The organism is Streptomyces sp. ICC4 (assembly GCF_003287915.1).
In the GTDB taxonomy this organism is placed as follows: Bacteria; Actinomycetota; Actinomycetes; order Streptomycetales; family Streptomycetaceae; genus Streptomyces; species Streptomyces tritrimontium.
In genome coordinates this window covers 3211237-3266338 of record NZ_CP030286.1, presented here as the reverse complement: position 1 = coordinate 3266338, position 55102 = coordinate 3211237, and the positions used below count along the sequence as shown (strand labels likewise).

The window sequence follows — 55102 nt, the reverse complement described above, 5'->3', positions numbered from 1 at the left end:
GCCGAAGAACCACCCCGCGTCCTCGGGGGTGAACGCGGGCAGGCCCCGGTAGGGGCACTCGCCCGGCGACTGCGGACCGGCCGGTCCGCCGGCCCCGTCCGGCGGCCCGGACCGTGCCCGGCCCTCGGATCCGTCACGGGATCCGTCACGCGATCCGGCCCGGGATCCGTCGCGGGGTCCGGCCAGGCCGGAGGGGAGGCCGGACCCGGCGGGTGCCGCGGCCGCCTGACCCGGCCCCTCGCTCTCCGGTACCAGCCGCAGGAGTTCGCCCTCCGCGCGCAGGACCCGGTCACAGCAGCGCGCGACATCGGCCGTGACCGGCTTCGCGCCCGTCTCGATCTTGCTCAGGTAGCCCTTGCTGTAGTGGGTCTCGCGGGCGAGGTCGGCGAGCGACAGCCCGCGCTGCAGGCGCAGGCGTCTCAGCTGGGCGGGAAAGGGCGGCACGGGCACGACGGCGTCCGCCGAACCGTTCGGTGTGTGCCGGCGGCCGGCGGTGTTCCCGCGGTCCGGATCCCCCAAGACGACCCCCATGGCCATGTGCGCCCAGGTTGTGAGAGGCAGTTGCCCAGGCTAGCGCGGGTGTCACGGGGCCGACCGGCCATTCGTGCGGCGTGGCGTGAAACAAGGGCGTTCCGGAGCCGCCGAGCGGTCGGCTCCGGAACACCCTTGCGAACAGCCCTTCGGTTCCTACCGGTTGAGGGTGATCGAGTTGATCGGCCCGAGGTCGGCGTAGACCCCGGTGCCCTCTGCGATCGGGTTGCCGCAGTTGGCTCCGTTGTAGCCGGTGCACAGCCGTGCGGTGGCGCCGCCGTACTGGTTGTTGAGGACCCAGTGGTTGCCGTGCTGGTTGTTCAGGTTGTGCGCCCCGTAGCTGTAGAAGATCTGGCTGGGCTTGACGGCGGGGTTCTGGTTCTGCGGGTAGATGCAGACCGCCCCGTACGGGCACCCCGCCCACGTGTCGGCCGGCTGCGCGCCGGCCGTGCCGCTCAGTGCGAGGACGGCGGCCGTGGCGGTGGCGAACGCGGCGGCGCCGCGGATCATCTTGCGCATGATGTCCCCTTGTGGGTCTTGCTCCGTGCTGACTCCTTCAGCCTGTCCCCGGCGGACCCGGGGGTCGACGGGTTTCCCGTCGCCCGTCGGCCGCCCGGCCGGGAAACCGCCCGTGACCAGCGGGATCGCCTCGGGAGGGGCAACGCCCCGGGCGGCTCCTTCGGCCCAGCGCGGGTGAGACCTTCGGGCGAACGCGCTGCGCGCCGCGCGGGGCGGGCGCCGCCGGGGTGATAGCCCGAGGGGACCGAAAGACCGGAGGTGCGGCCGTACATGACCAGGCGACGCGTGACGCGGCCGCTGCGCCGCCCCACGGCCCCGCGGGGTGCGGTCGGCCGGCGCGGACCGGTCCGTACCGGCGGGACGGGCGGGGCCTGCGGGACGGGCGGGGCCGACGGCGACGGTGTGAAGGTGTCCCCGCTCCTGTGGACGGCGGCGGCCCACGCCTGGCGGCTCCTGGTCGTCGGCGCCGCGGTGTACGCGGTGTTCGTGGTCCTCGGACGGTTCCACGAGATCGCCGTGGCCCTCTTCCTCGGGCTGGTGGCGGCCGCGATGCTGCGGCCGCCGGCCGACCTGCTGGCCCGGGTGCTGCCCCGGGGCGTGGCCGTGGCCTGCGCGCTGGTCCTGAGCGCGGTCCTGGTGCTCGGCGCCCTCGCGCTCGTCGGCGAGGCCGTGGCGGGGGAGTGGCCCGCGCTGGTACGGGAGTTCAGGGTCGGACTGGACCGGATCCAGGCCTGGCTCAGCGGCCCGCCGTTCCGGCTGGACTCCCACCTGCTCAAGGACCTCCAGTCACGGATCGGCAGCTACCTCTCCAGTCACCGCTCGACCCTGCTGAACACCGCGCTCAGCGGGGCGGGCCGGGCCGTGGCGGTGCTCACCGTCGCGGCCCTCGGGCTGTTCTGCTCCGTCTTCTTCATCTACTCGGGCGACCGGCAGTGGAGCTGGTTCTGCGGGCAGCTCCCGCGGGGCGCGCGGGAGCGGGTGTCCGTGGCCGGGGTCGCGGCCTGGCGGACCTTCACCGGCTACACCCACGGCATCGTGCTCGTGGCCGCGACCAACGCCGTGCTCGTGTGCGTCGCGCTGTTCCTCCTCGGTGTACCGCTGGCCGTCCCGCTCGCGCTGCTGGAGTTCGTCGCCGCGTTCGTGCCGCTCATCGGCTCCCCGGTGGCCCTGGGCGTGGCCGCGGTCGTCGCCCTCGCCGCCAAGGGGCCCCTGGTGGCGGCCCTGGTGGTCGCGCTCATCGTGGTGATCGGCCAGATCGAGGGGCACCTGCTGCATCCCCTGGTGATGAGCTGGGCCGTCCGGCTCCACCCCATGGCGGTGGCCCTGTCGGTGGTGGCGGGCGCGATCTCCGCCGGGATCGTCGGCGCCGTGGTGGCGGTGCCCCTGGTCTCGGTGGCCTGGTCCGTCCGCCAGTCCCTGCGCACGCCCGGAGCCGCTACGCCGCTCGCGGGAGCCGGCGCACCGGCCCGGCCCGCCGGCCGGCCGAGGTGGTGGAGGCGGAAGTAGGTCCGGTCGGGCCGTTCTCCGGCGGCGGCCGGGCGGACTCCGCTCCGGCGCGTCACGCGTGCGGGTCGACGACCACCTCGACGTGGTCGGCGACGGCGACCAGCAGCACCCGGGTGCCCGGCAGCCGGGCCCACCAGCGGTGCTCGACCCCGCCCGTCAGATAGAGGGTGTCGCCCCGGGCCAGGTGGTGGGTGCGCCCTTCGGCCTCGACCTCGGCCGCGCCGTCGGCGATGTACATCAGCTCGTCGTTGCGGTGGCGGAACGCGCGCTCGGCGTCGTGTTCGCCCGTGAACTCGAGTGCGTGCATCTGGTGGTGGCCGCGGACGAGCGGGCGGACCCGGGCCGCCGGATCGAGGCCGGGGTCGGCGTCGGCCCGCACGATGTCCACCCGGCGCGGGGTGTCCGCGGCGGCCAGCAGCTGCACGGCCGTCGTCTCCAAGGCGTCCGCGACGCGCTGGAGCGAACGCATGCTGGGGCGGGCCCGGTCGTTCTCGATCTGGCTGAGGAAGGGCGACGACAGCCCGCTGCGGGCGGCCACTTCGGCGAGGGTGAGGTCGAGGGCCCGGCGCCGCCTGCGGATGCCCGCTCCGATCTGCCGCTCGGGCGGTTCGTCTGCCACGTCGCTCCTCGCTCCTCGCTGCCCGGTCTGGTGCGGTCCGGTCTGGTCCGGTCTGGTCCGGTGCCGATCATCTTCTCCCACCCGGCTGCGGGCTTCGCACTCCCTTCACAGTGCCGCAACACCACGGCGCTAGTTTCTAACTCAGTTGCTCAGATCAAAGAAAGTTTGACGGGAGAAGCTCCACCTCATGTCCCAAGCCGCTCAGACCCCGGTAGCCCCGACCCCGGTCGACCAGAACGCCCGCCGTCGGCGCGGAACCGGCCTCATCGCCCTCGATCCCGCCGCCTCGGAGGGCGGGTACACCCTCTTCGCCCCGCTCACCGGCACCGGCGAGGTGTACCTGATCGACATCCACGGCCAGGTCGTCCACCAGTGGAACCTGCCGTACCGCCCCGGCCGGCACGCCCGCGTCCTCGCGAACGGCAACCTCGCCTACAGCGGCGTACTGCCCGGCGAGGAAGCCCTCTTCCCCATGTGGCACAAGTACCGGGGCGGCGTCATGCTCGAGGCCGCCCCCGACGGCACCGTCCTGCGCGAGCACCGCGATCCGCTCCAGCACCACGACGCGCACCACCTCGGCGGCGGCCGCGTCCTCTACACCGCCCTCGAACCGCTGCGGGGCGCGGACGCCCGGACCGTGCGCGGCGGGGTGCCCGGCTCCGAGGCGGACGGCACCGTATGGGCCGACACGATCAGGGAAGTCGACGCGGACGGCACCGTGCGCTGGTCGTGGCGCGCCGCCGAGCACCTCGACCGGGACGAGTACGCCCTGCACCCCGACTACTCCCGCGAGCACTGGCCCCTGATCAACAGCGTGGTCCCGCTCGCCGACGGGAACGTCCTCGCCAGCCTGCGCAGCGTCTCGGCCGTCGTCGTCATCAGCCGGGAGACCGGCGAGATCCTGTGGCGCTCCGAGCCGGGGGTCGTCTCCCAGCAGCACGCGCCCACCGAACCGGCCGACGGCCGGGTGCTGGTGTTCGACAACGGGGTCTTCCGGCCGGGCTCGGACGTCCCCTACTCCCGCGTCATCGAGATCGAGCGGTCCTCCGGCGAGGTCGTGTGGGAGTACCACGACCCGGCCAAGGAGGCGTTCTTCGCCCCCTTCATGGGCAGCGCCCAGCGCCTCGCGGGCGGCAACACCCTCGTCACGGACTCGCCTTCGGGCCGGCTCTTCGAGGTGACGCCCGAGGGCTACCTGTGCTGGGAGTACGTCGTCCCGTACTTCGGCGGCTACCGCGAGTCCGAGGTGCGCGGCCTGTTCCCGGCCGAGCCCAACGCCGTCTTCCGCGCGTACCGCTACACCGCCGAGGAGGTGCCCTGGCTGGGCGCCGGGGCCACCCGGTGACCGCCGCCGACACGGCCGGTCCCGTACCGGGCGCACCGGGCGTACCGGGCGCACCGACCGGGCCGGCCGGGCTCCTTCCGACCGTCCCGCCGGTCCTGCCGGGCCCACCAAGCCCGCCCGTACCGCCCGTACCACCCGTACCGCCCGTCGATGAGTGGATCCCGGTCCGCCGGCTGGTCCCGCTGTCCGCGCAGCACGTGCTCGCCATGGTCGCGGCGCCCGTCTCCACCACCTTCCTGACCGGACAGGCCCTCGGCCTCACGGCCGCCTCCACCGCCTCCCTGCTCAGCGCCACCCTCGTGCTGTGCGGCGTCGGCACCCTGCTCCAGTCCCTGGGGCTGTGGCGGTTCGGGGCCCGGCTCCCCTTCGTCATGCTGCCCGGCGGGGCGGCGACCGCGCTCTTCATCCAGATGGCCAAGGACCACGGCCCCGCGACCGCCACCGGGTCGGTGCTCCTCGCGGCGGCGCTGCTCCTGGCCGTACTGCCCTTCTACGCCAAGATCGTCCGGCTCTTCCCGCCGGTGGTCATGGGCACCACGGTGCTGCTCATCGGCATCGCCATGATCCGGGTCGCCGCCCAGCTGGTCACCGGCCGGCCCGGGAGCCCCGGCTACGCCGCGCCCTCGGCGGTGGTCCTGGCCGGCGCGACCATCGGGTGCACGGTGCTGTTCCTCCTGCTGCTGCGCGGGATCTGGCGTCAGACGGCGGTACTGCTCGGCATGGGCGCGGGCACCCTGATCGCGCTCACGACCGGCCTCGGCGGCCTCGCGCCCGTGGGCGGGGCCGGCCAGGGCCTGACACTGCCGCACCTCCTCCCGTACGGGACACCGCAGTTCGACCTGCTCGCCGCGCTGCCCCTGCTCGTCTTCAGCCTCACCACGCTCGCGGAGATCACCGGACAGACCGTGCTGAACAGTGAGACGGTGGGCCGCGAAAGCGCCCCGGGACGCGACGTGCCCCGGGTGGCCGGAGCGGACGCGCTGGTTTCGCTGTTCGGCGCGCTCTTTGGCACCTCGCTGATGGTGACGAGCGCGGAGAACATCGGCATCGGCCGCCTCACCGGGGTCCGCAGCCGCTACGTGACCGCCGGGGCGGGCGTGCTCCTCGTCGCCGTGGGACTGCTGGCCCCCGTCTCCCGGCTCCTCGCCGCGATTCCCGCCCCCGTCGTCGGCGGCTCCGCGCTGGTGATCTACGGGATCATCGCCGTGATGGGCGTCGACATGCTGGGGCGCACGTCCCCCGGCACCGGAAGCGGCTCCACGGTGGTCGCGCTGGCCCTCACCGCCGGACTGCTGCCGGTGGTGGCCCCCGACCTCTACCAGGGGTTCCCCGTCTGGGCCAGGACGGTCCTCGGCAGCGGGGTGGTGGCGGGCACGCTCACCGCCGTCCTGCTGCACGCGCTCTTCCGCGCCCGCCCGCCCGGCGGGCGGGTACCGCCCCGGGCCGAAGCAGGGTAGAACTGCTCTGCGAAAGAGGGGGCTGGGATGCGGCGCGGGGTAATCGAGTGGTTCCGGGGCGCGGCCGACGGGGAGATACGGGCGCTGGAAGACGTGCCGGGCATCGATCCCGAGCGGCTGCGCGAACTGTGGTGCGCCGAACCGGAGCTGATGCTGCGCCTCGACCGGCTCTACGCGGCTTCGCAGCGGGCCTTCGAACGCCGTACGCGCGCCGCCGTCGGGGAGGACCTGCTCCGCGCCCTGCGCGCCGTCGCCCGGGGCGCCGACGTGGCCCGGCTGGACACGGCGGTCGCGATCGCCGGGTCACGGCTGGAGGCCGACACGGCGACCGCCGGGGCGCGCGGCCTGAACACCGGGCTGGCCTGCGGGATCGTGGTCAGCCCGGTGGTGCTGGTCGTGGTCTTCGCCCTGGGGGCGTGGCTGCCCGGACTGTTCGGCATCGACTTCGGCTGCCAGGAGCGCCTCGCCCTCGTGCACGCCCTGGTGTGCTTCGCGGGCGGTGCGATGGGCGCGGTCTTCAGCGTGGTCATCCGGCTGCGCGATCCCCGGCAGCTGATCCGCTCCCGGGCCGGGCACGACGCCCTGGCCGCCGATCCCGTCCAGTTGTCCCAGGCGCTGCGCCAAGAGGGCTGGTACCGGGTGGTGGTGGGGTGGTTCCTGGCCACCTCCCTCTTCCTGCTCGTCAGCGGCGGCATCCTCACCGTGCTCAGCCCGCCGCTGACCCCGGCCGAACTGTGCGGACCCGGCCCGCTCACCGCCGCCGGACACGAGGCCCTGGTCAAGGCGTGGTTCTTCTGGGGTGCCATCGGCTTCCTCGCCGGCCTCAACGAGCGCTGGGCCCGCGGCCTGCTGCGCCACCCCTCGGCGCCGCGCGACGAACCCGGACAGGACGACGGAGCCCGCCGCTCCTAGGACCGCCCGGCCGGGCGAAAAGGCTGAAAAGAGCCCTCGCCGACGGGCGGACAGGGGGGTGCACGCGCGTTTACCCTGGGGGTGAACATGTGTGCACCCCCTTCGGGCCAGCGTTTGGGAGCGACATGCCCGCCGAGACCCGCGTCCGCCCGGTCGTCGCCGTCCTCGCCTTCTGCGGCGCGGTCGTCGCCGTCATGCAGACCTTGGTCATCCCCCTGCTGCCGCACGTCCCGGAGCTGACCGGCAGCAGTCCGGCCGCCGCCGGCTGGCTCGTCACCGCCACCCTGCTCACCGGCGCGGTCTTCACCCCCGTGCTGGGCCGCGTCGGCGACATGTACGGCAAGCGCCGCGTGCTCCTCGCCTCGCTCGCCGTCCTCACCGCCGGGTCCGCGCTGTGCGCGGTCACCTCCGACATCGCCGTCCTGATCGCCGGCCGCGCCCTCCAGGGGTCCGCCCTCGCCGTCATCCCGCTGGGCATCAGCATCATCCGCGACGAACTCCCGCCCGAGCGCGTCCTGCCGGCCATCGCCCTCATGAGCTCCACCCTCGGGATCGGCGCCGCGATCGGACTCCCCGCGGCCGCGCTGGTCGTCGAACACTTCGACTGGCACGCCATGTTCTGGGCCGCGGCGGCCCTCGGGGCGCTCGACCTCCTCCTCGTCCTGTGGGCCGTCCCCGAATCGCCGTCGCGCACCGCCGGCCGGTTCGACGTACCGGGCACCCTCGGCCTCGCCGCCACCCTGGTGGCGCTCCTGCTCGCGATCACCCAGGGCGCCGACTGGGGTTGGACCTCGCCGCGCACGCTCGGCCTGCTGGCCGCGGTGCCGGTCGTCGGAGCGCTCTGGGGCCGCCACGAACTGCGCACCGCCTCCCCGATGGTCGACCTGCGGGTATCGGCGCGCCCCGCCGTCCTGCTCGCCAACCTCGCGGCCCTGCTCGTCGGCTTCGCCTTCTACGCCAACTCCCTGGCCACCGCGCAGATGGTCCAGGAGCCCGTGAGCACGGGGTACGGGCTCGGCGTCTCCCTCGTGGTCAGCGGCCTGTGCCTGCTGCCCGGCGGCCTGGCCATGGTGGCGCTGTCCCCGGTCTCGGCGCGGATCTCCGCCGCCTACGGGCCCCGGACCGCGCTGGCCCTCGGGGCGGCCGTCATGACGCTCGGCTACGTCGTCCGGTTCTTCACCAGCCACAGCCTCGGGCCGATCGTGGCCGGAGCCACGGTGGTGGCCTGCGGGACCGCCCTCGCCTACTCGGCGCTGCCGGCGCTCGTCATGCGGGCCGTGCCGGCGGCCCAGACCGGGGCGGCGAACGGCCTGAACACCCTGATGCGCTCCGTCGGCCAGGCTTGTTGCAGCGCCGTCGTCGCGGCCGTGCTCGCCCAGGTCACCTTCCGGGCGGCGGGTGGACGCGAAGCCCCCACCCTGGACGCGTACCTGCTGATCTTCCTGATCGCGGCCGGGACGGCGCTCGCCGCCCTGGTGGCGGCCCTCTTCCTGCCCTCGGCCCGGCCGGCGGCGCCGGTCGCGCCCGCCGCGCCCGCCGCGCCCGCCGGATCCGCCCCGGCCGGTACGGTCGCGGTGACGAAGTCCGAGCCCGCCGCCCGGGAGAGCACATGACCGGAGACCACACCAGCACCGCCGGGACCGGGGCCGGGACCGGGGCCGGCACGGAAACCGGTGCCGAAGCCGGTGCCGACACCGGTACCGGCCGCGACGCCATCGTGCGCGCCGCCCGCAGGGCGTTCACCCTCCGCCCGTACGCCGAGGTCACCCTGCGCGGCATCGCGGCCGACGCCGGGGTCAGCCCGTCGCTGATCGTGAAGCGGTTCGGCAGCAAGGAGCGGCTGTTCAACACGGTCGCGGACTTCCAGCCGGCCGCCGACGCCCTGTTCGCGGCCCGGCCGGCCGTGCTGGGCCGGCACCTGGTGCTGACCATGGTCCGGCTGCGCGACGAGCTCCGCGGCGACCCGCTGCTGCGCGTGGTCTTCTCCCTCGGCAGGGACGACGAGCGCACCCTGCTGCGCGAGCGGTTCCGCGAACAGGTCACGGACCGCCTCGCCGGCTCCCTCGCCGGAGCCGACCGGGAGCTGCGCGCCGAGCTGATCGCGGGCCAGCTGCTGGGCCTGGGGGCGACGCTGAGCCTGCACCGCCCCGATGGCGCGGGGACCCGTACGCCGCCGGAGCGGCTGGCGGACCTGTACGCGCCCGGGCTCCAGCTCCTCATCGACGGCGGCGCCGCCCGGCGTGATCCCCGGGAGCCGGTTAGCGTCGGGGGATGAGCACCGAACCGCGCAGCTTCGAGATCCTGCTCGTGCCCGAGCACGTGGTGGAGGGGTCCGCCGGCGACGCCGTCCGCTCGGCCGTCGTCGCGCCGACCGGCGAGAACGGCGCCACCGGATACCCGCGCTACTCGGGGGACGGGATGGTGGCCGACATCGATCCCGTCACCCGAACGGTGGAAGCCATCCTCGTGGACGGCTCCGAACTCGACTACGGCCTCAAGCCCGTCCTGCACCCGGACTCCTGACCCGGACTCCTGCACCCGCGCGGGCGGGCTGAGCGGACGGCCCGCGCGGACAGGCTGAGCGGACGGCCTACTCGAAGCGGGAGGTGTCGCCCGCGCCCCGGCGGACGATCTCGGCCTCGCCGCTGGAGAAATCGATGACCGTGGTCGGCAGCGTCCCGCAGTCGCCGGAGTCGATCACCATGTCCACGACGTGGTCGAGCCGGTCCTTGATCTCCCAGCCCTGCGTCATGGGCTCGCTCTCGCCGGGCAGTAGCAGCGTGCTGGACAGCAGCGGCTCGCCGAGCTCGGCCAGCAGGGCCTGGACCACGACGTGGTCGGGGATGCGGACACCGACCGTCTTCTTCTTGGGGTGCTGCAGCTGGCGCGGGACTTCCTTCGTCGCCGGGAGGATGAAGGTGTAGCTGCCGGGGGTGGACGCCTTGATCGCGCGGAAGACGTCGTTGTCGATGATCACGAACTGGCCGAGCTGCGCGAAGTTCTCGCACACCAGGGTGAAGTGGTGACGGTCGTCGAGCTGCCGGATCGACCGGATCCGGTCGACACCCTCCCGGTTGCCCATCTTGCAGCCCAGCGCGTAGCAGGAGTCCGTGGGATAGGCGACGAGCCCGCCGGAGCGGATGCTGTCGGCGATGCTGCCGATGGTGCGCGGCTGGGGGTTATCGGGGTGTACGTCGAAGTACTTTGCCATCCACCGAGCCTACGGGATCCGGGGTTCCGCTACCGGCCGGGCGGTGAGGCGGTGAGGCGGCGGGCGGACCGCCCGGCGATGCGACCGCACGGCGATCTGGGCACGCGGATAAGTGGCTGATTGTCCAGTTTCTATAGCAATATGGACCGCATGCGCTCGTGATTGCGATCATATTCTTTGCCTCGGGTGCATAAATTTTTCGGCGGTGTACATAGGGTGCGTGAATCGGCGGCCTCTCCGTGGCCGATGAATCACGCACGAGGGTTTCCCACACATGACCGCCACGTCTCTCCCGCCTGCCGAAACCCCCCTCCCCGCGGGAGGCCGAAGAGGGGTTGGGGCCCAGGTCGGCGCGGTGAAGCGGAATCTCGGATTCCTTTCCGCTCTCGTGGCCGCATTCATATCCATGGCCGCCCACACCGCCGGCCTCGCCGCGCACGGCGTGTATCCCTTCGGCGCCATCCCGCGCGCCGACAACGACCTGCGCCACCAATACGTGCCCTTCCACACCCGCCTGTGGGACCTCCAGCACGGAAATGCCCAGGGCGACCTGCTCTTCAACTGGCAGAGCGGCTACGGCGTCGGATTCCTCGGGGACTTCTTCACCTATCTCACCAATCCGTTCTCCTGGCTGGTCGGTGTCCTGCCCCGCCAGCACGCCGAGTTCTCCGTCTACCTGGTCAGCCTTTTCAGCATCGGCCTCGCCGCCGCCCTGATGACCGTCTACCTCGGCCGGCTGCGCCCCGGCTCGCCCTGGCTGCGCGCCCTGCTCTCCGTCGGCTACGCCGTCTGCGGCTGGGGAGTCGCCGAGGGCACCGTCGTCCCGATGTGGACCTGGGGCCTGGTCGCCGTACCCCTGCTCGGCATAGCCGCCGACTGGTGCCTGACCGGCCGCCGCTGGGTCCTCGGCAGCCTCCTGGTCGCCCTCTGCTGGTTCGCCAACTTCTACACCGCCGCCATGGCCACCCTGGCCACCGCGCTCGTCCTCCTCGTACGGCTCCTGCTCGCCGACGCCGACTGGCGCACCCGGGGCCGGGCGCTGTGGCGGGCCGCCACCATGGCCGGCACCGGACTGCTGCTCGCCGCCCCCGCCGTCCTGGTCTGCGCCCGGGCCAACCAGCGGTCCCAGCCCACCGAGCTGTACGTCGTCAGCGTGGACACCGACCCGCTGACCTACCTCTCGATGCTCATACCGGGCACTCACCCCGGCCGCCCCGCGCCCAACATCTACGCCGGGGTGCTCGTCCTCCTCCTCGTGCTGGCCCTGCCCTTCCAGTCCAAGGTCCGCGTCCGCGAACGCGCCGCCTGGCTCGGGCTCCTGCTCCTCACCGCCGTCTCCTTCGTCCTCACCCCCACGGCCAAGCTCTGGCAGGGCGGGGCCCTCCCGCACGGCGCCCCCTTCCGCGAGTCCTTCGTCCTCAGCGGCATGCTCGCCATGGCCGCCTGGATCTGCCTCGCCCACATGCCCCGGCCCCGGGCCCTGCTCGGCGGCGCCGGCCTGCTGGCCCTGCTCGTCGCGGTGACGTACGACCGCCAGCCGGTCAACGAGTACGCCCTGACGGGCGTCCTGGCCGGCGGCGCCGTCACCACCGTCCTCCTGCTCTGCTACGCGCGGGGGCTGCGCCGCCCCGCCCGTACGGGCGTCATGGTGCTGCTGGCCGTCTCGGTCTTCGCCGGCACCACGTACGCCGTCTACGGCAACGCCGTCGTCGACGACCCCCGCCGGCGCGGACCCGTCCGCCCGCAGACGATGACCACGCTCGGCGCGGACGCGCACCGGACCCTGCGGGACCGGGAGGACTGGCCCGCCACCCGCTCCGACGCCGGACCCGACATCTTCGTCACCAACAACGACGCCATGCTCGTGGGCGGCCAGGGCGGCGCCTACTACAGCAGCTACGTGAGCGTGGAGACCGCGCGCGGACTGCGCGGCCTCGGCCTCGGCCAGGCCATGGGCGGCCGCCACCTGTGGCCCGCGCACGACCCGGTCCTGCGGGCCCTGCTCGGCGTCGGCACCGTCCTGGAGCCGGCCGGCGGGAACGGCGTCACCGCGCGCACCGTGCCCGCCCCGCCGCTCGTCACCCTCCGCCCGCCCGGCAGCGACCAGGCCTACGGGGCCCCCGAGGACTCGGTCTGGGCCCGGCGCCATGCCGCCCTCGGCGCCAGGGTGTACACCGTGCCCCCGCTCTCCCACGCCGGCGGGCCGGCCGCTCCCGACACCGGACGGGGCTTCGCCCTGCCCAGGGCCGAGGGCGAGGGCCCGGAGCACTGGACCGCGTTCACCTCGCGGTGCGCCCCGGGACAGCGGGCCTTCCTGTACGCGCCCGACCTGAACGCCACCGTCGAGGTCCAGGGCACCGCCCGGCGCGAGGGGTTCTTCGGCAAGCCTCCCGCCGTCAGCGCACCGCTCAAGGAACTGGGCCCGGTCCCCGCCGACGGCCGCTTCACCTTCTCCGTCCGCACCCCGAAGGACGGCCAGCTCCTGCCGCCCGACGCGCTCGGCTGCCTGGACCAGGCCGCCTTCGACGCGGCCGTGGCCCGTTTGAAGGCCACCGGGCCCACGCGGTTCACCACCGGCGGCCACAGCGTCGAGGCCCGGCTCCCCAAGGGCTCGACCGGCACGGCCGTGATCGCCACCACCGCCTCCCCCGGCTGGACCTGCTCCGTCGACGGCGGCCCGGCCCGCGCCCCGATCTCGTACCACGGGCTGCTCGGCGTCCCGTTGGGCGCCGCGGGCGCCGACCGGCTCTCGTGCTCGTACCTCCCCGAGGGTCTGAGCGCGGGCCTGGCCGGCACCGGTGCGGGCGCACTTGTCATCGCCGGCGTCCTGGCCCGCGCCGGGTGGCGGCGGCGCGCGGATGTGATCAATTCCGAGTTCCGGCAGGGAACGGATCGGCCCGTCGGGCGCTCTAGCCCCGTGTGAATCTGACTGGCGACTCGCTCTTCGTGACGGCCCTCCTGGCCACGGCCCTGATGTTCGCGGCCGCCGTACGGCTGTGGCCGCGCCTCGCACGGCGGGGATGGCGGTCCGTCACGGGCCGGATCGCCCTCGTCCTCGCGATCCAGGTGCTGACCCTCTCGGCCGTCGGCCTCGCGGCGAACCGCGCCTTCCTGATCTACGGCTCCTGGGCCGAGCTGGCCGGCCGGGAGAAGGCGCCGACCGTCAGCGGGCAGGACGCGGGCGGCACTTCGGCGCTGAAGGTGACCGGCCGGCAGAAGCCGTGGGTGCCCGGCGGCGAGAGCCGGCACCTGGGCGGCGAGATCGAGAAGGTCATGATCCAGGGGGAGCGCTCCAAGATCGCCACCCCGGCCTACGTGTACCTGCCGCCGGAGTACTTCCAGAAGGGGAACGAGCACCGGACCTTCCCGGCCGCCGTCGTCCTCACCGGGTTCCCCGGCACGGCGGAGAACCTGCTGAAGCCGCTGCCCTACCCCAAGACCGCGCTGGGCCTGGTCAAACAGAAGAAGATGAACCCGATGATCCTGGTGCTGATGCGGCCCACCGTCGCACCGCCGGTGAACACCCAGTGCGTCGACGTACCGGGCGGCCCGCAGACCGAGACGTTCTTCGGATCCGACCTCCCCAAGGCACTGGCCGGCGCCTACCGCATCGGGGCCGCCCCCCGCGGCCTCGGCATCATGGGCGACTCCACCGGCGGCTACTGCGCGCTGAAGATCGCCCTGCAGCACCCGGAGTCGTACGCGGCCGGCGTGGGGCTGTCCGCGGACTACGAGCCCGAGATCGACGAGGACTCCGGAGACCTCTTCCGCGGCAACGAGGAGGAGAAGAAGCGCTCCGACCTGCTGTGGAGCCTGGACCACCTGCCCCAGGGGAACACCTCCCTGCTCGTCACCACCTCGCTCCAGGGCGAGAGCAACTACCGTCCGACGCTGGAGTTCATCAAGAAGGTGAAGAGCCCCGCGCGCGTCTCCTCGATCACCCTCGACCGCGGCGGCCACAGCTTCAACACGTGGAACCGGGAGATCCCGCCGGCGCTGGAATGGCTCGGCGCCCGCCTCGCCGCCGGCTAGTGCTGTGACCGGCACCGCAAGCGTTCGGACGGCCACCAACCTCGGGGGAGTGACTCAGGTCCCTGAGGTGAGGGTGGCCGGGGTCGGGCCGGCCGGGCGGACCGTGATGCTGTACGCCGCCCCGCGCGGGACGGAGCGGAAGGCCGGGACGTGCGCGGGCAGCAGGTGCTCGAGCAGGACCGTCGACTCGCGCAGGGCGAACTGCAGCCCGAGACAGGCGCGGGGCCCGATGCCGAAGGGTACGTACCCGCCCGGGAGGGTCGGACGGCCGCCCGGGACGGTGAAGCGCAGCGGGTCGAAGCGCTCCGGGTCCGGCCACAGCACGGGGTCGCGGTGCGCGAGGTACGGGCAGACGACCACATCGGTGCCCGCCTCGATCGCGTAGCCGGCCAGGACGTCGTCCTCGACCGCGTGGCGCGGCAGGATCCACGCGGACGGGTACAGCCGCAGCGTCTCGCTGACCAGCGCTTGCACGGCCTCCCGCCGCTCCGCCGAGCCCGCGCCGCCCGCCGCCAGGGCCTGCTCGCGGGCCTGCGGATGCCGGTCCAGGAGCAGGTACAGCCAGGTCAGCGTGGAGGCCGTGGTCTCGTGACCGGCGACCAGGAGCGTGACCAGCTCGTCGCGGATCAGCCGGTCCGTGTACTCGGGCCGCTCGGCCGAAGCCTCCACCAACAGGTGCAGCAGGCCCGGCCCGTCGGGCCCGGCAGTGCCCCGGCGCGCGGCGGCGATCGCGTGCTCGGCGACGGCGTCGATCCGGGCCAGGTCCGCCGCGACGGCCTCCCCGGCGTCCGCGGTATCGGCCGGCAGCGTCGGCAGCGCCGCCACCACGGCCGCGACGGCGGCCAGTTCGCGCTCGGTGTCCGCGTCGAGCGGGTGTCCGGTCAAGGAGCGCCAGATGGTGTCGAGGGCGAAGCGCCGCATCTCCTCGCCGACGTCCAGGACCTGTCCGGAACGGGCGTACGCGGCCCAGCGCGCGGCGGTGGCCCGCGCGGCCCCGGCGATCCGCTGCTCGTAGCGGCGCATCCCGGTCCCGGTGAACTGCGACTGCAGGAGCCGCCGTTGCCGCTTCCACGCCTCCCCGGTCGCCGCGAGCACACCGTCGCCGATCAACAGGCGGGCGCGGTGCGACCGTTTGACGTACCGCTGAGGGTGCTGCGCCAGCACGTGCTGGATCGCCTCCGGCGAGGTCACCAGGACGGTGGGCCGCTCCCCGGCCCCGGCCCCGGCGCCAGCCCCGGTCCCGGCGCCCTCGCCCCGTCCGGCCCCGAGCCGGAACGCGCCGACGCCGCCGAGCCGCCCGCACACCTCGGCCAGCAGCTCGATCAGCTCACCGCCCCCCGCGCTCCACCCCTGCACCACGGACGGGTCCAGCTCGGGGACCGGCGGGAGGAGGCGTACGGCACCGGCTTCGACGGCCATCGGTGTTCCCCTGTTCGTCCGCTGCGGCGCGTGCTCCCGCCCCACCCCGGATCGGCGGCGGCACGGACTGGCAGCACGGACTGTACGGGAGCGGCCGCCCCCGGAGGTCGGCCGTCGGCCAGGCTCCGCGGCGCCCCGCACACCCTGCGCGAGCCGTTCGCCCGGCCCCCGCTCCGCCGGACGGGTGTACCGGCGGCCCGCCTCCAGGCCCCGGTGGGAGCCGGGCCGTTGGATGGGTGGTTCGGGGGATCGTGGTCAGGGGCCGGGAGGCGCGATCGAGGCAGCGCCGGTCGCGAGGAGTGGACATGCCGTTCGCGGACGAGGGGCTGCGGGCCGGCCTGCGCAGGGCCGAAGCCGGCATGCTGCTGCCGGCACTGCTGGTCGGCGCGGGGGCCGGGCTGGGTGCGGTGGCCTTCCGCTGGCTCATCGAGGTCGTCACCCTCGTGCTGTCCGGACACGACGACTACTCCTCGGCCGGCCACGCCGACAACCCGTACGTGCCCTGGCTCGGACCGTACTTCGTCCTGCTCGCGCCCGTCGTCGCCGGCGCGATCTACGGGCCCCTCGTCTACCGCTACGCCAAGGAGGCGCGCGGCCACGGCGTACCCGAGGTCATGTACGCGGTCGCACGTACAGGCGGCCGCATCCCGGCCCGGGTCGCCGTGGTGAAGTCGGTCGCGTCCGCGCTGTGCATCGGCGGCGGCGGCTCGGTGGGCCGCGAGGGCCCCATCGTGCAGATCGGGTCCGCCCTCGGGTCCACCGCCGGATCGATCCTGCGCATGGGCGAGGACCGGGTCCGGCTGCTGGTCGCCTGCGGCGCGGCCGGCGGCATCGCCGCGACCTTCAACGCCCCCCTGGCCGGCGTGTTCTTCGCGATGGAGCTGATCCTGCGCGACTTCACGGCCCGGGGCTTCGCCTTCGTGGCCGTCTCCTCGGTCACCGCCGCCGTGATCGGCCGCTCGGTCCTCGGCGACGAACGGTTCCTGGACCTCGCGCCGCTCGGCGTGGAACACCTGGCCTCGTACGCCCTGTACGTGCTGCTCGGCGCGCTCGCCGGGATCGTCGGCGTGGTCTTCACCAAGGTGCTCTACGGGGTGGAGGACATCTGCGACGCGGTGTGGCGCGGCCCGGAATGGCTGCGCCCCGCGGCCGGCGGCATCCTGCTGGGCGCGATCCTGCTCGCGCTGCCCGAGATGTACGGGGTCGGCTACCCGGTCCTCGGCAAGGCCGCGGTGGGCGGGTACGCGGTCGGATTCCTGCTGGTACTGCTCGTCGGCAAGATCATCGCCTGCAGCGTCACCATCGGCATCGGCGGCTCGGGCGGGGTCTTCGCGCCCAGCCTCTTCGTCGGCTCGATGCTCGGCAGCGCCTTCGGCCAGACCCTGGACCACGCCGTACCGGGGCTGACCGGCTCCGCCACGACCTACGCCGTGATCGGCATGGGCGCGGTCTTCGCCGGTTCGGCCCGCGCGCCGATCACCGCCGTCGTCATCATCTACGAGCTGACCGGCGAGTACGGCATCATCCTGCCGCTGATGGCCGCCGTCGCCATCGCCACCGGCGTCAGCCACGTCCTCAGCCGCGACACCGTCTACACGACCAAACTCCGGCGCCGCGGGGTCGACCTCGACCTGACCGGTCCGGCCGCCGTCGAGGTCCGGACCGCGATGGGACCGCCGCCGGCCGAGCTGGCACCCGGCACCGGCCTGCGCGCGGCGGTCACGGCGATGATCGAGGTGGGCGCCGGACGCCTGCCCGTCGTCGACGGGAACGGCCGCTACGAGGGCTCGGTCGGCGCCCTCGCCCTCTCCCGGGCCCTGCACGAGGGCCGGCCCGAGGGCGAGCCCATCGAGACGGTACGGGACCGCCCGCCCGCCCTGCTCGCCGGCCAGTCCCTGGAGGAGGCCCTGCCGCTGCTCGCGGCGAGCGACGGCGACGGCCTCCCGGTTCTCGACGAGGGCGGCCACCACCTCCTGGGCTGGATCACCCACCGCTCGGCGCTGGCCGCCCTGCACCCTCCGGCCTGACGGGTGTTCGGCTTGCCGGGTCCCGGGTCCCGGTTCTCGGACCTGACGGCTGGTCAGCGTGCGGGCCCGCCGCGGCGATCGCGGTCGGCGAGGCGGTCGCGCCAGGCGACCAGGAGGCGGAGCGGGGCTTCGGTGAGGTTCTCGTCGACGCCGTAGACCTTCCCCCGCTCGGCCTCGACCTCCTTTTCCACGAGGGCGAGGGCCTCGGCGATGTCGCCGTTCTCCTCCAGTGCCCTGGCCAGCGTGCTCCGCGTGTACCGGACCTCCCCTTTCCAGGCCGGACCGAGGGCCTCCTCCTCGGCGAGCAGGGCCCTCAGCCGCTCGATCCGGCCGGCCGTCTCCCCGCTCTCGCCCAGGAGTTCGGCGAGGCTCCGCCGCTGCCCGTGCGTCTCCCGGTCGTCGGCGCCCAGGAAGCGGGTCGTGTCCTCCAACAGGAGCCGCGCGTCGGCGATCGCTCCGGGCAGGTCACCGGTCTCACGGCGGTACCGGACGAGGCTCCGGCGCGCCCGCAGGGTGCCGGGGTGCCCCGGTCCGAACTCCGCGGTGCGGTCGTCCACCTCCGCCTCGGTGAGGACCAGGGCGTCGGCGGGGGAGCCCTCCCGGAAGAGCCAGAGCGCCAAGTGCTCCCGGGCCCGAAGGGTGTCCGGATGCCGGGAGCCCAGCTTCCGGGCCAGGTAGTCGATCTGCCGCTGGGCCCGCGACCCGGACAGGGAGTCCGGCCGCTGCCAGTGCCGGAACCGCCGGTTGACCAGCCAGGAACGGGGGGTGTGGCGACGGTGTGTCCTGTGCTCCTCCGTGCCCATGCCCGGTCCCCCGCTCGTCCGACGCCGTCAGTGGCCGTCCGTGGCCGTCCGTCGCAAGGATCCCGCAGCCCGGCGGGCGGGGGAAGACGGCGGCCGTCAGCCTGCGGTCTCGTAGCGGGCCGCCCGGTCCGAGACCTCCTTGAGTAGCGGGGCCAGCGAGTCGACCAGCTTCTGGTAGTCGCCGACCCGGCCGTCGGACCACTGGCCGAGCCCGACCGCCATGACCCGGCCCTGGCTCGTGAAGGACTGCACCATCCCGCTGTCGGGCGGGAGAACCCGCAGGCCGGAACCGCGCGGCGGGGCCTGCGCGCCCACCTGGTAGTCGTCGAAGGCCATCCCCAGCCGGGTCACCAGGCGTACGGCGTCCTCCGGGTCCCGCAGCGTGAACAGGGCCAGGTTGTACTGGTTGTCGCGCGCGTCCTTGTACAGGGCGACCTGCTCGCCGACGCAGCCCCGGCTGTCGTCGAGGGCGGCCGCGAGGGCCGGTCCGACCGAGTCGGGCTCGGTGCAGGACTTCAGCACGACCGCGCCGACCTTGGTGAAGGTGCCGCCCGCACCGTCCGAAACCTGCGCCGGGAACGCCTCGGACAGGGGGATCATCGGCCGATCGCCGGTCGGGGAGGAGGGCGCGGCCGATTTCGCGCCCGCTCGCCCTTCCGCCTCTGTCGAAGTCGGCGCGGTCACACCGGCGTCGAACGGCGAGCCGATGAACTTCAGGGCGACGAAGGCCAGTCCCGCCAGCAGCAGGACGGCCAGGGCGCCGCGGGGCCACCTCCGCTTGGGCGGGAGCGGTCCGGGGGCGGGCGCACTCGCGGCGTGCGCCTGGACGAAGGCATGCCATTCGTCCTCGTCCGGACCGTTCTGACCTGCGGGTATCTCATTTCCTTCGGACACGTTCGAACCCTAGTGATCAGCGCCGCCGGGTTGAAGACGTGAGGATCACGGACTGGTCACTATCCGGCGGCGGGAACGTGTTCCCGCATCCTGCGGATGATCTCGGTGCGCTGGCCGGCCCGGAGGGAGCCGGGGCAGGCGTGCCCGCCCCACGGGGCGCCGCCCATCGAGTGGGTGCCCAGGCCCGGCTGGTCCGGGCGCTCGCTGACCGCGGGCGGCCAGCCGTGCGCGCCGGCGCCCCAGGCGTAGATGCGGGCGACCGCGTCGACCTGGGCCTCGGTGAGCGCGCGGGTGGCGAAGCCGGAGGTCTCGACGGAGGTCCACGCGCCGTTGCCGTCGACCTGCGCCCAGGCGCGGTCGAGGACGGACACGTACTGTTCCGTCTCCCCGTCGCGCGAGACCCAGAAGTGGGCGGAGGCCTTGATCCCGGGGGCGGCGAACCGCTCGTACAAGGAGCCTTCACCCTCCTGCACGTGGAGGACGAGCCCGCGCTGCGCATCGCGCTCGCCGACGAGGTAGTTGCGCTCCAACGGCTTCCTGGCCACCCCCGGCATCCATCCGGAGGCGGGGGAGGCGGGGCGGGAGGCCTCGGACGGTCCCTTGCCGTCGCGGTCGTCGGCCGGCGGGCCGGGATCGCCGGGCCGGGCGGCCAGGAGGGCGCCGGCCGTCGCGGTGAGGAACAGTGCTCCGCCACCGGCCAGCAGGCGGCGCCGGCCGGGGGCCGGGAGGTCGGGCTTCCGGTGGTTCATGAGCGGTATCGAGCTTCCTGACGGTGCCTCGCAAAGGTGCCTCGTACGAGAGGAAGCGAGTCTTCATGGCCTTCATGATGAAGATTTGATCGCCAGATGATCGTTTGATGACAGTGCATGCGCTTCGTGCTGTGACGAATTGGTCATCTGGCGCACACCGCTCGCGCACATGGGACGCCGAGACTGGCGCTTGATCCAGAACGGCACGAGCAAGGCGGTGTACGGCATGACTGCGGTACCGGTGGAGGGCGGGACGCCCGACGCGGCGGAACGGGAACCGGATGCGGAAGGAGCGGTACCCGAGACCGTCGAGCCGACCGGACCGGCGGCAGGGGCGCCGGAGGCGCCTGGTGTGGCCGATGCGCCTGAGGCGGGCGAAGCGGCCGAGGCTGCCGAGGTGCCTGAAGTGGCCGAGGCGGGCGAGCCGGATGCGGCCGACGCGGTGACCCCGGCCCCCGTGTCCGCCTCGGAGCCGGAGCCGGAGCCGGAGCCCGAGTTGGAGCCGGAGCCGAAGGCGAAGCCCGTGCCCGCGCCCGCGTCGGACAGTGAGACCACCAGCAGGTTCATCGCGCTCAAGGCCTTGGACGAGGTCCCGCCGGTGCCGGCGCCCGTACCCCTGGTGCCCGTACCGCGGACGCCCGTACCGCCGGTGCCCGCGCCCGCGGCCGCGCCCGGGGGCACGGCCGAACAGCCGCTGCCCCCGCTCGACCTGCTCGCGCAGCTCACCAACACCCCGCCGCCGCCCGAGACGCCGAGCCGGACGGCGGCCCGCCGCGTCCGGATCTGGGTGCCGCTCTTCCTCCTCCTCGGCGTCGTACTCGCCGCCGTCCAGGTGCTGCGGCCGGTGCCCCCGACCGTGCTGGCCCAGGGGGACGCCCCGTCCGTCTTCACCCTCGACGGCCGCTTCGACGTGCCCTGGCCCGAGAAGGGCCAGGCCGCGGTGCGCGTCGGCGGCGCCGGCGACGTGGGGACCTTCGGAGAGCAGAAGCCCGTGCCGACGGCCAGCGTGGCCAAGGTGATGACGGCGTACGTGATCCTCAAGGGCCACCCGCTGAAGAAGGACGAGGCCGGTCCGCAGATCGCGATCGACGCGAAGGCGGTGGCGGACGGCACCGCGGAGAGCGAATCGCGCGTCGAGGGGCTGACGGTGGGAACCCGCTTCAGCCAGCAGGACATGCTCAAGATGCTGATGATCCCCTCGGGCAACAACATCGCGCGCCAGCTGGCCCGTTGGCACACCGGCAGCGATTCCGAGGCCGCGTTCGTGGAGAAGATGAACGCCGAGGCGCAGGCGCTCGGCATGACCTCCACCACCTACACGGACCCGAGCGGGCTGGACGCCAAGACCGTGAGCACCGCCGTCGACCAACTGAAGCTCGCCGAAGCCGTCATGGCGCTCGACGCCTTCCGGGCGATCGTCCAGCTGCCCAGCGCCACCATCCCCGGCCTCGCGAAGCCGCTCACCAACAACAACGGCAGCCTGCTCCTGTCCCCGCTGAGCATCAAGGGCATCAAGACCGGGTCCAGCACGCCGGCCGGCGGCACGCTGGTGTGGGCGGCGTACAAGACGGTGGGCGACAAGACCCCCCTGATCCTCGGCACGATGCTCGACCAGCACGTCACCGGCCCCGACCCCGACGGCTCCAACAGCCTGATCCTGGTCAAGGAGAACAGCAGGAAGGTCATCGAGGCCGTCCGCCAAGCCCTGACCTCGGCCCCCGTGGTCAAGAAGGGACAGGTCCTCGGCTACGTCGACGACGGGCTCGGGACCCGCACGCCGGTGGTGGCCACCCAGGACGCCGCTGCCGTCGCCGTGCCGGGGCAGCAGCTGGAACTGAGCGTGGCGGTCGGTGAGAAGGGCGTCCCGCACGAGGGGCGGGCCGGCACCGAGATCGGCGTGCTGACCATCGGCACCGGACCCGGCGCGCCGAAGGTCCCGGTGGCGCTGGGGACGGACCTGTCCGCACCGTCCTTCGGCGCGAAGCTCACGCGCCTCGGGTAAGAAGCAGCGGACCCCGGCCGGGACCCTGACCAGGGACCGGACCGGGGTCTGAGCCCGGACCGGGGTCTGAGCCGCGGGCCCGGCCGGGCGATCGGACCTACCGGCCGGCGACCGGCGAGACGGCGACGCAGCCGCCCGCCATGGCGGCTTCGCCGGCGGCCTCCTTGATGACCTTGCCCTGGTGGACGACCTTGCAGACCAGGTCGGCGGCGCCGTCGACCGAGAGGGGCGAGACGGCGGCGGGCATGATGCCGCGCAGGGTGACCGTCTTCTTCCACGGGAGGGCCGGCTTGTCCTCCGTGACGAGGTTCGGGGCCGTGGCCGTACCGCCTCCGTCGTGGAAGGAGATCGAGTCGACGCTCTTGCCGGTCACCTCGTAGGTGACCTCGTACGTCTCGCCCACGGCCTTGTCGACCTGGTTCACGGCCCGGTCCACGGCCTTGTCCTTCGCGCCTTCGGAACAGCCGGCGACGCCGAGGGTCAGGCCGGCGGCGGCCAGGACGCAGAAGGTGGAGTGGAGGAATCGGTTCATATGCGGAGGCTAAGATTAAAGAATCCGTAAAGTCAATTGCGATCATGCGAGAAGGCCGAAGGACCCGCAGGTGACGGGCCTTGCGGCCCGCGGTGCAGAAGGTGCCGGGAGTGCGGCGGGGCCGCCGCGGTGAGGCATGATCGGGGGATGTCTGATCGCATCATCGCCGCCTGTGACGGGGCGGCCAAGGGAAATCCCGGGCCGGCCGCATGGGCATGGGTCATCGCCGACGTCCACGGGCACCCCGAGCGCTGGGAGGCCGGACCGCTCGGACGGGCCACCAACAACGTGGGTGAACTGACCGCGCTGCAGAGGCTGCTGGAGGCGGTGGCCCCCGGCACGGCCGTGCAGGTGCGGATGGACTCCCAGTACGCCATGAAGGCCGTGACGCAGTGGCTCCCCGCCTGGAAGCGCAACGGCTGGAAGACGGCGGCCGGGAAGCCGGTGGCGAACCGGGAGCTCGTGGAGAGCATCGACGAGCTGCTGGCGGACCGCGACGTGGAGTTCCGGTACGTGCCCGCGCACCGCGAGGACGGCGACCACCTGAACGCGATCGCCGACCAGGAGGCCAGTGACGCGGCCGTCAGCCAGGAACCGGCCGGCACCGCACTGGGGCAGGCGTCCATGCCCGTCCCCGTGCCGGCCCGGGCCACTCCGGCCCGCAGCGCGCCCGCCCGTCGCGCGGCGGGCGGCGCTGTGGGCGCCGCCGCGAGCGGCACCGCGTCCGCCCGCAAGGCGGGGTCCGGGCGGGGGAGCGTGACCATCAAGGCGAAGTTCCCCGGGACGTGCCCGTGCGGCAAGCCGTACCCGGCCGGGGAGAAGATCACCAAGCTCGGTTCCCGCTGGGGCCATCCGGGCTGCGAGACCCCCGACACCGCCGACGCCGCGGCCGGGTGACCGGGCTGGCCGCGCGCCACCGCACCCTATGTAATCCTTTCGTTCGAAAGAAAACGTAAGTTTCGGCTTTCGCGCGCTACGCTGACCTCGACCAGGGACGCAGTCGAGGGGAGCTCCACCGTGCACGCTGAGGAACGACAGCAGGCGATCCTGCGACGGGTCCGCGAAGCGGGATCGATGCGCGTCACGGAGTTCGCGGGGGAGCTGGGCGTCTCCGTGGTGACGGTCCGCAAGGACGTCGAAGTCCTCGCGGAGCGCGGGCTGCTGGCCCGGGTGCACGGCGGCGCGATGCTGCCGGAGGACTGGGCCGAGACCGCGCCCGCCACGGCGCCCGCAGCCCCCGCGCCCGCCGCCGAGGCCGGCCGCGTGCGCGCGGCGGCGACCGGCGGGCGGCCGCTGACGCTCGGGCTGATCGTGCCGTCCTCGGCCTACTACTACCCCGAGGTGATCAAGGGGGCCCGGGAGGCGGCCGACGCCCTCGGCGTGCGGCTCACCCTCGCGGTGTCCACGTACGACGTGGACACCGAGAAGGCGCAGGCCGCGCGGATGGTCGCGGACGGTGCCGACGGCCTGCTGCTCGCCCCGTCCGCCCCGTCCGCCCCCTCTGTTCAGCAGCAGGTGCGCCCCCGGCGGGGCCGCCCCCCGCCACGTCCTCCCCGACGGCGCCCCGCTCGTCCTCGTCGCCTGCTCCGGCGGCGCCGACTCCATGGCGCTCGCCTCCGCCCTCGCCTTCGAGGCCCCCAAACTCGGAATCCGGGCCGGCGGCATCACCGTCGACCACGGGCTCCAGGCCGGATCGGACCTGCGCGCCGCCGAGGTCGTCTCCCGCATGACCGCGCTGGACCTCGCCCCCGTGGAGTCCGTCGCCGTGCGCGTCGGCCGGGACGGCGGACCCGAGGCCGCCGCCCGCGACGCCCGCTACGCGGCCCTGGACGAGGCCGCCGACCGGCTGGGCGCCGTGGCCGTGCTGCTCGGCCACACCCGCGACGACCAAGCCGAAACCGTCCTGCTGGGCCTCGCCCGCGGCTCCGGCATCCGCTCGCTGTCCGGCATGGCCGAGGTGTCGGGCGGGCCGGGAGACCCCGGAACCCGCGGTCGCGGCCGCAGCCACCGCTACCGGCGGCCCTTCCTGCAGGTCGACCGGCAGACCGCCCGCAAGGCCTGCATGGTCCAGTCCCTCGCCGTCTGGGACGACCCGCACAACATCGACCCCGCCTACACCCGCTCCCGGCTGCGCCACGAGGGACTGCCCGCCCTGGAGAAGGCGCTCGGCAAGGGGGTCGTGGAGGCGCTCGCCCGCACCGCCCAGCTGTCCCGCGACGACGCCGACGCCCTGGACGCCTGGGCCGCCGAGGCGGAGAGCGGCGTACGGGACGAGGACGGCCGCCTGGAGTGCGCCAAGCTGTACGCGCTGCCCCCCGCGGTCCGCCGCCGCGTGCTGCGCCGGGCCGTGGTCGCGGCAGGCTCGCCCGCCGGCTCCCTCTTCGCCCGCCACATCGAGGAAGTCGACCGGCTCATCACCGGATGGCGCGGTCAGGGCGCCATCAACCTGCCCGGCCGGGTCGAGGCCCAGCGGCAGGGTGGCAGACTGGTCATCCGGCAGGGCTGATTGGTGCTGAAACACGGCTGAGACCTCCGGGGTCACCCCCGGAGCCCCAGCCGACAACGAAAGTGATGCGGGTGGACGAGAAGGACATGGGCAGCGACCTCCAGTCGGTGCTCATCACCAAGGAAGAGATCGACGCGAAGCTGGCCGAGCTGGCCGCGAAGATCGACGCGGAGTACGCGGGCAAGGACCTGCTCATCGTCGGCGTCCTCAAGGGCGCGGTGATGGTGATGGCGGACCTGGCGCGCGCCTTGTCCACCCCGCTCACCATGGACTGGATGGCGGTGTCCTCGTACGGCGCCGGGACCCAGTCCTCGGGCGTGGTGCGGATCCTCAAGGACCTGGACACCGACATCAAGGACAAGCACGTCCTGATCGTCGAGGACATCATCGACTCGGGCCTGACGCTCTCCTGGCTGCTGTCGAACCTGGGCTCCCGCCAGCCGACGTCCCTCGAGGTCGTCACGCTGCTGCGCAAGCCCGACGCCGCGAAGGTCGCGATCGACGTGAAGTGGGTCGGCTTCGACATCCCGAACGAGTTCGTCGTGGGCTACGGCCTGGACTACGCGGAGAAGTACCGCAACCTGCCGTTCGTCGGCACGCTCGCGCCGCACGTCTACGGCGGCTGACCCCGAACCGGACCAAGTGTCCGGACAGGGGAACCCTGGAGCGATTCCCGCCGTTGGAGCATGGAAAGGCGGGTCTGTCAGCCGTCCCATGGGGCAGCGGGTGACAATACAGGGGTACATTCCGAAGAACAGTCTTTACTCACAGCAGCATTTACCTACGGGCAGGAGGGACGGGGTGCCTGGCGCCCCGTATGGATGGACGTGAAGCGATACTTCCGTGGGCCGGTCATGTGGATCGTGCTGGCCGTCCTCGCCGTGGTCGTGTTGATGAATGTCGTCGGATCCGGCGGCGGCTACAAGTCGGTGGACACGAGCGAGGTCATCAAGGCGATCAACAGCGGCCAGGTGCAGCAGGCGCGCCTGACCACCGGTGACAGCCAGATGGTCAAGATCGACCTCAAGAAGGACCAGAAGCTCGGAGACAACTCCGGGTCCAAGTTCCAGGCCAACTACATCGGGGACCAGGGCGTCCAGCTCGCCCAGAACCTCCAGACCAAGTACGAAGCCGGTCAGATCCCCGACGGGTACTCCGTCGCGCCGGACAAGACCAGCCCGTTCCTCAGCGTGCTGCTCTCGCTGCTGCCCTTCGTCCTCATCGTCGTCGTCTTCCTGTTCCTGATGAATCAGATGCAGGGCGGCGGCTCCCGGGTCATGCAGTTCGGGAAGTCCAAGGCCAAGCTCATCACCAAGGACACCCCGAAGACGACGTTCGCGGATGTCGCGGGCGCGGACGAGGCCGTCGAGGAGCTCCACGAGATCAAGGAGTTCCTCCAGGAGCCGGCGAAGTTCCAGGCCGTCGGCGCCAAGATCCCCAAGGGTGTGCTGCTCTACGGCCCGCCCGGCACCGGCAAGACCCTGCTCGCGCGTGCCGTCGCGGGCGAAGCCGGTGTCCCCTTCTACTCGATCTCCGGTTCCGACTTCGTCGAGATGTTCGTCGGTGTCGGTGCCTCGCGTGTCCGCGACCTGTTCGAACAGGCCAAGGCCAACGCTCCGGCGATCGTCTTCGTCGACGAGATCGACGCCGTCGGCCGGCACCGCGGTGCGGGCCTCGGCGGCGGCCACGACGAGCGCGAGCAGACCCTCAACCAGCTGCTGGTCGAGATGGACGGCTTCGACGTGAAGGGCGGCGTCATCCTGATCGCCGCCACGAACCGTCCGGACATCCTCGACCCGGCGCTCCTGCGCCCCGGCCGCTTCGACCGCCAGATCGCGGTCGACCGTCCGGACATGCAGGGCCGTCTGGAGATCCTCAAGGTTCACGGGAAGGGTAAGCCGGTCACTCCGGACGTCGACCTGGGTGCGGTTGCCCGGCGTACGCCCGGCTTCACCGGTGCCGATCTCGCCAACGTCCTGAACGAGGCCGCGCTGCTCACGGCCCGCTCGGACCTGAAGCTGATCGACAACCACGCGCTGGACGAGGCGATCGACCGCGTCGTGGCGGGTCCGCAGAAGCGGACCCGGATCATGTCGGACCGGGAAAAGAAGATCACCGCGTACCACGAGGGCGGACACGCCCTGGTCGCGGCGGCTTCCCCGAACTCCGACCCGGTCCACAAGATCACGATCCTGTCCCGCGGCCGGGCCCTGGGTTACACCATGGTCCTGCCCGAAGAGGACAAGTACTCGACCACGCGCAACGAGATGCTCGACCAGCTGGCGTACATGCTGGGCGGGCGCGCGGCCGAGGAACTGGTCTTCCACGACCCGACCACGGGTGCCGCGAACGACATCGAGAAGGCCACGGCAACGGCCCGCGCGATGGTCACGCAGTACGGCATGACCGAGCGCCTCGGCGCGATCAAGTTCGGCGGGGACAACACCGAGCCGTTCCTGGGCCGCGAGATGTCGCACCCGCGGGACTACTCGGAAGAGGTCGCGGCGCTGGTCGACGAAGAGGTCAAGAAGCTCATCGAGACCGCGCACAACGAGGCCTGGGAAATCCTGGTCGAGAACCGCGACGTGCTCGACAACCTCGTTCTCGCACTGCTGGAGAAGGAGACGCTCAACAAGGAGCAGATCGCCGAGGTCTTCTCGACGATCGTGAAGCGCCCGGCCCGCCCGGCGTGGACCGGCTCCTCGCACCGCACGCCGTCGACCCGTCCGCCGGTGCTCTCTCCCAAGGAGCTCCAGCTGACGAACGCGGCGAACGGCACGTCGGCGGCCTCGGCCTCGCCCGCCGTGACCGTGGAGAAGTCCCCGGAGCCCTCCCCGGAGGAGCGCTCCGAGTAGTCGGGGACGATCCCTGCCCGGAATGGATGCCGCGCCCCCCAGGTTCTAGCCTGGGGGGCGCGGCACTTTTGCATGGCCGCGAGCGAACACAGGAACGAGGAGCAGATGACCGACCCAGTGACCCTGACCGGTGGCGAGGGCACGATCGGCGAGTTCGACGAGAAGCGCGCCGAGGCGGCCGTCCGCGAGCTCCTGATCGCGGTCGGCGAGGACCCCGACCGCGAGGGCCTCCTGGCGACCCCGGGCCGCGTCGCGCGGGCGTACAAGGAGATATTCGCCGGCCTCTACCAGAAGCCGGAGGACGTCCTGACGACGACCTTCGACCTCGGTCACGACGAGATGGTCCTGGTGAAGGACATCGAGGTCATGAGCACCTGCGAGCACCACCTGGTGCCCTTCCACGGAGTGGCGCACGTCGGCTACATCCCGTCCGTCGACGGCAAGATCACCGGGCTGTCGAAGCTGGCCCGCCTCGTGGACGTCTTCGCCCGCCGCCCCCAGGTGCAGGAGCGGCTGACCACCCAGATCGCCGAATCGGTCATGGAGATCCTGGACCCGCGCGGGGTCATCGTGGTCATCGAGTGCGAGCACATGTGCATGACCATGCGCGGTGTCCGCAAGCCCGGCGCGAAGACCATCACCTCGGCCGTCCGCGGCCAGCTGCGCGACCCCGCCACGCGCAACGAGGCGATGAGCCTCATCATGGCGCGCTGACCCGGTGGGCACGGGGGAGGGGGCGGCCGGTGAGCCGGCCGCGCAGGACGCGGCGGACGACGGCTGGGGGCCGCTGAGCGAGGACGTCCGGCGGACCCTGGAGCTGTTGTTCGACGGGGACTCGGACCAGGAGCGGGGCTTTCGCGCGCAGATCCCGCACACGTCGATGGTCAAGAGCGACTGCTCGTGTCCGTGCGTGTTCCTGCGCGTGGACACGGACGCCGTCGCGCGCGTGCCGATGGAGCTGACGGTGGACGGGGTCGCGGGCGCCTCCCTCTTCAACGCGGAGGGCGGCTACGACGGCGAGGTGACCGTCCTCGCGGGCCGCGGCGTCATGTTCGACCTGCAGTTCTGCGACTGGGAGGACCAGGGGCCGGGGCCGCTGCGGCTCTGGGAGTGGCTGGGCCCCCGCCACCCGACGACCTCCGCGGAGGAGCCCGCGGCGGTCCCCGCGGCCGGTCCGGCTAGGCGCTGGCGGTGGCCTTGGCGGGGTCTTCGTCGTCCGGGAGCTTGAGTACGTGCTCCAGGAAGAGCGCGGCGGCGACGACCGCCGCGCCCGCCAGGACCGAGAAGCCGGCGTACCAGGCCTGGTCGCGGCGGGCGGGGACGTCGAGGAGGTCCGTCAGCAGGAAGACGCCCACGCCGCCGTAGGCGCCCGCCACCAGGGCGGCCACCAGGGCGCTGGCCTGGCCGAAGACGACCGCGCGGGCCGCCATCAGCGGCTCCACGCCCTTGGCGTCCGGCACCCGCTCGCGCTGCGCCTTCAGGCGGGCGCGCAGCGAGAGGGCCGTCGCGAGCAGGACCACCGCGATGGCGGCGAGCACGATCGGTGCGGCCAGCGGGATGCCCGGCAGCAAGCCGTAGGAGTTCCACAGCCGGGCGCCCGCCCAGGAGAGCACCCCGGCGATCGCGAAAATGCCCGCCAGGACCGCCGGCCTCAGTTGCTTCACGTGCCTGTTCCCCGCTTTCTGTGCGTACCCGGCGATCTTAGGTCTTCGGCTCCCCGGGCGGGGGCAGGCATCGTGTTCCGTCCCGGTCGGACCGGGCGGGCCGCTACTCGGGGAGGCGCAGTTCCAGGTCCTGGCGGTGCGTGAGCCCCGCGAGGCCGACCGCGGCCAGCAGCCCGGCGACGGGCCCGTGGCCCGGCAGCGTGGCCTCGGGGTCGATGTCGTTCCAGGGGGCCAGCACGAAGGCGCGCTGGTGGGCGCGCGGGTGCGGGAGGGTCAGGACCGGGTCGGCGGAGAGCACGTCGGCGTACGCGATGATGTCGACGTCGATCGTGCGGGGTCCCCAGCGCTCCTCGCGCACGCGGTCGAAGGCCTCTTCGATGGCGTGGCCGCGCTCCAGCAGGGAGCCGGGCGGCAGGGTGGTCTTCACCGAGATGACGGCGTTCAGGTACGAGGGCTGCGAGGCCGGGTCCACGCCCCACGGTTCCGTCTCGTAGACGGGGGAGACGGCCTTGACCCGCAGGCCCGGCGTGTCGCCGAGGGCGTCGATGGCGCCCTGCAGGGTCTCCAGCCGGTTCCCCAGGTTCGCGCCGAGAGCGATGACGGCCCACTTGGGATTGGACAGCGTGACGTCCGCCGCGTCCACGGCCTCGACGACGGACGCCGGGACGGGCTGGACGGTGGGATCGCTCTGGGCTTTCATTCCGTTGTTCACGCGCGGCTCCGGGTGATCGTGATGGTCACGTCGTCGAAGGGGACGGTGATGGGTGCGTCCGGTTTGTGGACGACGACCTCCACCTGGGCGACCGCCTCGTGCTTGAGGCACTGCTGGGCGATCCGCTCGGCGAGCGTCTCGATCAGGTCGACCGGCTCCCCTTGGACCACGTCGACGACTTCCTCCGCGACTACCCCGTAGTGCACGGTCTTAGCCAGGTCGTCGCCCGCCGCCGCGGGACGGGTGTCGAGGTGGAGCACCAGGTCGACGATGAAGGTCTGGCCTTCCTCGCGTTCCCGGGGGAAGACGCCGTGGTGCCCGCGAGCCTTGAGGCCGCGCAGCGCGACACGATCCACGCGAATCACTCCTGCTTTTCGTAGGTGCTTCCGGTCCGGGACTCCCCGGATCCATGGGCCTAGGCCGAGTGCGGTCGGCGTCGTCCATCTTCGAATTTACCTGCGAAATACCTCGGCCCCCGACAGCACCCCGACTGAGGGCTAGGAGGACTCCTCCTCGTCGTCCTCGTCGGAGTCCGTGAGCACGGGAGAACCGTGGTGCGACCAGAGCCGCCAGCCCTCCGGTGTGCGTCGGAACACATTCGTGGCGACGACGAGCTGGCCGACGAGCGGGCCCAGTTCCCCGCCGTCCTCGGCGGGCCCGCCGCTGAGGATGTTCTCCGTGCAGGTCACCAGGGCGGTGTCGGCTATCACGGCGACCTTGGTGTCCGTCAGGAAGAACTGGATGTACTCGGTGTGGGACATGATCAGCGCGTACGAGCGCAGTACCTCGCCGCGTCCCGAGAGCACCGGCCAGCCCGGGTGCACGCAGGAGATCTCGTCTTCGAGCCAGAGCGCCGACAGCGCGTCGAAGTCCCCCTGCTCCATGGCCTCGTAGAAGGCCGTGTTGACCTCTTCGACGGCTTCGATGTCGGTACGGCTCACCGTGCCCCCTCCTCTTCACCACGGGTGGTACGCAGTGCCCCTTCCACGGCGCGGGCCACCCGAACCGCGTCCGCGCTCGCCCGTACCTCGTGCACCCGAACGGCCCAGGTGCCCTGCTGGGCGGCGATCGCGGAGACGGCCGCGGTGGCGGCGTCCCGTTCGCGGGCGGGCGGCGGGGAGGCGTCCGCGGTGCCCGCCAGGACCCGGCCGAGGAAGCGCTTCCTCGAGGCGGCGACCAGCAGCGGGAAGCCCAGCGCGCGCAGCTCGGGCAGGTGGGCGACCAGGGCCAGGTCGTGCTCGGCGTTCTTCGCGAAGCCCAGACCGGGGTCGACGACGAGCCGCTCGGGGGCGATCCCGCCGGAGACGACCGCGTCGATGCGGGTCCGCAGCTCGGCGGTCACCTCGGCGAGGACGTCCTCGTAGACCGCGAGGCTGTTCATGCCGTCGCTGAAGCCGCGCCAGTGCATGACCACGAACGGCACCTCGGCGGCCGCCACGGCCGGGATCATGCCGGGGTCGGCGAGCCCGCCGCTGACGTCGTTGACCAGCACCGCGCCGGCCGCGACGGCCTGCGCGGCCACGGAGGCGCGCATGGTGTCCACGGAGACGACGACGCCTTCGGAGGCGAGGCCCCGCACGACGGGGACGACCCGGCGCAGCTCCTCCTCCTCGTCGACGCGGGAGGCGCCGGGGCGGGTGGACTCACCGCCGACGTCCACGAGGTCGGCGCCCTGGGCGACGAGGTCGAGGCCGCGCTTGACGGCCGCGGTGGTGTCGAACCAGCGGCCGCCGTCGGAGAAGGAGTCGGGGGTGACGTTGACGACGCCCATGACCCCGCAGCGGTCCCACTCCGGCAGGCCGGTGACCCGGCCCCGCTCGGTGGCCGCGCGCTTCGTGTTCATGACTCCAGGGTATGGGGTGGCCCGGACCCGGCAGGGCCCCCGGAGCCGGGCGGCTCCGGGGGCCCTGGACGGCGTACGGGGCTTACGCGGCCTGGACCTCGCGCTCCGCCGGGGCGGGCACCGCCGCGCGCACGGCGTGGTGGTGGGCGCAGGTGCGGACCGGCTTGGGACGGCGGCGGCTGGCGAACAGGCGGGGCAGGGCCAGCGTCACGAAGCCCTCGGCCTGCATCGCGGCGAAGCCGATGCGGGGCAGGTCCCGGGGGGTGCGGAAGACCACGAAGCGGGGCTCCCAGCGGGGGCGGAACTTCGCGTTGAACTTGTACAGCGACTCGATCTGGAACCAGCGCGAGAGGAACACCAGCAGGCTGCGCCACATCCGCAGCACCGGGCCGGCGCCGATCTTCTCGCCGCGGGCCAGCGCCGAGCGGAACATCGCGAAGTTCAGCGAGACCTTCTCGATGCCCAGCGCCGGGCAGGCCTCCAGGGAGGCCACGATCAGCAGCTCGTTCATGCCGGGGTCGGCGGCGCGGTCGCGGCGCATCAGCTCCAGCGACATGCCGTCCTTGCCCCACGGGACGAAGTGCAGGACGGCCTTCAGGTCGCCGAAGGGGGACGGGTCGTCCTCCTCGACGCGGTGCGCGGTGGCGATGTAGCAGTCGCCGTCGCCCGGGTCGCCGACCCGGCCCAGCGCCATGGAGAAGCCGCGCTCGGTGTCGGTGCCGCGCCAGGCCTCGGCGGCGCCCCGTACCTGCTCCAGTTCGGTCCCGGTCAGCTCGCTGACCCGGCGGACCTGCGTGGTGTAGCCGTTGCGCTCGATGCGCTTCACCATCTGGCGGACGTTGCGCATCGCCCGGCCGGACAGCGAGAAGTCTTTGACGTCGACGATCGCCTCGTCCCCGAGCTCCAGGGCGTCGAGCCCGGTCTCCCGGGTCCAGACCTCGCCGCCGGTCTCGCTGCAGCCCATGACGGCGGGGGTCCAGGAGTGGGCCTTGGCCTCCTCCATGAACCGCTCGATGGCGCCGGGCCAGGCCTCGACGTCGCCGACGGGGTCGCCGGAGGCGAGCATCACGCCGGAGACCACGCGGTAGGTGACGGCCGCCTTGCCGCTGGGGGAGAAGACGACGGCCTTGTCGCGGCGCAGCGCGAAGTGGCCCAGCGAGTCGCGGCCGCCGTGCTTGGCGAGCAGCTCGCGCAGCTTGACCTCGTCGTCGGCGGTGAGCCGGGCGGCCGGGTGCTCGGGGCGGAAGGCCAGGTAGATGGTGGTGACGGCGGTCAGCATGCCGAGGGCGCCGAGCGAGTAGCCGACGGTCCAGGACACCCGGCCTGCGTAGTCGACGGGGCCCTCGAAGCCGAAGAGCCCGTAGACGACGTGGCTGATCTGCTCGTACACGCCCGGATTGCCGACCACGCGGCCCGGGTGCGAGTTGACGATGACCAGTCCGAGCCCGATGGAGCCGGCGCTCATCAGGACGAAGTTGGCGAGCGCCTTCCAGCGGCTGCGCGGGTCCGGGAGCGCCTTGAATTCACTCTGGTGGCGCAGCAGGAGCCACAGGAGCACCGCCGAGATCACCACGCCGGCGACGGAGTGGCGGTAGGTGAACTGGGCGACCGCGCCGGCGGGCAGCAGCACCACGGCGGCCCGCCAGGCACGGCGCTTGTGGCGCTTGAGCCCGTGGGCGAGCAGCAGGAGCAGGACGCCCGCGCTGAGCGCCAGCGCGGCGGCGAAGGGACCGAAGGAGCCGGGCAGCACCTCGGTCACGGCGTGGATGCGGCTGTGCCTGAACCGCGGGAAGACTCCCGCGGCGATGTCCAGCAGGCCGACGACCATGACGGCCGTGCCCACCAGGCCGGGGACGGCCTCCGGTCGTGGGCCACGGAGGATTCGACCGACCCGCTTCGGAACCTGTCCCGACTTATCGCCATCTATCCTGCTAGACATCGCTTCCCGTTGCTCCGCGAGAGATCATGTGGCCGAAGGCCGCGACAGCCTCCGGTGTGTGGTGCGTCCCCTAGGACGACATCGAGGGCGAGCGGGTTCACTCTTCCGTCGAGAAAAATCCAGTCCTGCCATAGAAAGTCGACTGACTGCTCATGGGTCTCACCAGTAATACGGTCCTGGCTATGGCCATCATCGCCGGTGTGCTGCTCTTCGCGGCCACGGTGTGGTTCTGGCCGAAGCTCTCGGGCCGCTCCTGGCGCTCGGTCCTCGGCCGCATCGGCCTCCTCCTGGCGACGCAGCTGGCGCTGTTCTCGGCGGTGGGTCTCGCGGCCAACAAGTCGTTCCTCTTCTACGGTTCCTGGGCGGACCTGTTCGGCCAGGAGACGTCCATCGGCAAGGTGGTCGACCACGGCATGAGCAGCGACGACATCAAAGTCGTCGACAAGCAGAAGCTGGACGTGCCCGGCGGAGCCAAGCCGCAGGTCGGCGGGCAGATCCTGAAAGTGGCCATAACCGGCCAGAAGTCGAAGATAACCAGCCCGGGTTACGTGTGGCTGCCGCCGGAGTACTTCCAGCCGCAGCACAAGGACCAGAACTTCCCGGCATCCATCATCCTCACGGGTTACCCGGGAACGGCCGAGAACCTGATCAAAGGGCTGAACTACCCGATGACGGCCTTCAAGCAGGCCAAGGCGGGCAAGATGAAGCCGATGATCCTGGTCATGCTCCGCCCGACGGTGGCGCCCCCGCGCGACACCGAGTGCGTGGACATACCCGGTGGCCCGCAGACCGAGACCTTCTTCGCCGAAGACCTCCCCCAGGCCATCCAGGACACCTTCCGGGTCGGCAAGGAGCCGCGGAACATGGGCTTCATCGGCAACTCGACGGGCGGCTACTGCGCCCTGAAGATCGCCGCGCACTACCCGCAGACCTTCGGTGCCGCCGCGGGCCTGTCCGCGTACTACGAGGCCCCCGACGACCCGACCACCGGCGACCTCTTCCACGGGGACGAGAAGCTGAAGGCGCGCGCCAACGTCCTGGAGTCCCTCAAGGCGAAGAAGCCGACCGGCACGTCCTTCCTCGTCACCAGCAGCGAGCAGGGCGAGCCGAACCTCGGCGACACGAAGAAGTTCATCAAGCTGGTCAAGGGCCCGGACCGGGTCTCCTCGATCATCCTCGACAGCGGCGGCCACAACTTCAACACCTGGCGCCGCGAGATCCCGCCGATGCTGGTGTGGATGAGCCAGCGCATCCAGGCCTGAACGGGTCCCGGGCCCGAACGGGTCCCGGTGCCCGCCGCCGGCCGGCGCCCCGCTCGGCCGTCAGGCCGACTGGGGCGCCGCCCGGCGCAGCGCCCGGTGCACGCCCTCCGGGGTGAGTACGCCGATCAGCGCGCCGGAGTCCGGGTCCGTGACCCCGATCCGGCCCTCGTCCTCCTGCAGCAGCAGCGCGAGCGCCTCGCGCAGCGTCGCCCCCAGCGCCACTCCGGCGGTGGGGGCCTTTCCGTCCGCGGCGGTCAGGTCGGCCTCGGAGACCGGGGTGACGGCGAGCCGCTTGAGCCCCCGGTCGGCGCCGACGAAGCCGGCCACGTACTCCGTCGCCGGGGCGCCCAGCACCTGCGCCGGGCGGGCGAACTGCTCGATGGTGCCCGCTCCGTAGACCGCGATGCGGTCGCCGAGCCGCACCGCTTCCTCCAGGTCGTGCGTGACCAGCAGGATCGTCTTGCGCACCGTCTTCTGCAGCGCCAGGAACTCGTTCTGCAGCCGCTCGCGCACCACCGGGTCCACCGCGCCGAACGGCTCGTCCATCAGGAGCACCGGCGGGTCCGCGGCCAGTGCGCGGGCCACGCCCACCCGCTGGCGCTGCCCGCCGGACAGCTGCTCCGGGTAGCGGCCCCCGTAGACGGCCGGATCCAGTCCGACCAGGTCGAGGAGTTCCGCCGCCCGCGCGCGGGCCTTCGCCTTCGGGGTGCCGATCAGCTGCGGCACGGTGGCCGTGTTCTCCAGCACGGTCTTGTGCGGGAACAGCCCGACCTGCTGGATGACGTAGCCGATGCGGCGGCGCAGTTCGACCGGGTCGGCGGCCGCGATGTCCTCGCCGTCCACCAGGATCCGGCCGGAGGTCGGCTCGATCAGCCGGTTGACCATCTTCATGGTGGTCGTCTTGCCGCAGCCGGACGGGCCCACCAGGGTGACCAGTTCGCCCTCCGCGACCTCGAAGGACAGGTCCGCGACCGCCGTCGTCCCGTCGGGGTAGCGCTTGGTCACTTGCTCGAATCGGATCACATCACCATCCTTCCCTACCGGCGCGGCCGGTTTGTGAAGGGAGTGTTGCCCGCGTGCGAAGGATTCCGGCCATTGTCGGCAGTGCGGGTTAGGGTCACTCCTACGTACGTTCGGTGACGGGGGGTGAGGAGCGCATGGCCGGGCAGAACTGCCTGGTGGCGAACGACTGGGTCTGCTGGGACTACGTCACGTCCCGCTCCCAGGAGCTCACCGATGCCACCCTCGAACACGTCTGGATCACGGGTGTGTCGGTCCTGATCGGCATCGCCGTGTCCGTTCCGCTCGCGCTGCTGGCCCGCCGCGGCCGCCACTGGGCGGCCCCCGTGCTCGGCATCACCACCCTGCTCTACACGGTCCCCTCGCTCGCCATGTTCTCCCTGCTGCTGCCCGTCTTCGGCCTCTCGGCCGCGCTGGTGGTGACGGGCCTCGTGCTGTATTCGCTGACGATCCTCGTCCGCAACGTGCTGGCCGGCCTCGAAGCCGTCCCCGAGGAGGTCCGGGAAGCCGCCCGCGGCATGGGCTACGGCCCCGGCCGGCTGCTGTGGCAGGTCGAACTGCCGCTGGCCCTGCCCGCCCTGCTGGCCGGCGTACGGATCGCCACCGTCTCGACGGTGGCACTGACCACGGTCGGCTCCATCGTCGGCAAGGGCGGCCTCGGCAACCTCATCGCCCCCGCCGTGAACAGCTCCTTCAAGGCCCAGGTGCTCACCGCCTCGGTGCTGTGCGTGCTGCTCGCGCTGCTCGCGGACCTGGCCCTGCTCGGCCTCCAGCGGCTGCTCACGCCGTGGACCCGGGCGGCCCGCGCCGCGGAGGGGGCCTGATGGGAGTGCTGGGACAGGCCTGGGACTGGCTGGCCGACGGAGCCAACTGGTCCGGTGAGAGCGGCGTCTGGCACCGGCTGGGCGAGCACGCGTACGTCAGCGGGATCGCCCTGGCCCTGGCCTGCGCGGTGGCCCTGCCGGTCGGGCTGTGGCTCGGCCACCTCGGCAAGGGCGGCGGCCTCGCGGTCAACGTCTCCAACATCGGCCGGGCCGTCCCCGTCTTCGCCGTGCTGGCGCTGTTCATGGTCTCGCCGCTGCGCAACGCCGGCTACGTGCCGACCATCATCGCGCTCGTGCTCTTCGCCGTCCCGCCGCTGCTGACCAACGCCTACGTGGGCATGCGCGAGGTCGACCGCTCGGTGGTCGAGGCGGCGCGGGGCATGGGCATGTCCGGCGGCCAGCTCTTCTGGCGGGTGGAACTCCCGCTGGCCCGCCCCCTGGTGATGACGGGCCTGCGCTCGGGCGCCGTCCAGGTCATCGCCACGGCCACCATCGCGGCGATGGTCGGCCAGGGCGGCCTCGGCCGGATCATCACCGCCGGCTTCAACACGTACAACACCCCGCAGGTCGTCGCGGGCGCCCTGCTCGTCGCGGTGCTGGCCCTGCTGGTGGAGGGCGCGCTGGTGGCGGCCGACCGGCTGCTGCCGGGTGGCGCCTCCCGCTGACGACGCCCGACGACGCCCGACCCCGACGACGCCCCCGCCGTTTCCCCGCCCCCTCGAAGGAGATCGACATGAGCAAGTCCACACGCGTCCTCGGCGCGGCCCTGGGTGCCGTCGCCCTGACCGCATCGCTCGCCGCGTGCGGCGGCGACAGCCTGGAGAAGACGCAGGGCGGCGGCTCCTCGGCCGCCGCCTCCGGCGCCGCCGAGGGCGGCAAGGGCGGCAAGCTGGTGATCGGCGCCGCCGGATTCACCGAGTCCAACGTGCTGGCCGAGCTGTACGCGCAGCTCCTGAAGGACGCCGGCTACTCCACCTCGATCACCACGGTCAACAACCGCGAGCTGTACGAGCCCTCGCTGGAGAAGGGCGAGATCGATGTCGTCCCGGAGTACGCGGCGACCCTCGCGGAGTTCCTCAACGCCAAGGTGAACGGCCCGAAGGCGCCCGCCGAGAAGCCGGTCGCATCGAGCGACGTGGCGGCGACGGTGGCGGCCCTGGAGAAGCTGGCGGCCCCGCTCGGGCTGAAGGCGCTGCCGGCGGGCGCGGCGGTCGACCAGAACGCCTTCGCGGTGAGCAAGGAATTCGCCGCGAAGAACAATCTGAAGACCCTTTCCGACCTCGGCAAGTCCGGCCTGAAGGTGAAGATCGCGGCGGGCGACGAATGCGCGGTGCGGCCCTTCTGCGCACCCGGTCTGCAGAAGACGTACGGAATCGACGTTTCCGGCATCGACCCCAAGGGCGTCGGAACCCCGCAGGCCAAGCAGGCGGTCAAGGACGGCGCCGACCAGCTCGTCCTGACCACCACCACGGACGCCACCCTCGACAGCTTCGGCCTGGTCCTGCTCGAGGACGACAAGAAGCTCCAGAACGCCGACAACGTCCTGCCGGTGGTCAACGCCAAGGACGCCGGCGCCCCCGAGATCGCGGCCGCCCTCGACAAGCTCACCAAGGTGCTCACCACGGCGGACCTGGTCGACCTGAACCGCAAGGTCGACTCCGAGCGCGCCAAGCCGGCGGACGTCGCGAAGGCCTACCTGGAGTCCAAGGGACTGGTGAAGAAGTAGCAGTTGGGCCTTTGGCGCGGAAAGTCGCGCGACGGGGCGGGTAACTGCTCGGGAACAGATTCCCGGGCAGTCGCCCCACACCCTGTCCACTCCCTGTAAATTTCGGGCCATGCCCCGTGGACGCCACCGCAATCCCGAACCCCTTCACCGGCTGCTCACGCCGACGACCGTCGCCGGTGTGTCCGCCGCCGGGGCCGCAGCGGCCTGGCTGCTCGCGGAACCGATGGCGCTGCGGCTGCTCGTGGCCCTCACCGCGGCCGCCGGCGTGGCCGGCGCCGTCGTCATGCGGTCCTGGGACCGCGCGGCCGGGCGCCGGGTCGCGGAGCTCGGGCGCGAGCGCGTCAAGGACGAGTGGAAGACGGACGAGCGGATAGCCGAGCTCGAATCCGACCTCGAAGAGGCCCGGGTGCTGCGCGGCAAGCTCGACGCCAAGCTGCGCGCCAAGCGGGTCGAGCTCGCGGGCCTGCGCGGCGAGCACGCCGCGCTGTTGCGGAGGTACGCGACCGCCGAGACCGAGCGGGCGAGCGCACTGGAGCGGCGCCGGCTGCTGGCCATCGAGGCCGCCGCGGTGCCGGCCATCGAGGCCGCCGCGCCGCCGAAGGAACTTCCGGCCGTCTCCGAGGAGCGCACCCCGTCCGGCGCGGCCACCCCGGTCGGCTTCGCCCGCGCCAACGCCGCGCTGGCGGCCTTGGCCCGCAAGGACCGGCCGGCCGCGGCGCCGTCGGCCCCGGCGCGGCAGCTGGTCCCGGCGGCCGCCGCGGGTGCTCCGGCTGCTGCCGCCACCGCTGCCGTCGCTCCTGCTCCCGCTCCCGCCGCTCCCGCTGCCCCCGCTCCTGCTCCCGCCGCTCCCGATGCCGCCGCCGCTGTGGTGCCGACCCCCGCTGCCGCCGCCGCGCCGGAGGCGCACGCACGGCCCGCGGTCACCGGCCCGGCCGCGGCCGTCCCCGCGCGCAGGCTCGCGGCCGCGGTGACCCCGTACGACCCCCGGCGCCGGGCGGCCTCCCGCGCGCTCGGCGGCTTCGACTTCTTCGGCACCAAGACCGCGGCGCAGGCCCGCGCGGTCATCGAGTCCGTCCAGAACGAGGACCTGGCCGACGTGGTCGGCGCGGAGGTCCTCGCGGTCCACAAGGCGGAGTCCGCCCAGGGCGGCTCGGAGCCGGAGTTCAAGCCGGCCACCGCCGAGCACCGCGCGGTGGGCCAGGTCATCGACCTGACGGCCCACGACGAGACCGAGCCCATCGACGTGGCACAGCTGCGCACGGCCATCTCCTGACCGTGCGGGCCCGGCACGATCCGAAAGAGCCGGCCTAACCGGCCTGGCCGGCCTGGCTGGCGTACGAGTCCACCAGGCGGGCCAGGTGGCGGCCCGCGACCAGGAGCGGGGTCCGGCTCCGGGTGACCTGAGCGCTCGTCTCGGCGCCCTCCAGGGTGTTGATGACCGTCGAGGCCAGATCGCGGGCCCGCGCCTCGGGGTGGCCCGAGGCCAGGAGCTTCGCCGCCACGATCTCCTCCCAGTGGGCGAAGGCCCGGGCGCAGGCCGTCTGGAGCTCCGGGATGCGGCCGACCGTCTCCAGGGCCGTCGTGGTCACCGGGCAGCCTTCGCGCCAGTCCGAGGCGGCGAGGGCGTCGGCGAGCAGCTCCGCGACGGTCTCCACGGCACGCGCCGGGTCCGGGTGCGAGGCGAGCCCGGCGCTGATCAGCTCCGTGAACTCCTCGTCGCCGTAGTGGATCGCGGCCACCGCCAGTTCCTGCTTGCCGCCCGGGAAGAAGTGGTAGAGCGAGCCCAGGGTGGCTCCGGCCTCGCGGACCAGCTGTTTGACCGGGGTGTTCTCGTAGCCGCCGCGCTGCATCAGGCGGGAGGCGGTGCGGACCAGCCGGTCGCGGGTCCCCAGTGCCGTCTGCGGCGTTGCCGTCTCGTCCGTCGCCGTCGCCTCTGCTGCTGCCATGGGGGCGATGCTACCCCTGATTCTGGATAGAGCGCTCGTTCTAGTCCCGTGCTACGGTCGCTCCGAGCGCTGGATAGAGCGCTCGTTCTAGTGGGATTCGCGATCGACACGGGGAGCAGTCCGTCATGAGCCAGAACCAGAACCAGAACCAGAACCAGGGCGAGAGCCGGAACCAGGTGCGGGGCGCGGGCCCGGCGGGGCGCGCCACCGTCAGCGTGCTGGGGCTGGGCCCCATGGGCCAGGCCATGGCCGCCGCCTATCTGGACGCCGGTTACGAGGTCACCGTCTGGAACCGCAGCCCCGGCAAGGACGCCGGACTCCTGGCACGCGGTGCCCGCCCGGCCGCCACCGCCGCCGAGGCCGTCGCCGCGAGCGCGCTCACCGTCCTCAGCCTCATCGACGTCGACGCCATGTACGGGGTCCTCGCGGACGCCTCCCTCACCGGCCGGGTGCTGGCCAACCTCTCCTCCGACGTCCCCGACAAGGCGCGGGCCGCCGCGCGGTGGGCCGAGGAGCGCGGCGCCTCGTACCTCACCGGCGGGGTCAACGTCCCGCCGTCGGGGATCGGACAGGAGGGGGCGTCCGTCTTCGTCAGCGGGCCGCGCGAGGCGTACGAAGGCCACCGCGCCGCGCTCGACGTGCTCGCCGCCACCGACTACCGGGGCGCCGACCCCGGTTACGCGCAGCTCTACTACCAGCTCAACATGATCATGTTCTGGACCGCGTACACCGGCTGGTACCAGGCCCTCGCCGTCGCCCGCGCCAACGGCCTGACGGCGGCCGACGTCCTGCCGTACGCCGGGTACACCGCCGACGCGATGCGCGGGTTCTACGAGGGCTCCGCCCCGCTCGTCGACGCGGGCGCGCACGAGGGGACGCACCAACGCCTCGCCATGTGCGCGGCGAGCGTCGAGCACGTCCTGCACACCGCCGCCGACTCCGGCGTGGACACCGGGATCCTGGCCGCGCACGCCGAGCTCTACCGGCGCGGAGTCGGGGCGGGCTTCGGGGCCGACAGCAGCTCGCGGCTGATCGGCCTGCTGGAAGGTGCGGGAAGCGCTTCCCGGTCGCAGCCCTAGCGGAGCGAGTCGAACCAGCGGGCGGCCTGGGGCGCCGAGCGGATCGCCGAGGTGAAGTGGTCCGCGTCCGGGCCCTGGTCGACGAGGGTCGCCCGGACCCCGCGGCGGGCCAGGTCGTCCGCGCAGGCGCGGGCGTTGGCGATAGGCACGTCGGTGTCGGCGGAGCCCGCGTAGAGGCGGACGGGCGCGGCGGGCTTCCAGTCGCAGGAGCCGTCATTGGCCTCCAGGGCCGTGCGCAGGGCCCCGCGCGGGTCGCGGATGTTCTCGGCCCACGCCGGGGTGAGCAGCTCCTGCGGAGTCGCGGGGAGCGCGGCCACGATGTCCTCCTCGCTGTGGTTCCCGTCGAACAGGCCTTCCACAGCCTGTGCGTAGGGCGCGCGGAACACCTCGGCCGGGTCCTTGTAGAGCGGGTGCAGCCGGTTCTGGGCGGTGAGGAAGTAGGAGAGGTAGAAGACGGCGCTGCGCGGGGAGACCCGGCCGTCGGTGATGCCGGGCAGCTCCGAGCCGAGCAGGTCGTACGGGCCGGCGATCGGGGCCAGGCCGCGCAGCCGGAAGCCGCTGCCGGGCCGGGAGAGCTCGCGGCCCAGCGCCATCGCGACCTGCCCGCCCTGCGAGAAGCCGGTCGCGTACACGTCCCGGGTGGTGGTGCGGCCCAGCCGGCCGGCGGCGGTGCGGGAGGCCTTGAGCATGTCGACGGAGGCGGTGACGGAGGACCGGGTGTCCATGTACGGGTGGCTGCCCGGGCCGCCGCCCAGGCCCAGGTAGTCCGGGGCGGCGACGGCGCGGCCGGCGGAGGCGTGCAGGTACGGGGTGATCCGGTTGAAGCCCGCGCCCCCGGACGGGGCGTCGTCGCGGGTGGCGAGCGTCCCGTGGGTGTCGGAGACCAGGTCGAGGCGGCGCGGGCCCTGCTCGGGGAGGACGAGGAGGCCGGTGGCGGTCGTGGGGCGGCCCTGGGGGTCGACGGTGGCGTAGGTGAGGCGGTAGGCCGCGATGCCGTGGCGGACGGTGGAGGAGTCCATGCCGAAGGAGGAGAGCTGGGCGGCGACATCGGCGCGGCTGAGGCGGTCGAGGGGAGTGAAGGCGAGGAGCGCCCCGCGGGCGGCGGCGCTCCGCTCGGCGCTCCGCTCGGAGCCGCCGGCGGTGGCGGTGGAGGCGGCGATCGGTGCGGCCAGGGCGGCGGGGGCGGCGAGGCCGCCGAGGACGGCGGCGAGGACCACGGCCGCGGCGCCGCGGCGCACCCGCCGGCGGGTGCTCTGCTTCTGCTGGGTCGTCATGCCCCGAAGCTACGGCGCCCCGCGCGGCCCCGACATCCGGCAACCCGGTGCAGTCCAGGGGGTGTTAGCCCCACCAGTGCTGTGACCCGGTGGACCTATCCGGTCACAGCACTAGAACAAGGGGAGCTGGCCCGGGTTCGGGGACAGGGCGAAGCCGTCCAGCGTCGGGGCGGACGCGCCGAGGACCACGCGGGCCCGGGATCCGGGACAGGAGACGAGGTCCCCGCGCCCCCGGCCCGAGGGCGGGTCGTGGCGGGCGATCCGCCCGGCGGTGACGGCGCAGTCGCGGCCGCAGGAGGGGCAGGCCCGGCGGGGTGAGTGGGACATGCCCCAAGTCTGCCCTGCCCCAAGGACATCGGCCCGCCCCGCCCGACCGCCCTGCCTCGGCCCCGCGGAGGCGCCGCCGGGGTCAGGCGCCGCGGGCCGCCCGCCAGGCCTCGTGGGCGCGGTTCACGCGGGCCCACAGCGCCGACCGGTCCGCCGGGGTCAGATCGTCCAGCCCGCGGCCGAAGACGCCCCCGATGACCTCGAAGAACTCCTCCTGGTCGGCCAGTTCGCGCTCGCTCGACCCCTGCACGCCGTCGACGCGGGTCAGGATCCGCCCGCGCAGCGCGTCCGAGCCCTCCGCGTCGCGCCGCAGCACCGCGAAGGTCCGGACGAACGGGGAGTCCCCGGCCGTCGAGAACCACGCGTGCATGGCCTCGAAATCGGCCGTGGCCGCCGGGGCGTCGCGGAAGTTCACCCGGGGCATGGGGCCGGCGAAGTTGCGCAGCGTCCAGCCCGGGCCCTCGCCCTCCAGCGGATCCAGCCGTTCCAGCGCGTACCGGAACCCGCCCTGCTCGTAGGAGCCCTCGCGCAGCGGCAGCGGCTCGTACGGGCCGTCGCCCAGCCCGGCGTCCACCAGGTACGTCGTCCCCTCGACGTGGACGGTCAGCGCGAGGTGCCCGCCGCTGACCGAGCGGTCCCCGGGGTCGGCGTTGACGCCGCCGGCGTGCCGCGTGACCTCGTAGCCCAGGGTCTCCAGGAGCAGCGCGAGGCCGCCGTTGAGGTGGAAGCAGTAGCCGCCGCGGCCGGCCGCGAAGCGGCGCGCGGACAGCTCGGGGTCGATGCCGGGCGGCCGGCCGAGCTGGATGTCGACGTTGTCGTAGGCGATGCGCTCCACGTGCGCCCGCTGCAGCGCGAACAGCCCCTCGGCGGAGGGGCTGCCCGGGTCGGCGATGCCGAGCCGCCGCAGGTAGTCGGCGGTTATGCCAGAGATCATCGAGCCACCCTAGTGCTGTGACCGGAAGGGTTCACCGGGTCGCGGCGCCCGGCACGGCACCTCGCCGCGTTGTCGGACCACGGCGGTACGTCCAGTACGAGGCGTGGTCCTCCGCCCGGGGGCCCCTCCCAGCGGTAGCTGGGGGAGATGCACCGCACCGGACACCGCGACCCGGCAAACCTTCCCGGCCACGGCACTAGGCGGTGTCCTCGAGCCCGCGCGGGGTCATTTGTCGATGTCGCCGACGACGAAGAAGAGCGAGCCGAGGATCGAGACCATGTCCGCGACCAACTGCCCGGGCAGCAGCACCGCCAGGGCCTGGATGTTGTTGTACGAGGCCGAGCGCAGCTTGAGCCGGTACGGGGTCTTCTCGCCCTTCGAGACCAGGTAGTAGCCGTTGATCCCCAGCGGGTTCTCGGTCCAGGCGTACGTCTCGCCCTCCGGCGCCTTCAGCACCTTGGGCAGCCGCTGGTTGATCGGACCGGGCGCCAGCTGCGCCATCCGGTCCAGGCAGGCGACCGCCAGGTCCAGCGCGTTGTGGGTCTGCTCCAGCAGCACCTCGAAGCGGGCCAGGCAGTCGCCCTCGGTACGGGTGACGACCTTGAGCACGTCCTGGAGATCGCCGTAGGCGAGGTACGGCTCGTCGCGGCGCAGGTCGAAGTCGACTCCGGAGGCGCGGGCGATCGGGCCGGAGACCCCGTACGCGTGCACGGCCTCGGCGGACAGGACGCCGACGCCGCGCGTGCGGGCGCGGAAGATCTCGTTGCCGCGCACCAGGTCGTCGTAGACGTGCATGCGGGTGCGGACGTCGGCGATGGCCTCGCGGGCGCGGCCCAGCCAGCCGGCCGGGAGGTCCTCCTTGAGGCCGCCGACCCGGTTGAACATGTAGTGCATGCGGCCGCCGGAGATCTCCTCCATGACGGCCTGGAGCTCCTCGCGCTCGCGGAACGCGTGGAAGATCGGGGTGATGCCGCCCAGCTCCAGGGGGTACGAGCCGAGGAACATCAGGTGGTTCAGCACCCGGTTCAGCTCGGCGAGCAGGGTCCGCATCCACACGGCCCGCTCGGGGACCTCCATGCCGAGCATCCGCTCGACGGCCATGACGACGCCCAGCTCGTTGGAGAACGCGGACAGCCAGTCGTGGCGGTTCGCGAGCATCACGATCTGCCGGTAGTCGCGGGCCTCGAAGAGTTTCTCGGCCCCGCGGTGCATGTAGCCGACCACCGGCTCGGCGCTCACGATCCGCTCGCCGTCCAGGACGAGGCGCAGGCGCAGCACGCCGTGCGTGGAAGGGTGCTGGGGGCCGATGTTCAGCACCATGTCGGTGCTCTCCGCCGCGCCGCCGATGCCGACCGTGGTCTCCGTCATGGCCGCATTCTCGCAGCCCTACGCTAGGGAGATGGAAACCGGGACAACGGGTGAGACGAGCCGACCCGAGTGGGTGGGGCTGCCGGGCGGGCTGCTCACCTTGCGGCGGCTCCTGCTGGTGGTGTGGACGGGGTTCTTCGGCCTGGTGACGGCCCTGGTGCTGGGGCTGGCGGCCGGCCCGGTCTGGGCTTCGCTCGGCGCGCTGTGGCTGGTGGTCCTGGCCTGGGGCTGGGTGGTGCTCGGCCGCAACTGGCGCTCCTGGCGCTACGCCGAGCGCGCGGACGACCTGCTGATCAGCCGGGGCGTGCTGTGGCACGAGGAGACCGTGGTCCCGTACGGGCGGATGCAGCTGGTCGAGGTGGCCTCGGGGCCGCTGGAGCGCCGCTTCGGACTGGCCTCCGTACAACTGCACACGGCCGCGGCGGCGACGGACGCCCGGATCCCCGGGCTCGCGCCCGCGGAGGCGGAGCGGCTGCGCGACCGGCTGACCGAGCTCGGCGCGGCAAGATCGGCCGGCCTGTGACCGCGCGGTCCGTGCCCGCGGCCGGTGGACCCGTCCCCGATGCGCCCGCCCCGGGTGCGCCCGCGTCCCCCGCACCCGGGTCCGAGCGGCGGCTGCACTTCCTCACACCGCTGCGCCGCGCCTGGGTGCCGATCGCCGCGACCGTCGGCATCCTCGCCCAGCAGGGCGAGAACGTCACCGAGTGGGCGGCCGCCGTCTCCGCGCTCCTGCGGGTCGCGGCGCTCGCCGGGCTGGTCCTCGTCTTCGGCGTGTACGGCTTCCTCAGCTGGTGGTTCACGCACTACGCCGTCACCGACACCGAACTGCGCATCCGCAGCGGGCTCCTCTTCCGCCGCACCGCGCACATCCGGCTCGACCGGATCCAGGCCGTCGACGTCACCCGCCCGCTGCTGGCCCGCATCGCCGGGGTGGCCAAGCTCCGCCTCGACGTGATCGGCACCGACGACAAGGACGAGCTGGCGTTCCTCGGCGAGCAGGACGCCGTCGTGCTCCGCGCCGAGCTGCTGGCCCGCGCGGCCGGCTTCGCCCCGGCGGAGGCCGTCGTCGTGGGCGAGGCCCCCGAGCGGGAGCTGCTGCGGGTGAGCCCGCGCGACCTGGCGGTGTCGCTGCTGCTCACGCTGTCCGCCTGGGCGGCGCTGGCCGGCGGGATCCTCGGCCCGGCCGCGGTGTGGTGGTTCAGCTCCAGCCCGTGGGTGGCCGCCGCGACCCTGCTCCCGGTCCTGGGCGCGGTCTGGAAGGCCAGCGCGGGCCGCTACCTCGCCGAGTACGACTGGACGGTCGCCGAGTCCCCGGACGGGCTGCGCCTGGACCACGGACTGCTGGACCGGGCCCACGAGACGGTGCCGCCGGGGCGCGTGCAGACCGTACGGATCGTCGAGCCGCTGCTGTGGCGGCGGCGCGGCTGGGTCCGGGTGGAGCTCGCGGTGGCCGGCTCGAAGAACGACGTCCTGGTCCCGGTGGCGACCCGGGCCGCCGCCCACGCGGTCGTCGCCCAGGTCCTGCCCGGGGTCGACCTCGCGGGCCTCGTCTTCGCGCCCGCGTCCCGGTCCGGGTCCCGGTGGGTGGTGCCGGTGTGGTGGAAGGGCTACGGGCTGGCCGTCTCCGAGGACGTGTTCGCGGCCCGGCGCGGCCGCCTGTGCCGGCGCACGGAGATCGTCCCGCACGCCAAGGTGCAGAGCGTGCGCCGCTCCCAGGGCCCCTGGGAGCGGGCCCGCGGAGTGGCCGACGTCCACGTGGACACCGGCGCGAACGCCACGGTCACGGCCCGCCTGCGCGGGGCGGCCGAGGCCGCGGAGCTGCTGCACGCGCAGGCGGCCCGCTCCCACGCCTCCCGGGCCTGGGCGCGGCCGGACCGCTGGATGACCTGAGGCCCTGAGGCCCTGAGGGCCTGAGGGCCTGAGGGCCTGAGGGCCTGGGGCCCTGAGGTCAGCCGGTCCCGCCGCCGCCCGCGCGGACCAGGCCCGTCTCGTAGGCGAGGACGACGACCTGCACGCGGTCGCGCAGCTCCAGCTTGGTCAGGATGCGGCCCACGTGGGTTTTGACCGTGGCCTCCGACAGCACCAGTCGGGCGGCGATCTCGCCGTTCGACAGGCCCTGGGCGACCAGCAGCATGACCTCGCGCTCGCGCTCCGTCAGCCGGTCGACGTCCTTGTTGCGCGGCTCCGCCGAGGTCGTCGGCAGCATCGGCGCGAACCGGTCCAGGAGCCGGCGCGTGGTGGACGGGGCGACGACCGCGTCGCCGCTGTGCACCGAGCGGATCGCGGCCAGCAGCTCGCCGGGCGGGACGTCCTTGAGCATGAAGCCGCTCGCGCCCGCCTTCAGGCCCGAGAAGGCGTACTCGTCGAGGTCGAAGGTGGTCAGGATGATCACCTTGGGGTGCTCGTCGGGCTCACAGATGCGGCGCGTCGCCTCGACCCCGTCGAGCCGGGGCATGCGGACGTCCATCAGCACCACGTCGACCTTGGTGGCCCGCAGCACTTCCAGCGCCTCCAGGCCGTTGCCCGCCTCGGCGACGACCTCCATGTCGGGCTGCGCGGCGAGCACCATCCGGAAGCCGGTGCGCAGCAGCACCTGGTCGTCGACCAGCATCACGCGGATGGAGGAGCTGGGGGGGAAGGACATCGATCACCTTTTCTTGAGCGGGAGCAAGGCGCTGATCCGGAAGCCGCCACCGGGCCGGGGGCCCGCGTCCAGGGTGCCCCCGACCATACCGATGCGTTCGCGCATGCCGATGAGTCCGTGTCCGGCACCGTCCGCGCCGCCGTCCTCGTACAGCTCGTGGGCCGCGCCACGGCCGTCGTCCTCGATGAGCAGGCCGAGCCCGTCGTCGAAGTAGACGAGCCGCACACTGGCCTTCGCGCCCGGACCGCCGTGCTTGCGCGTGTTGGTCAGCGCCTCCTGCACGATCCGGTACGCGGTCAGCTCGACGCCGCTGGGGAGCCCCCGCGGGGCGCCCTCGACCTCGAAGTCGACGGTGAGCCCGGCGGCCCGCACCTGCTCGATGAGCACCTCGATCTGCTCCACGTCGGGCTGCGGCACGTAGTCCTCGGACTCCTGCGGCTCACCGGTGCGCAGGACGCCCAGCAGCCGCCGCATCTCGGCCAGCGCGAGGCGCCCGGTGCCGGAGATGGTCTGGAGGGCCTCTTTGGCCTGTTCCGGAGCGGCGTCCATCACGTAGGCGGCGCCGTCGGCCTGGACCACCATCACCGAGACGTTGTGCGCGACGACGTCGTGCAGCTCGCGGGCGATCCGGGCCCGCTCGGCGGCGACGGCCACCTGGGCCTGGGCCGCGCGCTCCTTCTCCAGGCGCTGGTTGCGCTCCACGAGCTGGGCGTAGTAGGCGCGGCGGGTGCGCAGGGAGTCGCCCATGACCCAGGCGAAGGCGAAGGGGACGATCATGAACAGGACGAACATGACGTTCTCCGGGACGGAGGCGCCCTTGTCCACGCCCATGCGCAGGAAGTACAGCGGGGAGGCGAGCAGCCCCCAGCCGAGCGCGGTGCGCGAGAGCCAGCGCGGCACGTCGGCGGCGGCGACGGTGAACAGGACGAGCAGCATCGCGAAGTCGTGGAAGCCCGCGAGGCCGCCGATGGCCAGCTGGTAGAGGCCGGTGGCGACGGTGAGCCAGAACATCGACACGGTCCACTTGCGCCGCAGGGCGACGGCCGTGCTCAGCGCCACCACACAGGGCGTGGCCAGCAGGGCGGACGCCGTGCTCTGGTGTGTCGAGGCGACGACGGCCATCGAGAACCCGAAGAACAGGACAGCCCAGAAGCTGTCGACGCCCGTGGGGTGTCTGCGGAGGAAGTCGTAGAGGCGCTGCACGTAACCCAGAGTAGGGAAAGGGGATAGGTGCTGGAGTCAACCACAGGTGCGATCCGCACCCCGGGGGAGTACTCCCGAAGGTGGAGGCGAACATAACCTCATCGAGGTGAGCACTCAGGGTGAAGGCACGGCAGCGGTGGGTCCGGTCCGGTGGCGGACGGCGATGGAGCGGGCGCTGTACGGGCCCGACGGCTTCTACGTACGCCCCGGCGGGCCCGGCCCCGCCGGGCATTTCCGCACCTCCGTGCACGCCTCGCCGCTCTACGCGGGGGCCGTGGCCCGTCTGCTCCTGTGGGTGGACGAGGCCCTCGGCCGTCCGGAGGAGCTGGACCTCGTCGACGTAGGGGCCGGGCGGGGGGAGCTGCTGGCCGGGGTGCTGGCCGCGCTCCCGCCGGAGACGGCCGCGCGGGTGCGGCCGTACGGGGTGGAGCGCGCGGGGCGGCCCGCCGGGCTGGACGGGCGGATCCGGTGGGTGGGCGAGCCGCCCGGGGGCACCAGGGGGCTGCTCTTCGCCAACGAGTGGCTCGACAACGTACCGCTGGACCTCGCCGAGGACGGGCGGTACGTGGCGGTCGCGCGGGACGGTACGGAGAGCGCGGGCGGCCCCCTGGACGGGCGGGACCTGGCCTGGCTGGAGCGCTGGTGGCCCGGCGCGGTCCGCGCGGAGATCGGTCGGCCGCGCGACGAGGCCTGGGCGGCGGCCGTCCGGACCGTCGAGCGGGGGCTCGCGGTGGCGGTGGACTACGCCCACACCCGGGACACCCGGCCGCCGTTCGGGACCCTGACCGGATTCCGGGCCGGGCGGGAGGTCGCGCCGGTCCCGGACGGCGGCTGCGACGTCACCGCGCACGTGGCGCTGGACGCGTGCGCGGGGCCGGGGGCGGCCCTGCTGACCCAGCGGGAGGCGCTGACCGCCCTCGGCGTCTCGGGGGCCCGGCCCCCGCTGGCGCTGGCCTCGACGGACCCGGTGGCGTACGTACGGGCGCTGTCCGCGGCGGGCGAGGCGGCGGAACTCACCGCCCGCGGCGGCCTGGGCGACTTCGGCTGGCTGGTCCAGCCGGTAGGCGTCCGCCGGTGGCCTGGGTAGACACTGCCGCGCGGCGGCAGCGCCTACCCGGGGAACGGGCGGAGCCCGGGGAAGGGGCGAGGGCGGGTAGGGGACTCGGCGCCGCGCAGCGGCCGTCCCCCACCCGCCCCCCTCGTACTGGCTACTGCTTGACCTCGTCGTGGCCCTCGTGGAGGCCGCCGCCGGTGCCGCCGCCGGTGCTCGGCTGCGCCGGGACCGGCTTCGACAGCGGCGCCAGGTCGTGGGCGTAGTGGCCGACCGCGTCCGCGATGACGTCGACGTTGATGTCGAGCGCCTTCTGGTCGATGTTCTCGATGGTGTCGCCCTTGCCGTGGTAGTTCACGTCGTACGCGACACCCGCCTGCCCGCCGAACTTCGCGGCCTGCTCCGGCGTCTTGATGCCCTCGGCGCCCGTGAACGTACCGCCCGACGGGATGCCGACCGCGATGAACGGGCCGTAGTCCGAGCGGCCCGAGAAGTCGGTGCCCTCACGCGGGATCTTCTTGGCGTCGAGGAAGTCGTTGATCCCCTTCTCCAGCTGCGCCGATCCCTCCGGGCCGGGGCCCGAGCCGACCTTGTCCGAGTCGTCGCCGTCGTAGACGAAGTACGCGGCGTTCGGCGAGGCGATCATGTCGAAGTTCAGGTAGAGCTTGATCTGCTTCTTCTGCGCGTCGCTCAGCCCGCCGACGTACGCCTCGGAGCCGAGCAGGCCGAACTCCTCCGCCGACCACCAGGCGAACTTGACCTTGTTCTTGACCTTCCACTGGCTGCTCGCGAGGCGCTGCGCGACCTGGAGGATGCCGGCCGAGCCGGAGCCGTTGTCGTTGATGCCCGGGCCCGCCGTGACGGAGTCGAGGTGCGCACCGAGGAAGACGGTGTTGTTCTCGTCGCCGCCCCGCGTCTCCGCGACGACGTTGTACGTCTTGCGGTTCTCCCGGAACTCGCGGATGTCGAGGGTGACCTCGACCGGACCGGCCGCGGCCTCGGCGGCGAGCCGCTCGCCCTCCGCCTGCGTGGTGCCGCCGGTCGGGATCTTGCCCGCGTCCGCCTCGCCGATGGTGCCGTTCAGGGCGCCCGCGGTGTTGTTGTAGATGACCGCGCCGACCGCGCCGGCCACCGCCGCGTTCGCCTGCTTGACCGCGAAGGCGCAGCCGCCGCGCTTGATCAGGGCGACCTTGCCGGTGAAGGCGCCCGCGGCGAAGTCGCCGGGCTCGCAGCCGTTCGTGCCGTCCGCGTCGACCGGGGCGACGGCGAGCTTGGCCGTCACGCCGTTCGCCGGGCCGCTCGCCGTGTACGTCATCAGCTTGATCGGGACGTCGCGGCCGGCCGGGCCGTTGACCTTCAGGGTCTCGGCGACCGTCTCGACGAACACGAAGTCGAACTCGTTCTTGGTGACCTTGTAGCCGGACGCCCGCATGACGGCCTCGACGTACTGGGCCGACTGCACGTGGCCGCGGGAACCCGCCACGCGCGTGCCCTTGTTGTAGTCGGCGATCGCCTGGAACACCTTCAGGTGGTTGTTGGCACCCTTGCCGGTCGACTCCTTGACCAGCTTCTTTGCCAGCGCGTCGCCCTTGGCGGCGTCGCTCTGCGGGCTGCCGGTGGCACCGGCGGGACCCGCGAGCAGCAGCGGGGAGACGAGGGCCGCGGCCGCCAGGGCGGCGGTGGCTGCGGCTATACGGCGAGAGGGCATGAAGGTCCTTCCACGGCAGGGAGCAGGGCAAGTGCGTTACGTGGGGGGAGCGGTGGACGCACGTTAGACACCAAGGAGCCGCCATGGCCAGAGTTTTCGCTGTTTCCGGTTCATGAAATCCGCATATCGGTGTTTCCGTGCCGTCGAAAACCGGCCAGTGCCCGCTACGCGTACGGCCGGGGCCGTGGCCACAGCACTAGCGGAGGATGCCCTCGATGAAGTCGGAGCCGATCCGCGCCACGGCCGCCAGATCCAACTGGTACTGGACATAACGCCCTTGGCGGCGGGTCTGGAGCAGTCCGGCCTTCTTCATCACCGACAGGTGGCGCGACACCTCCGGCGCCGTGATCCCGTACGCGGCCGCCAGCTCGCCCGTCGTGTACGGAGCGCGCGCCATGTTGCGGCACAGCATCATCCGCATCGGGTGGGCCAGTGCCTCCATGCGCCGCTGCAGCAGCTCCACCGACCCCGGGGAAGAGGCCAGTTCGGGCGAGCCGAGCGGGTAGTGGACGACGGGGCGCCAGCACGGGGCGTGCAGCACCAGCAGGTGCGGCCAGCCGAAGTTCGTCGGGACGAAGAGGAGGCCGTCGCCTATTCGGGGGTCGGTGGCGGTGGTGGAGCCGTGCACCATCTTGTCCACCGTCACGGTGGTCAGCTCCTCGTCGACGCTCAGCGCCGCCGAGACCTCCTTGAGCGCGGCGGGCAGTCCCTTGCGGCGCAGCACCTCCGCCTTGTGGCGGACGTCGGCGCTCTGCCGGGGCCCGATCCGGCGCCAGGTCTCCGCGAAGAAGGCCTCGTCGCAGTCCTCCAGCAGGCGGCGCAACCACACCCGGACACCGGCGGTGTCGTCCAGTACGCGTACGGCGAAGGCCAGTTGCTGCGGCCCGCGCGCGGAGGCCGTCTCCAGCGCCTTGGCCCGGGCGAGCGGGTCCGCGAGCGGCGAGGGGCCGCCGCCCTCGTTGTACAGGGCGAACCGGCAGTGCTCCAGCGCGGCCGAAACGAACCGCTCGTCGTCCAGCCGGTCCAGTACGTCGAGCTCGGCGGCCAGCGTCGCACCGGGCAGACCGGAGCCGCCGGGAATCCCGGCGAACGCCATGAAGAGGTCGGCGAAGGAGCTGCGCCACATGAAATCGCCCTCCAGCAGCCGGTCCGCGAGGCAGGGATCGAGCGCGGCGGCGGTGGTGGAGGTCCAGGAGGCGAGCCCGGGGTGGTGGCCGGGCTGGGAGAGCGCGTGCAACGCCATGCAGAGCTCCGCGAGCGGGGACGGCGCGAAGCCGATCCGCTCCGGCGGGAGCCCGGTGATGTCGATGGTGACGCTCATCGCATCATTCTGCCGGTGCGCGGTCCGCGCGGTTGACGGGGCGCGCGCCCTCGCCCGCCCTTCGCCCGCCCGGGTCCCCGCCGCGCGGCCACCCGGCGGACAACCACCCCTAGTGCTGTGACCGGCACTAGATCCGAAGTCACAGCACTAGAGGCGGGCCACGAAGCCGGCGACCGCCTCCGCCACGTCCGCCTCCGTCCAGGACAGGCCCGGCTCCGTGACCTCGACCTCCGTCACCGACAGGCCCGGGGGGCCGTCGGGGGACCAGCGGCGGAAGAGGAGCGTGCCCGTCTCCTCCGCCAGGCGGACGCCCGCCTCGGTGAGGCGGTCCGCGTCGTAGGGGAGCCACACCTGGAACTGGTGGGTGTGCGGCACCTCCGGAGTGACCCGGAACCAGGGGACCCCGGGGGAGGCGGCCAGCGCCGAGGACAGCGCGCCCGCCACCACCCGCGCCGCGGCGACGTACGACGGGAGCTTCGGCAGCTCCCGCTCCAGCCCGGCCAGGGCTGACAGCGCGGCCGGGAACTGGCGGAAGATCTGGCCCCCGTACCGGTGGCGCCAGACCCTCGCCTCCGCCACCAGCGTCCCGGACCCGGCCAGGGCCGCCCCGCTGATGCCGCCCAGCGACTTGTAGAAGGAGACGTACACCGAGTCCGCCAGCGCCGCGATCTCCGGCAGGGAGCGCCCGAAGTGGACCGTCGACTCCCACAGCCTGGCCCCGTCGACGTGGACGACCGCGTCCCGCTCCCGTGCGGTCGCCACCAGCGCCGACAGCTCCTCCCACGTCGGCAGCACGAACCCCGCGTCGCGCAGCGGCAGCTCCAGCATCAGCGTCCCGAACGGCTCCGGCAGCTCCGCGACCTCCGAGGCCGTCGGCTGGCGCGGTTCGCCCGTCGGGTGGACGGTCCGCAGGCCCGAGACGACCGACAGCGCGCCGCCCTCCCACCGCTCCGGGTGGCTCATGGGGTGCAGGGCGACCACCGGATTCCCGGTCCGGCCGGCCCAGCAGCGCAGCGCGACCTGCTGGGCCATGGTCCCGGTCGGGAAGAACGCCGCGTCCTCGGTGCCCAGCAGCTCCGCGACCCGCCGCTCCAGCCGGGCCACGACGCCGTCGCCGTAGATGTCGGCCGGCTCGTCCGGGTCCGGGGCCAGGGCGCCCAGGTCCGCCAGCAGTTCGCCGACCGTCGCCTCCCGCAGGCTGTGCGACAGCTTGCGCCGTGCCGCCCGCCCCGCGGCCACGAGCCGCTCGGCCACCAGGTCCGCCCGCTCGGCCACCAGGTCCGCCGCGTCGTCCGCCGACGGGCCCGCGGCTCCGTCCGCGGCTCCCTCCGCCTGTCC

General features: G+C 73.1%; 52 protein-coding genes (1 of these 52 cut by a window edge). 26 read left to right on the top strand and 26 right to left on the bottom strand.

The window, feature by feature from the left end:
- Positions 1–537: the 5' portion of a WD40 repeat domain-containing protein gene (locus DRB89_RS15240; RefSeq protein WP_112463300.1), read on the bottom strand. 3537 nt of this gene lie to the left of the window's left edge; 537 of the gene's 4074 nt are visible here — the first part of the coding sequence; it begins with the start codon at positions 535–537; its stop codon lies beyond the left edge, outside the window.
- A 150-nt stretch (positions 538–687) separates the two neighbouring features.
- On the bottom strand, positions 688–1050 hold the full coding sequence (locus DRB89_RS15235) for a hypothetical protein (RefSeq protein WP_112449827.1): 363 nt from the start codon (positions 1048–1050) through the stop codon (positions 688–690).
- A gap of 270 nt (positions 1051–1320) precedes the next feature.
- On the opposite strand from DRB89_RS15235, the gene DRB89_RS15230 reads away from it, so the two are divergent.
- The gene (locus tag DRB89_RS15230) at positions 1321–2556 is read left to right on the top strand and encodes an AI-2E family transporter (protein WP_112453599.1); all 1236 of its coding nucleotides are present in this window, start codon (positions 1321–1323) and stop codon (positions 2554–2556) included.
- A gap of 52 nt (positions 2557–2608) precedes the next feature.
- Here DRB89_RS15230 and DRB89_RS15225 read toward each other — a convergent pair whose 3' ends face one another.
- Positions 2609–3175 carry an XRE family transcriptional regulator gene (locus tag DRB89_RS15225; RefSeq protein ID WP_112449828.1) on the bottom strand — a complete coding sequence of 189 codons (567 nt, stop codon included), beginning with the start codon at positions 3173–3175 and terminating at the stop codon, positions 2609–2611.
- Positions 3176–3362: 187 nt separating this feature from the next.
- Here DRB89_RS15225 and DRB89_RS15220 point away from each other — a divergent pair, with 187 nt between their 5' ends.
- The 6 genes from DRB89_RS15220 to DRB89_RS15195 all read left to right on the top strand — a co-directional run bounded on the left by DRB89_RS15220 (position 3363) and on the right by DRB89_RS15195 (position 9412).
- Positions 3363–4520 (top strand): aryl-sulfate sulfotransferase, encoded by a 1158-nt coding sequence (locus tag DRB89_RS15220; protein ID WP_112449829.1) that lies wholly within the window; start codon positions 3363–3365, stop codon positions 4518–4520.
- Entirely contained in the window at positions 4517–5977 is a 1461-nt protein-coding gene (locus DRB89_RS15215; protein ID WP_239516156.1) for a solute carrier family 23 protein, read from the top strand. Before DRB89_RS15220 ends, DRB89_RS15215 begins: the two co-directional genes overlap by 4 nt.
- A gap of 27 nt (positions 5978–6004) precedes the next feature.
- On the top strand, positions 6005–6889 hold the full coding sequence (locus tag DRB89_RS15210) for a hypothetical protein (protein ID WP_112449830.1): 885 nt from the start codon (positions 6005–6007) through the stop codon (positions 6887–6889).
- A gap of 125 nt (positions 6890–7014) precedes the next feature.
- Entirely contained in the window at positions 7015–8502 is a 1488-nt protein-coding gene (locus tag DRB89_RS15205; RefSeq protein ID WP_112449831.1) for an MFS transporter, read from the top strand.
- Complete coding sequence (locus tag DRB89_RS15200; RefSeq protein ID WP_112449832.1) at positions 8499–9164, top strand: TetR/AcrR family transcriptional regulator; 666 nt, start codon at positions 8499–8501, stop codon at positions 9162–9164. Before DRB89_RS15205 ends, DRB89_RS15200 begins: the two co-directional genes overlap by 4 nt.
- Complete coding sequence (locus DRB89_RS15195; RefSeq protein ID WP_112449833.1) at positions 9161–9412, top strand: hypothetical protein; 252 nt, start codon at positions 9161–9163, stop codon at positions 9410–9412. Before DRB89_RS15200 ends, DRB89_RS15195 begins: the two co-directional genes overlap by 4 nt.
- Before the next feature lie 67 nt (positions 9413–9479).
- Here the strand turns inward: DRB89_RS15195 and DRB89_RS15190 are convergent, their stop codons facing one another.
- Positions 9480–10100, bottom strand: coding sequence for an L-threonylcarbamoyladenylate synthase (locus tag DRB89_RS15190; RefSeq protein WP_112449834.1), 621 nt, complete (start codon positions 10098–10100; stop codon positions 9480–9482).
- 406 nt (positions 10101–10506) lie between these two features.
- Here DRB89_RS15190 and DRB89_RS15185 point away from each other — a divergent pair, with 406 nt between their 5' ends.
- Together DRB89_RS15185 and DRB89_RS15180 are read left to right on the top strand one after the other, a co-directional pair.
- Complete coding sequence (locus DRB89_RS15185) at positions 10507–13023, top strand: YfhO family protein (RefSeq protein WP_162688588.1); 2517 nt, start codon at positions 10507–10509, stop codon at positions 13021–13023.
- Positions 13024–13073: 50 nt separating this feature from the next.
- On the top strand, positions 13074–14132 hold the full coding sequence (locus tag DRB89_RS15180; protein WP_112453601.1) for an alpha/beta hydrolase-fold protein: 1059 nt from the start codon (positions 13074–13076) through the stop codon (positions 14130–14132).
- A 54-nt stretch (positions 14133–14186) separates the two neighbouring features.
- Here DRB89_RS15180 and DRB89_RS15175 read toward each other — a convergent pair whose 3' ends face one another.
- Positions 14187–15551 (bottom strand): cytochrome P450, encoded by a 1365-nt coding sequence (locus DRB89_RS15175; RefSeq protein ID WP_112463299.1) that lies wholly within the window; start codon positions 15549–15551, stop codon positions 14187–14189.
- A gap of 305 nt (positions 15552–15856) precedes the next feature.
- Between DRB89_RS15175 and DRB89_RS15170 the strand changes: the two genes are divergently transcribed.
- Positions 15857–17578, top strand: coding sequence for a chloride channel protein (locus tag DRB89_RS15170; RefSeq protein ID WP_112449005.1), 1722 nt, complete (start codon positions 15857–15859; stop codon positions 17576–17578).
- A 53-nt stretch (positions 17579–17631) separates the two neighbouring features.
- On the opposite strand, the gene DRB89_RS15165 is transcribed toward DRB89_RS15170, so the two are convergent.
- The 3 genes from DRB89_RS15165 to DRB89_RS15155 form a co-directional block, all read right to left on the bottom strand.
- Positions 17632–18381: a hypothetical protein gene (locus DRB89_RS15165; protein WP_112449004.1), complete on the bottom strand. Its 750-nt coding sequence runs from the start codon at positions 18379–18381 to the stop codon at positions 17632–17634.
- A gap of 96 nt (positions 18382–18477) precedes the next feature.
- Entirely contained in the window at positions 18478–19275 is a 798-nt protein-coding gene (locus DRB89_RS15160) for a hypothetical protein (RefSeq protein WP_112449003.1), read from the bottom strand.
- A gap of 59 nt (positions 19276–19334) precedes the next feature.
- Positions 19335–20024, bottom strand: coding sequence for an N-acetylmuramoyl-L-alanine amidase (locus tag DRB89_RS15155; protein WP_239516155.1), 690 nt, complete (start codon positions 20022–20024; stop codon positions 19335–19337).
- 352 nt (positions 20025–20376) lie between these two features.
- On the opposite strand from DRB89_RS15155, the gene DRB89_RS15150 reads away from it, so the two are divergent.
- Positions 20377–22026 carry a D-alanyl-D-alanine carboxypeptidase gene (locus DRB89_RS15150; RefSeq protein WP_239516154.1) on the top strand — a complete coding sequence of 550 codons (1650 nt, stop codon included), beginning with the start codon at positions 20377–20379 and terminating at the stop codon, positions 22024–22026.
- 97 nt (positions 22027–22123) lie between these two features.
- On the opposite strand, the gene DRB89_RS15145 is transcribed toward DRB89_RS15150, so the two are convergent.
- The gene (locus tag DRB89_RS15145) at positions 22124–22558 is read right to left on the bottom strand and encodes an MmpS family transport accessory protein (protein ID WP_112449002.1); all 435 of its coding nucleotides are present in this window, start codon (positions 22556–22558) and stop codon (positions 22124–22126) included.
- 147 nt (positions 22559–22705) lie between these two features.
- Between DRB89_RS15145 and DRB89_RS15140 the strand changes: the two genes are divergently transcribed.
- From DRB89_RS15140 to DRB89_RS15105, 6 genes are all read left to right on the top strand, one after another.
- Positions 22706–23455 carry a ribonuclease H gene (locus tag DRB89_RS15140; RefSeq protein ID WP_112449001.1) on the top strand — a complete coding sequence of 250 codons (750 nt, stop codon included), beginning with the start codon at positions 22706–22708 and terminating at the stop codon, positions 23453–23455.
- 604 nt (positions 23456–24059) lie between these two features.
- Positions 24060–25064, top strand: a complete 1005-nt coding sequence (gene tilS / locus DRB89_RS15125; RefSeq protein ID WP_239516795.1) for a tRNA lysidine(34) synthetase TilS — start codon at positions 24060–24062, stop codon at positions 25062–25064.
- Positions 25065–25129: 65 nt separating this feature from the next.
- Positions 25130–25690 (top strand): hypoxanthine phosphoribosyltransferase, encoded by a 561-nt coding sequence (gene hpt / locus DRB89_RS15120; protein WP_112449907.1) that lies wholly within the window; start codon positions 25130–25132, stop codon positions 25688–25690.
- A gap of 195 nt (positions 25691–25885) precedes the next feature.
- Positions 25886–27919 (top strand): ATP-dependent zinc metalloprotease FtsH, encoded by a 2034-nt coding sequence (gene ftsH / locus DRB89_RS15115; protein ID WP_112449908.1) that lies wholly within the window; start codon positions 25886–25888, stop codon positions 27917–27919.
- A 105-nt stretch (positions 27920–28024) separates the two neighbouring features.
- On the top strand, positions 28025–28633 hold the full coding sequence (gene folE, locus DRB89_RS15110) for a GTP cyclohydrolase I FolE (protein WP_112449909.1): 609 nt from the start codon (positions 28025–28027) through the stop codon (positions 28631–28633).
- A gap of 4 nt (positions 28634–28637) precedes the next feature.
- Positions 28638–29147: a hypothetical protein gene (locus DRB89_RS15105; protein WP_112449910.1), complete on the top strand. Its 510-nt coding sequence runs from the start codon at positions 28638–28640 to the stop codon at positions 29145–29147.
- Here the strand turns inward: DRB89_RS15105 and DRB89_RS15100 are convergent.
- The 6 genes from DRB89_RS15100 to DRB89_RS15075 form a co-directional block, all read right to left on the bottom strand.
- Positions 29098–29583 carry a DUF3180 domain-containing protein gene (locus tag DRB89_RS15100; protein ID WP_112449911.1) on the bottom strand — a complete coding sequence of 162 codons (486 nt, stop codon included), beginning with the start codon at positions 29581–29583 and terminating at the stop codon, positions 29098–29100. The genes DRB89_RS15105 and DRB89_RS15100 overlap by 50 nt on opposite strands.
- 103 nt (positions 29584–29686) lie before the next feature.
- Positions 29687–30283, bottom strand: coding sequence for a 2-amino-4-hydroxy-6-hydroxymethyldihydropteridine diphosphokinase (folK, locus tag DRB89_RS15095; RefSeq protein ID WP_112453613.1), 597 nt, complete (start codon positions 30281–30283; stop codon positions 29687–29689).
- An 8-nt stretch (positions 30284–30291) separates the two neighbouring features.
- On the bottom strand, positions 30292–30651 hold the full coding sequence (gene folB / locus DRB89_RS15090; RefSeq protein ID WP_030010912.1) for a dihydroneopterin aldolase: 360 nt from the start codon (positions 30649–30651) through the stop codon (positions 30292–30294).
- A 141-nt stretch (positions 30652–30792) separates the two neighbouring features.
- Positions 30793–31236, bottom strand: coding sequence for a nuclear transport factor 2 family protein (locus DRB89_RS15085; protein ID WP_112449912.1), 444 nt, complete (start codon positions 31234–31236; stop codon positions 30793–30795).
- On the bottom strand, positions 31233–32138 hold the full coding sequence (gene folP / locus DRB89_RS15080; RefSeq protein WP_112449913.1) for a dihydropteroate synthase: 906 nt from the start codon (positions 32136–32138) through the stop codon (positions 31233–31235). The genes DRB89_RS15085 and folP overlap by 4 nt, the downstream gene beginning before the upstream one ends.
- An 82-nt stretch (positions 32139–32220) precedes the next feature.
- Positions 32221–34077, bottom strand: a complete 1857-nt coding sequence (locus DRB89_RS15075; RefSeq protein WP_112449914.1) for a phosphatidylglycerol lysyltransferase domain-containing protein — start codon at positions 34075–34077, stop codon at positions 32221–32223.
- Positions 34078–34229: 152 nt separating this feature from the next.
- Between DRB89_RS15075 and DRB89_RS15070 the strand changes: the two genes are divergently transcribed.
- The gene (locus tag DRB89_RS15070; protein ID WP_112449915.1) at positions 34230–35339 is read left to right on the top strand and encodes an alpha/beta hydrolase-fold protein; all 1110 of its coding nucleotides are present in this window, start codon (positions 34230–34232) and stop codon (positions 35337–35339) included.
- Between the two features lie 60 nt (positions 35340–35399).
- Here DRB89_RS15070 and DRB89_RS15065 read toward each other — a convergent pair whose 3' ends face one another.
- The gene (locus tag DRB89_RS15065) at positions 35400–36362 is read right to left on the bottom strand and encodes an ATP-binding cassette domain-containing protein (RefSeq protein ID WP_112449916.1); all 963 of its coding nucleotides are present in this window, start codon (positions 36360–36362) and stop codon (positions 35400–35402) included.
- Positions 36363–36496: 134 nt separating this feature from the next.
- Between DRB89_RS15065 and DRB89_RS15060 the strand changes: the two genes are divergently transcribed.
- The 4 genes from DRB89_RS15060 (at position 36497) to DRB89_RS15045 (ending at position 40182) form a co-directional block, all read left to right on the top strand.
- Complete coding sequence (locus tag DRB89_RS15060; protein ID WP_112449917.1) at positions 36497–37183, top strand: ABC transporter permease; 687 nt, start codon at positions 36497–36499, stop codon at positions 37181–37183.
- A complete protein-coding gene (locus tag DRB89_RS15055) occupies positions 37183–37848 on the top strand; it encodes an ABC transporter permease (RefSeq protein WP_112449918.1) in 666 nt (221 codons plus the stop codon). The genes DRB89_RS15060 and DRB89_RS15055 overlap by 1 nt, the downstream gene beginning before the upstream one ends.
- Positions 37849–37916: 68 nt before the next feature.
- Complete coding sequence (locus tag DRB89_RS15050) at positions 37917–38909, top strand: ABC transporter substrate-binding protein (RefSeq protein WP_112449919.1); 993 nt, start codon at positions 37917–37919, stop codon at positions 38907–38909.
- A gap of 109 nt (positions 38910–39018) precedes the next feature.
- Positions 39019–40182, top strand: coding sequence for a hypothetical protein (locus DRB89_RS15045; protein WP_112449920.1), 1164 nt, complete (start codon positions 39019–39021; stop codon positions 40180–40182).
- A 34-nt stretch (positions 40183–40216) separates the two neighbouring features.
- Here DRB89_RS15045 and DRB89_RS15040 read toward each other — a convergent pair whose 3' ends face one another.
- On the bottom strand, positions 40217–40855 hold the full coding sequence (locus DRB89_RS15040) for a TetR/AcrR family transcriptional regulator (RefSeq protein ID WP_112449921.1): 639 nt from the start codon (positions 40853–40855) through the stop codon (positions 40217–40219).
- 125 nt (positions 40856–40980) lie between these two features.
- Between DRB89_RS15040 and DRB89_RS15035 the strand changes: the two genes are divergently transcribed.
- Entirely contained in the window at positions 40981–41934 is a 954-nt protein-coding gene (locus DRB89_RS15035) for an NAD(P)-binding domain-containing protein (protein ID WP_112449922.1), read from the top strand.
- Here the strand turns inward: DRB89_RS15035 and DRB89_RS15030 are convergent.
- The 4 genes from DRB89_RS15030 to DRB89_RS15015 all read right to left on the bottom strand — a co-directional run bounded on the left by DRB89_RS15030 (position 41931) and on the right by DRB89_RS15015 (position 45837).
- A complete protein-coding gene (locus DRB89_RS15030; protein WP_112449923.1) occupies positions 41931–43208 on the bottom strand; it encodes a lipase family protein in 1278 nt (425 codons plus the stop codon). The genes DRB89_RS15035 and DRB89_RS15030 overlap by 4 nt on opposite strands.
- 111 nt (positions 43209–43319) lie before the next feature.
- Positions 43320–43535, bottom strand: a complete 216-nt coding sequence (locus DRB89_RS15025) for a hypothetical protein (RefSeq protein ID WP_112449924.1) — start codon at positions 43533–43535, stop codon at positions 43320–43322.
- A gap of 82 nt (positions 43536–43617) precedes the next feature.
- Positions 43618–44469: an arylamine N-acetyltransferase gene (locus DRB89_RS15020; protein WP_112449925.1), complete on the bottom strand. Its 852-nt coding sequence runs from the start codon at positions 44467–44469 to the stop codon at positions 43618–43620.
- Between the two features lie 225 nt (positions 44470–44694).
- Positions 44695–45837: an NADH-quinone oxidoreductase subunit D gene (locus DRB89_RS15015; protein ID WP_112449926.1), complete on the bottom strand. Its 1143-nt coding sequence runs from the start codon at positions 45835–45837 to the stop codon at positions 44695–44697.
- A 31-nt stretch (positions 45838–45868) separates the two neighbouring features.
- Here DRB89_RS15015 and DRB89_RS15010 point away from each other — a divergent pair, with 31 nt between their 5' ends.
- Together DRB89_RS15010 and DRB89_RS15005 are read left to right on the top strand one after the other, a co-directional pair.
- On the top strand, positions 45869–46360 hold the full coding sequence (locus DRB89_RS15010) for a PH domain-containing protein (RefSeq protein WP_239516153.1): 492 nt from the start codon (positions 45869–45871) through the stop codon (positions 46358–46360).
- A 92-nt stretch (positions 46361–46452) separates the two neighbouring features.
- A complete protein-coding gene (locus tag DRB89_RS15005) occupies positions 46453–47727 on the top strand; it encodes a PH domain-containing protein (protein WP_112452068.1) in 1275 nt (424 codons plus the stop codon).
- 58 nt (positions 47728–47785) lie between these two features.
- Here DRB89_RS15005 and DRB89_RS15000 read toward each other — a convergent pair whose 3' ends face one another.
- Positions 47786–48481, bottom strand: coding sequence for a response regulator transcription factor (locus DRB89_RS15000; RefSeq protein ID WP_112452067.1), 696 nt, complete (start codon positions 48479–48481; stop codon positions 47786–47788).
- A gap of 3 nt (positions 48482–48484) precedes the next feature.
- Positions 48485–49684 carry a sensor histidine kinase gene (locus DRB89_RS14995; RefSeq protein WP_112452066.1) on the bottom strand — a complete coding sequence of 400 codons (1200 nt, stop codon included), beginning with the start codon at positions 49682–49684 and terminating at the stop codon, positions 48485–48487.
- A 163-nt stretch (positions 49685–49847) separates the two neighbouring features.
- Here DRB89_RS14995 and DRB89_RS14990 point away from each other — a divergent pair, with 163 nt between their 5' ends.
- Complete coding sequence (locus tag DRB89_RS14990) at positions 49848–50771, top strand: SAM-dependent methyltransferase (protein WP_239516792.1); 924 nt, start codon at positions 49848–49850, stop codon at positions 50769–50771.
- 121 nt (positions 50772–50892) lie between these two features.
- Here the strand turns inward: DRB89_RS14990 and DRB89_RS14985 are convergent, their stop codons facing one another.
- From DRB89_RS14985 to DRB89_RS42930, 3 genes are all read right to left on the bottom strand, one after another.
- Positions 50893–52443, bottom strand: a complete 1551-nt coding sequence (locus DRB89_RS14985) for a M28 family metallopeptidase (protein WP_112452065.1) — start codon at positions 52441–52443, stop codon at positions 50893–50895.
- 196 nt (positions 52444–52639) lie between these two features.
- Complete coding sequence (locus tag DRB89_RS14980) at positions 52640–53764, bottom strand: DUF5937 family protein (RefSeq protein WP_112452064.1); 1125 nt, start codon at positions 53762–53764, stop codon at positions 52640–52642.
- Between the two features lie 147 nt (positions 53765–53911).
- Positions 53912–55003, bottom strand: a complete 1092-nt coding sequence (locus DRB89_RS42930; RefSeq protein WP_239516791.1) for a beta-eliminating lyase-related protein — start codon at positions 55001–55003, stop codon at positions 53912–53914.
- Positions 55004–55102: the final 99 nt, after the last annotated feature.

What these genes read in the sequence shown, in the direction of transcription:
- DRB89_RS15235 (WP_112449827.1), bottom strand. Translation starts at nt 1,050, where the DNA reads ATGCGCAAGATGATCCGCGGCGCCGCCGCGTTCGCCACCGCCACGGCC.
- DRB89_RS15230 (WP_112453599.1), top strand. Translation starts at nt 1,321, where the DNA reads ATGACCAGGCGACGCGTGACGCGGCCGCTGCGCCGCCCCACGGCCCCG.
- DRB89_RS15220 (WP_112449829.1), top strand. Translation starts at nt 3,363, where the DNA reads ATGTCCCAAGCCGCTCAGACCCCGGTAGCCCCGACCCCGGTCGACCAG.
- DRB89_RS15210 (WP_112449830.1), top strand. Translation starts at nt 6,005, where the DNA reads ATGCGGCGCGGGGTAATCGAGTGGTTCCGGGGCGCGGCCGACGGGGAG.
- DRB89_RS15205 (WP_112449831.1), top strand. Translation starts at nt 7,015, where the DNA reads ATGCCCGCCGAGACCCGCGTCCGCCCGGTCGTCGCCGTCCTCGCCTTC.
- DRB89_RS15200 (WP_112449832.1), top strand. Translation starts at nt 8,499, where the DNA reads ATGACCGGAGACCACACCAGCACCGCCGGGACCGGGGCCGGGACCGGG.
- DRB89_RS15195 (WP_112449833.1), top strand. Translation starts at nt 9,161, where the DNA reads ATGAGCACCGAACCGCGCAGCTTCGAGATCCTGCTCGTGCCCGAGCAC.
- DRB89_RS15190 (WP_112449834.1), bottom strand. Translation starts at nt 10,100, where the DNA reads ATGGCAAAGTACTTCGACGTACACCCCGATAACCCCCAGCCGCGCACC.
- DRB89_RS15185 (WP_162688588.1), top strand. Translation starts at nt 10,507, where the DNA reads ATGGCCGCCCACACCGCCGGCCTCGCCGCGCACGGCGTGTATCCCTTC.
- DRB89_RS15180 (WP_112453601.1), top strand. Translation starts at nt 13,074, where the DNA reads ATGTTCGCGGCCGCCGTACGGCTGTGGCCGCGCCTCGCACGGCGGGGA.
- DRB89_RS15175 (WP_112463299.1), bottom strand. Translation starts at nt 15,551, where the DNA reads ATGGCCGTCGAAGCCGGTGCCGTACGCCTCCTCCCGCCGGTCCCCGAG.
- DRB89_RS15170 (WP_112449005.1), top strand. Translation starts at nt 15,857, where the DNA reads ATGCCGTTCGCGGACGAGGGGCTGCGGGCCGGCCTGCGCAGGGCCGAA.
- DRB89_RS15165 (WP_112449004.1), bottom strand. Translation starts at nt 18,381, where the DNA reads ATGGGCACGGAGGAGCACAGGACACACCGTCGCCACACCCCCCGTTCC.
- DRB89_RS15155 (WP_239516155.1), bottom strand. Translation starts at nt 20,024, where the DNA reads ATGAACCACCGGAAGCCCGACCTCCCGGCCCCCGGCCGGCGCCGCCTG.
- DRB89_RS15145 (WP_112449002.1), bottom strand. Translation starts at nt 22,558, where the DNA reads ATGAACCGATTCCTCCACTCCACCTTCTGCGTCCTGGCCGCCGCCGGC.
- DRB89_RS15140 (WP_112449001.1), top strand. Translation starts at nt 22,706, where the DNA reads ATGTCTGATCGCATCATCGCCGCCTGTGACGGGGCGGCCAAGGGAAAT.
- hpt (WP_112449907.1), top strand. Translation starts at nt 25,130, where the DNA reads ATGCGGGTGGACGAGAAGGACATGGGCAGCGACCTCCAGTCGGTGCTC.
- ftsH (WP_112449908.1), top strand. Translation starts at nt 25,886, where the DNA reads ATGGACGTGAAGCGATACTTCCGTGGGCCGGTCATGTGGATCGTGCTG.
- folE (WP_112449909.1), top strand. Translation starts at nt 28,025, where the DNA reads ATGACCGACCCAGTGACCCTGACCGGTGGCGAGGGCACGATCGGCGAG.
- folK (WP_112453613.1), bottom strand. Translation starts at nt 30,283, where the DNA reads ATGAAAGCCCAGAGCGATCCCACCGTCCAGCCCGTCCCGGCGTCCGTC.
- folP (WP_112449913.1), bottom strand. Translation starts at nt 32,138, where the DNA reads ATGAACACGAAGCGCGCGGCCACCGAGCGGGGCCGGGTCACCGGCCTG.
- DRB89_RS15075 (WP_112449914.1), bottom strand. Translation starts at nt 34,077, where the DNA reads ATGTCTAGCAGGATAGATGGCGATAAGTCGGGACAGGTTCCGAAGCGG.
- DRB89_RS15070 (WP_112449915.1), top strand. Translation starts at nt 34,230, where the DNA reads ATGGGTCTCACCAGTAATACGGTCCTGGCTATGGCCATCATCGCCGGT.
- DRB89_RS15060 (WP_112449917.1), top strand. Translation starts at nt 36,497, where the DNA reads ATGGCCGGGCAGAACTGCCTGGTGGCGAACGACTGGGTCTGCTGGGAC.
- DRB89_RS15055 (WP_112449918.1), top strand. Translation starts at nt 37,183, where the DNA reads ATGGGAGTGCTGGGACAGGCCTGGGACTGGCTGGCCGACGGAGCCAAC.
- DRB89_RS15050 (WP_112449919.1), top strand. Translation starts at nt 37,917, where the DNA reads ATGAGCAAGTCCACACGCGTCCTCGGCGCGGCCCTGGGTGCCGTCGCC.
- DRB89_RS15045 (WP_112449920.1), top strand. Translation starts at nt 39,019, where the DNA reads ATGCCCCGTGGACGCCACCGCAATCCCGAACCCCTTCACCGGCTGCTC.
- DRB89_RS15040 (WP_112449921.1), bottom strand. Translation starts at nt 40,855, where the DNA reads ATGGCAGCAGCAGAGGCGACGGCGACGGACGAGACGGCAACGCCGCAG.
- DRB89_RS15035 (WP_112449922.1), top strand. Translation starts at nt 40,981, where the DNA reads ATGAGCCAGAACCAGAACCAGAACCAGAACCAGGGCGAGAGCCGGAAC.
- DRB89_RS15030 (WP_112449923.1), bottom strand. Translation starts at nt 43,208, where the DNA reads ATGACGACCCAGCAGAAGCAGAGCACCCGCCGGCGGGTGCGCCGCGGC.
- DRB89_RS15025 (WP_112449924.1), bottom strand. Translation starts at nt 43,535, where the DNA reads ATGTCCCACTCACCCCGCCGGGCCTGCCCCTCCTGCGGCCGCGACTGC.
- DRB89_RS15020 (WP_112449925.1), bottom strand. Translation starts at nt 44,469, where the DNA reads ATGATCTCTGGCATAACCGCCGACTACCTGCGGCGGCTCGGCATCGCC.
- DRB89_RS15015 (WP_112449926.1), bottom strand. Translation starts at nt 45,837, where the DNA reads ATGACGGAGACCACGGTCGGCATCGGCGGCGCGGCGGAGAGCACCGAC.
- DRB89_RS15010 (WP_239516153.1), top strand. Translation starts at nt 45,869, where the DNA reads ATGGAAACCGGGACAACGGGTGAGACGAGCCGACCCGAGTGGGTGGGG.
- DRB89_RS15000 (WP_112452067.1), bottom strand. Translation starts at nt 48,481, where the DNA reads ATGTCCTTCCCCCCCAGCTCCTCCATCCGCGTGATGCTGGTCGACGAC.
- DRB89_RS14990 (WP_239516792.1), top strand. Translation starts at nt 49,848, where the DNA reads ATGGAGCGGGCGCTGTACGGGCCCGACGGCTTCTACGTACGCCCCGGC.
- DRB89_RS14985 (WP_112452065.1), bottom strand. Translation starts at nt 52,443, where the DNA reads ATGCCCTCTCGCCGTATAGCCGCAGCCACCGCCGCCCTGGCGGCCGCG.
- DRB89_RS14980 (WP_112452064.1), bottom strand. Translation starts at nt 53,764, where the DNA reads ATGAGCGTCACCATCGACATCACCGGGCTCCCGCCGGAGCGGATCGGC.